The organism is Kitasatospora sp. NPDC059803, from assembly GCF_042732255.1.
Classification (GTDB): Bacteria; Actinomycetota; Actinomycetes; order Streptomycetales; family Streptomycetaceae; genus Kitasatospora.
The window spans coordinates 1-44,313 of record NZ_JBHWIJ010000039.1; the positions used below are offsets into that span (position 1 = coordinate 1).

The 44,313-nt window shown below is 71.3% G+C and carries 38 protein-coding genes, 1 pseudogene and 1 CRISPR repeat array; of the genes and pseudogenes, 14 read left to right on the forward strand and 25 right to left on the reverse strand.

Annotation, left to right across the window (positions count from 1 at the left end; genetic code table 11):
• Positions 1 to 129: 129 nt before the first annotated feature.
• The 6 genes from ACFV6I_RS09360 to ACFV6I_RS09385 all read right to left on the reverse strand — a co-directional run bounded on the left by ACFV6I_RS09360 (position 130) and on the right by ACFV6I_RS09385 (position 12,661).
• The gene (locus ACFV6I_RS09360; RefSeq protein ID WP_380424088.1) at positions 130 to 1,548 is read right to left on the reverse strand and encodes a hypothetical protein; all 1,419 of its coding nucleotides are present in this window, start codon (positions 1,546 to 1,548) and stop codon (positions 130 to 132) included.
• A 65-nt stretch (positions 1,549 to 1,613) separates the two neighbouring features.
• Complete coding sequence (locus tag ACFV6I_RS09365; protein WP_380424090.1) at positions 1,614 to 5,105, reverse strand: hypothetical protein; 3,492 nt, start codon at positions 5,103 to 5,105, stop codon at positions 1,614 to 1,616.
• Between the two features lie 31 nt (positions 5,106 to 5,136).
• Positions 5,137 to 7,407 (reverse strand): hypothetical protein, encoded by a 2,271-nt coding sequence (locus ACFV6I_RS09370; protein ID WP_380424092.1) that lies wholly within the window; start codon positions 7,405 to 7,407, stop codon positions 5,137 to 5,139.
• Between the two features lie 7 nt (positions 7,408 to 7,414).
• Entirely contained in the window at positions 7,415 to 10,603 is a 3,189-nt protein-coding gene (locus ACFV6I_RS09375; RefSeq protein WP_380424094.1) for a DUF6603 domain-containing protein, read from the reverse strand.
• A 348-nt stretch (positions 10,604 to 10,951) separates the two neighbouring features.
• Complete coding sequence (locus tag ACFV6I_RS09380) at positions 10,952 to 12,040, reverse strand: hypothetical protein (protein WP_063352332.1); 1,089 nt, start codon at positions 12,038 to 12,040, stop codon at positions 10,952 to 10,954.
• A 126-nt stretch (positions 12,041 to 12,166) separates the two neighbouring features.
• Positions 12,167 to 12,661, reverse strand: a complete 495-nt coding sequence (locus tag ACFV6I_RS09385) for a cupin domain-containing protein (RefSeq protein ID WP_380424096.1) — start codon at positions 12,659 to 12,661, stop codon at positions 12,167 to 12,169.
• Positions 12,662 to 13,239: 578 nt separating this feature from the next.
• On the opposite strand from ACFV6I_RS09385, the gene ACFV6I_RS09390 reads away from it, so the two are divergent.
• Positions 13,240 to 14,517: an FAD-dependent oxidoreductase gene (locus ACFV6I_RS09390; protein WP_380424098.1), complete on the forward strand. Its 1,278-nt coding sequence runs from the start codon at positions 13,240 to 13,242 to the stop codon at positions 14,515 to 14,517.
• A gap of 77 nt (positions 14,518 to 14,594) precedes the next feature.
• On the opposite strand, the gene ACFV6I_RS09395 is transcribed toward ACFV6I_RS09390, so the two are convergent.
• The 3 genes from ACFV6I_RS09395 to ACFV6I_RS09405 form a co-directional block, all read right to left on the reverse strand.
• Positions 14,595 to 14,813: a hypothetical protein gene (locus tag ACFV6I_RS09395; protein ID WP_380424100.1), complete on the reverse strand. Its 219-nt coding sequence runs from the start codon at positions 14,811 to 14,813 to the stop codon at positions 14,595 to 14,597.
• A gap of 82 nt (positions 14,814 to 14,895) precedes the next feature.
• Entirely contained in the window at positions 14,896 to 16,314 is a 1,419-nt protein-coding gene (locus ACFV6I_RS09400; protein ID WP_380424102.1) for an NUDIX domain-containing protein, read from the reverse strand.
• Between the two features lie 490 nt (positions 16,315 to 16,804).
• Positions 16,805 to 17,548 (reverse strand): hypothetical protein, encoded by a 744-nt coding sequence (locus tag ACFV6I_RS09405; RefSeq protein WP_380424104.1) that lies wholly within the window; start codon positions 17,546 to 17,548, stop codon positions 16,805 to 16,807.
• 307 nt (positions 17,549 to 17,855) lie between these two features.
• Here ACFV6I_RS09405 and ACFV6I_RS09410 point away from each other — a divergent pair, with 307 nt between their 5' ends.
• Positions 17,856 to 18,161 (forward strand): hypothetical protein, encoded by a 306-nt coding sequence (locus ACFV6I_RS09410; protein ID WP_159398696.1) that lies wholly within the window; start codon positions 17,856 to 17,858, stop codon positions 18,159 to 18,161.
• A gap of 37 nt (positions 18,162 to 18,198) precedes the next feature.
• Here ACFV6I_RS09410 and ACFV6I_RS09415 read toward each other — a convergent pair whose 3' ends face one another.
• Together ACFV6I_RS09415 and ACFV6I_RS09420 are read right to left on the reverse strand one after the other, a co-directional pair.
• Positions 18,199 to 18,639, reverse strand: coding sequence for a hypothetical protein (locus ACFV6I_RS09415; protein WP_063352326.1), 441 nt, complete (start codon positions 18,637 to 18,639; stop codon positions 18,199 to 18,201).
• Between the two features lie 127 nt (positions 18,640 to 18,766).
• Positions 18,767 to 19,354: a TetR/AcrR family transcriptional regulator gene (locus ACFV6I_RS09420; protein ID WP_380343541.1), complete on the reverse strand. Its 588-nt coding sequence runs from the start codon at positions 19,352 to 19,354 to the stop codon at positions 18,767 to 18,769.
• A 79-nt stretch (positions 19,355 to 19,433) separates the two neighbouring features.
• Between ACFV6I_RS09420 and ACFV6I_RS09425 the strand changes: the two genes are divergently transcribed.
• Complete coding sequence (locus ACFV6I_RS09425) at positions 19,434 to 20,327, forward strand: NADP-dependent oxidoreductase (protein WP_380424138.1); 894 nt, start codon at positions 19,434 to 19,436, stop codon at positions 20,325 to 20,327.
• Positions 20,328 to 20,418: 91 nt separating this feature from the next.
• Here ACFV6I_RS09425 and ACFV6I_RS09430 read toward each other — a convergent pair whose 3' ends face one another.
• On the reverse strand, positions 20,419 to 21,051 hold the full coding sequence (locus tag ACFV6I_RS09430) for a tetratricopeptide repeat protein (RefSeq protein ID WP_380424106.1): 633 nt from the start codon (positions 21,049 to 21,051) through the stop codon (positions 20,419 to 20,421).
• 329 nt (positions 21,052 to 21,380) lie between these two features.
• On the opposite strand from ACFV6I_RS09430, the gene ACFV6I_RS09435 reads away from it, so the two are divergent.
• On the forward strand, positions 21,381 to 21,623 hold the full coding sequence (locus tag ACFV6I_RS09435; protein ID WP_380343535.1) for a hypothetical protein: 243 nt from the start codon (positions 21,381 to 21,383) through the stop codon (positions 21,621 to 21,623).
• Here ACFV6I_RS09435 and ACFV6I_RS09440 read toward each other — a convergent pair.
• A complete protein-coding gene (locus tag ACFV6I_RS09440; RefSeq protein ID WP_380424108.1) occupies positions 21,620 to 22,186 on the reverse strand; it encodes a hypothetical protein in 567 nt (188 codons plus the stop codon). The genes ACFV6I_RS09435 and ACFV6I_RS09440 overlap by 4 nt on opposite strands.
• 204 nt (positions 22,187 to 22,390) lie before the next feature.
• On the opposite strand from ACFV6I_RS09440, the gene ACFV6I_RS09445 reads away from it, so the two are divergent.
• The 3 genes and pseudogenes from ACFV6I_RS09445 to ACFV6I_RS09455 form a co-directional block, all read left to right on the forward strand.
• Entirely contained in the window at positions 22,391 to 23,581 is a 1,191-nt protein-coding gene (locus ACFV6I_RS09445) for a helix-turn-helix domain-containing protein (RefSeq protein ID WP_380424110.1), read from the forward strand.
• A complete protein-coding gene (locus ACFV6I_RS09450) occupies positions 23,578 to 24,153 on the forward strand; it encodes an HD family hydrolase (protein WP_380343528.1) in 576 nt (191 codons plus the stop codon). Before ACFV6I_RS09445 ends, ACFV6I_RS09450 begins: the two co-directional genes overlap by 4 nt.
• Positions 24,154 to 24,320: 167 nt before the next feature.
• A pseudogene (locus ACFV6I_RS09455) lies at positions 24,321 to 24,659 on the forward strand (TetR family transcriptional regulator); the annotation flags it as partial.
• On the opposite strand, the gene ACFV6I_RS09460 reads toward ACFV6I_RS09455, so the two are convergent.
• The 3 genes from ACFV6I_RS09460 to ACFV6I_RS09470 all read right to left on the reverse strand — a co-directional run bounded on the left by ACFV6I_RS09460 (position 24,649) and on the right by ACFV6I_RS09470 (position 27,279).
• Positions 24,649 to 25,029 carry a CBS domain-containing protein gene (locus ACFV6I_RS09460; RefSeq protein WP_380424112.1) on the reverse strand — a complete coding sequence of 127 codons (381 nt, stop codon included), beginning with the start codon at positions 25,027 to 25,029 and terminating at the stop codon, positions 24,649 to 24,651. The pseudogene ACFV6I_RS09455 and the gene ACFV6I_RS09460 sit on opposite strands and share 11 nt — an antisense overlap.
• Positions 25,030 to 25,149: 120 nt before the next feature.
• A complete protein-coding gene (locus tag ACFV6I_RS09465; RefSeq protein WP_380424114.1) occupies positions 25,150 to 26,703 on the reverse strand; it encodes a DEAD/DEAH box helicase in 1,554 nt (517 codons plus the stop codon).
• Positions 26,704 to 27,075: 372 nt separating this feature from the next.
• Entirely contained in the window at positions 27,076 to 27,279 is a 204-nt protein-coding gene (locus ACFV6I_RS09470) for a cold-shock protein (protein ID WP_030918248.1), read from the reverse strand.
• Between the two features lie 464 nt (positions 27,280 to 27,743).
• Here ACFV6I_RS09470 and ACFV6I_RS09475 point away from each other — a divergent pair, with 464 nt between their 5' ends.
• Complete coding sequence (locus ACFV6I_RS09475) at positions 27,744 to 29,798, forward strand: transglycosylase domain-containing protein (RefSeq protein ID WP_380424116.1); 2,055 nt, start codon at positions 27,744 to 27,746, stop codon at positions 29,796 to 29,798.
• Positions 29,799 to 29,890: 92 nt separating this feature from the next.
• On the opposite strand, the gene ACFV6I_RS09480 is transcribed toward ACFV6I_RS09475, so the two are convergent.
• From ACFV6I_RS09480 to ACFV6I_RS09495, 4 genes are all read right to left on the reverse strand, one after another.
• Positions 29,891 to 30,706, reverse strand: coding sequence for an ABC transporter permease (locus tag ACFV6I_RS09480; protein ID WP_380424118.1), 816 nt, complete (start codon positions 30,704 to 30,706; stop codon positions 29,891 to 29,893).
• Positions 30,707 to 30,719: 13 nt separating this feature from the next.
• Complete coding sequence (locus tag ACFV6I_RS09485) at positions 30,720 to 31,574, reverse strand: ABC transporter permease (protein ID WP_380424140.1); 855 nt, start codon at positions 31,572 to 31,574, stop codon at positions 30,720 to 30,722.
• Positions 31,575 to 31,636: 62 nt separating this feature from the next.
• On the reverse strand, positions 31,637 to 32,887 hold the full coding sequence (locus tag ACFV6I_RS09490) for an ABC transporter substrate-binding protein (protein ID WP_380424120.1): 1,251 nt from the start codon (positions 32,885 to 32,887) through the stop codon (positions 31,637 to 31,639).
• Between the two features lie 31 nt (positions 32,888 to 32,918).
• Entirely contained in the window at positions 32,919 to 33,932 is a 1,014-nt protein-coding gene (locus tag ACFV6I_RS09495; RefSeq protein ID WP_380424142.1) for an ABC transporter ATP-binding protein, read from the reverse strand.
• Here ACFV6I_RS09495 and ACFV6I_RS09500 point away from each other — a divergent pair.
• From ACFV6I_RS09500 to ACFV6I_RS09510, 3 genes are all read left to right on the forward strand, one after another.
• Positions 33,832 to 34,125 carry a hypothetical protein gene (locus ACFV6I_RS09500; RefSeq protein WP_380424148.1) on the forward strand — a complete coding sequence of 98 codons (294 nt, stop codon included), beginning with the start codon at positions 33,832 to 33,834 and terminating at the stop codon, positions 34,123 to 34,125. The two genes, ACFV6I_RS09495 and ACFV6I_RS09500, sit on opposite strands and share 101 nt — an antisense overlap.
• Positions 34,126 to 34,352: 227 nt before the next feature.
• Positions 34,353 to 35,015, forward strand: coding sequence for a GDSL-type esterase/lipase family protein (locus ACFV6I_RS09505; RefSeq protein ID WP_380424122.1), 663 nt, complete (start codon positions 34,353 to 34,355; stop codon positions 35,013 to 35,015).
• A gap of 218 nt (positions 35,016 to 35,233) precedes the next feature.
• Positions 35,234 to 35,422, forward strand: coding sequence for a hypothetical protein (locus ACFV6I_RS09510; RefSeq protein WP_380424124.1), 189 nt, complete (start codon positions 35,234 to 35,236; stop codon positions 35,420 to 35,422).
• A gap of 137 nt (positions 35,423 to 35,559) precedes the next feature.
• Here the strand turns inward: ACFV6I_RS09510 and ACFV6I_RS09515 are convergent, their stop codons facing one another.
• Complete coding sequence (locus ACFV6I_RS09515; RefSeq protein ID WP_380424126.1) at positions 35,560 to 36,999, reverse strand: carboxylesterase/lipase family protein; 1,440 nt, start codon at positions 36,997 to 36,999, stop codon at positions 35,560 to 35,562.
• Between the two features lie 80 nt (positions 37,000 to 37,079).
• The gene (locus tag ACFV6I_RS09520) at positions 37,080 to 37,997 is read right to left on the reverse strand and encodes an MBL fold metallo-hydrolase (RefSeq protein WP_380424144.1); all 918 of its coding nucleotides are present in this window, start codon (positions 37,995 to 37,997) and stop codon (positions 37,080 to 37,082) included.
• A gap of 186 nt (positions 37,998 to 38,183) precedes the next feature.
• On the opposite strand from ACFV6I_RS09520, the gene ACFV6I_RS09525 reads away from it, so the two are divergent.
• Entirely contained in the window at positions 38,184 to 39,077 is an 894-nt protein-coding gene (locus ACFV6I_RS09525) for a helix-turn-helix domain-containing protein (RefSeq protein WP_380424128.1), read from the forward strand.
• A 318-nt stretch (positions 39,078 to 39,395) separates the two neighbouring features.
• Positions 39,396 to 39,790: direct repeats of the CRISPR family, unit length 30 nt; unit sequence GGAGCAACCCCCGCGAGCGCGGGGCCGATT.
• A 289-nt stretch (positions 39,791 to 40,079) separates the two neighbouring features.
• On the opposite strand, the gene hemC (ACFV6I_RS09530) is transcribed toward ACFV6I_RS09525, so the two are convergent.
• Positions 40,080 to 40,850 carry a hydroxymethylbilane synthase gene (gene hemC, locus ACFV6I_RS09530; protein ID WP_380424146.1) on the reverse strand — a complete coding sequence of 257 codons (771 nt, stop codon included), beginning with the start codon at positions 40,848 to 40,850 and terminating at the stop codon, positions 40,080 to 40,082.
• A gap of 269 nt (positions 40,851 to 41,119) precedes the next feature.
• On the opposite strand from hemC (ACFV6I_RS09530), the gene hemC (ACFV6I_RS09535) reads away from it, so the two are divergent.
• Positions 41,120 to 42,046 carry a hydroxymethylbilane synthase gene (gene hemC / locus ACFV6I_RS09535; protein WP_380424130.1) on the forward strand — a complete coding sequence of 309 codons (927 nt, stop codon included), beginning with the start codon at positions 41,120 to 41,122 and terminating at the stop codon, positions 42,044 to 42,046.
• Here the strand turns inward: hemC (ACFV6I_RS09535) and ACFV6I_RS09540 are convergent.
• Entirely contained in the window at positions 42,043 to 43,014 is a 972-nt protein-coding gene (locus ACFV6I_RS09540) for a hypothetical protein (RefSeq protein ID WP_380424132.1), read from the reverse strand. The genes hemC (ACFV6I_RS09535) and ACFV6I_RS09540 overlap by 4 nt on opposite strands.
• A gap of 34 nt (positions 43,015 to 43,048) precedes the next feature.
• Positions 43,049 to 43,591 carry an ATP-binding protein gene (locus tag ACFV6I_RS09545; protein ID WP_380424134.1) on the reverse strand — a complete coding sequence of 181 codons (543 nt, stop codon included), beginning with the start codon at positions 43,589 to 43,591 and terminating at the stop codon, positions 43,049 to 43,051.
• Between the two features lie 409 nt (positions 43,592 to 44,000).
• On the opposite strand from ACFV6I_RS09545, the gene ACFV6I_RS09550 reads away from it, so the two are divergent.
• Positions 44,001 to 44,313: transposase (locus ACFV6I_RS09550; protein ID WP_380424136.1), on the forward strand; the 313-nt coding region annotated here is incomplete at its 3' end.

Consider the following 44,313-nt stretch of genomic DNA (forward strand, 5'->3'; position numbering starts at 1 on the left):
ACTGGCGCTTGGTGGGCCGGGCGCCGCGCGGTTCGTTGCAGCAGGCCATCGCGGGGCCGGCTCAGGTGAGTTCCAGGGACTTTCCGATCGGAAAGCAGTCCAGCCGGCTCAACCTGCCCGGCGGTCGGACTACTCGAAAACGAATCGGAACGTCTGCCCTTGGTGTCCCACACCCGGGCTGCCGAAGTCGGCCATCACGTCGCGGTGGTCGCCCTTACCGCCGTAGACGAAGACGACCGCCTCCTTGCTCTCGTCGGTGTACATGGTGTTCCAGATCTGGAACTTGGCCTGGCCATCGCTGAAGTTCTTGAGCTTGGCCCAGTCGCCCTGGTTGATGGTGCAGTTGTTGAACACGACTGGGCCGAGGAACTTCACGCCGCCAGTGACGCCGGATGTCGTCATCTTCTGCACGTTGTTGTCCCTGTACCAGACGTCGAGGTCCCCGTTGGCCGTCAGGAGTCCGCCGACGGTGAGGGCGTCGGCGATGGTGACGCTGTTTCCGGTGAGGACCTCGGTGTCGCTGTTGATGCTGAGCTTCATGCTGGAGGGGCCTCGCAGGTCCCGGATCCGGACGATGGCGTCGGCGCCGGTGGCGCTGAGGTTGCCGTCGACGGTGAGGTCGCTGGTGACATGGGCGCCGTACAGGGTCACGGGCTTGGTGTGGTCGCCGCCGTACACGGTCGCCGCGGCGTGGATCTCACCGCCGACCTCCAGCGTCTGCGCGCAGTGCAGGCCTTGGACGTTGCTCTGCCCGGACACCTGGGCGTCCCCGTTCACCGTCAGGGTGCCGAGTGTGAGGTCGGGCTTGTCCACGGTGACGTTGGTGTGCAGGTAGTGGGTGACGGTGTGGCCGTCGGTGGTGAGGCTGGCGCGCAGGTGGAAGGTGGCGTCGCGGGTGAGCGTCGGGGAGGTCCAGGTGCGGGTGTTGGTGACGTCGTAGGACTTGTTCTCGTGGAGCATGGTGTAGGCGGCGCCGTGGGAGGCGGTCCAGGTCAGGGTGACGGTGTTGCCGTTGGTCACGGTGGTGTGGCCGTCGTCGAGGAACGCGGGTGTCAGGTCGCTGAACTGGAAGCCCGGGAAGCACTTGCCGAGTTGGAACTCGGCCGTTCCCTTGGAGGTGTCGCCCTCGTCGTCCTGGGTCCTCTCCAGGATGTCGAGGGTGGTGACGCCGATCTCGCCGTTGACGGCGATGTTGGTGAGCTCGAACAGCACGGCCTTGTCGGTGACTTCGACGTAGCCCTGGTCGCCGGTGGGCACGGCGAGGAAGGTGCCGTCGTCCTCGCGGGCGAAGGTCCAGTCGGCGCCCGGGGTCACCGTGGCGTGGATCTGGTCCAGGTGTTCCGTGAGGGCGCCGGCGCCGGTGCCTGCGACGAGGGTGAACTTGACGGAGACGACGCGGACCGGGTCGGGGCCGGGGTTGGCGGCGGTGACGGAGATCGTGGCCGGGGTGAACGTGGTGTCCGCCGGGGTGATCTCCAGGGGTGAAGGTGCGGTGGTGACGAGGTAGTTCAGGGCGGTGGAGGCGCTGGCTCCGGCGCGGACGAACACTGCTGCTCCTGGGTCGGTAATCCGTGGCTCTGTGGTTCGTGGATCGGTGGTGCGTGGGCCGGTGGTCACTGCTCGTCGGCGGCCGCGCCGCGCAGGCGCAGGCGGCCGGTGCGGGCACTGAGCGGGGCGGCCGGGGTCGGGATGTGGCCGGGGGTGCCGGCGGGTGTCAGCGGGCTGTCCTGCCAGCCGGTGGTGGTGGTTTCGGCCCAGCTCCAGGCGCCGTGGCGGGCCGGGGGGCGGGGCAGGACCCAGCCGGTGGCGGGGCTGCCGTCGGCGCCGGTGACGCCCTGCGGGGTGGTCAGGACCGGGCCGAGGCGGAAGGAGACCTCCATCCGGGAGAGTGCGGGGCTGACGAACTCGGCGGGGACGGTGAAGACGGAGACCGGCAGGATGTCGCTGACCGCGTGGACGGCGCCCCGGGGGTCGGCGAGCAGGGTGAGGTACTGCGGGGTGCCGGCGGTGGTGAGCGGGAACCCGGTGCCGATGCCGGCCAGGTAGGACGGGGCGTCCGACGGTAGGTGGACGGTGTGCAGGGTGGTGTAGTCGTCGCCGCTGGTGTAGCCGATCAGGCCGTCGGCGAGGTTCTCCAGCGCGCCGAGCCGCACGCCCCACCGGTAGTCCAGGGAGACCGGCCGCGGCGCGGTGCTGTTCGGGTCCAGGACGTACTGCCACTGTTCCCAGCTGGGGTCCATGACCGGCGGTCCGTCGAGTTCGAGGGCCAGCCGGGTGCGCAGGAGGGCCAGGGGCCGCCCGGCGAGCACGGTCATGGTGGTGTCGTCCCAGCCGCCGAGCGGGTTGACGGTGTAGAGGGTCTCGTCGACGGCCTTCAGGGTGGCGGCCAGGGCCGACGGGTCGGCGTCGCGCAGGCCGGTCAGGAAGGAGGCCAGGTGCGGGAGTTCGGGGGCGAGGCTGTCGAGGGTGGGGTAGCTGGAGCCCGGTGCCGGGTCCCAGACGACCTGCTGCTGGCCGCTGTCGGTGTAGACCGTCCGGCACTGGCCGAGCGCGCCGCCGTCGGGGTCGAAGGCGGCGAGGGCGGCGTCGAGGTGGTTGGGCAGCAGCCAGCCGCAGACGGGGTTGACGCCCGCGTGCAGGTCGAGCACCTGGCTGTCGTCGGTGGCGCTGACGGCGTCGAAGCGGAGCCGGGCTCCTTGCAGGAGGCGGGGGCGCAGTTCGGCGTAGCGGTAGGGGAACTCCGGCAGGATCGTCGCGCCGTCGTCCGGGCGCACGCTGTCGGCCAGCACCAGGTGCTTCTTGTCGTTGTCGGTGGAGCTGCCGCTGCCCTGCGGGTTGATCGGGTCGGTGACCTGGCCGAACTGGTCGACGACGGCGATCCGGTTGAAGTAGAACTGGCCGGCGCGCAGGTGCGGGAAGTCCGAGGCGGGCCACTTGCCGCTGCGGGAGGGCAGGGCGCCGGGGACGGGGGTGCTCTGGTATTGGGAGCCGATCAGGGTGGCCAGGCCCTTGGCGTCGTCGGGGTGGGCGGCGAGGGCCGGGTCGCGCAGGGTGATGCGCGGGGTGAGTCCGTCGAGGGCCTGGCTGAGCAGGTCCCAGCCGGCCACCTGGTCGGCGAGTTGCTGGAGTTCGTCCTGGGGCGCGTCGGGGTGGGTGGCGCGGTACTGCTTGATCTGGGCGGCGAGGTTGAAGGTGGCGTGCGGGGTGAGGTAGATCCGCCCCGTGTAGGACTGGTAGGCCGGTGGGTCGGCCGGGCCGGTCTTCGTCCAGTGGTAGCGGGTGCCGTCGAACTGCCAGCAGTCGCCGTCGGCGGTGTCGTGCGGGATGGGGTAGTAGGACAGCTCGTAGAGCAGGTAGAGCGGCTTCCAGGGCTGGCGCCAGCTGCTGGTGCCGAGGGCGGGGAGGGTGCCGGTGACCCGCTGGCCGGGGTGGGCCACGGCGTCGGCGAGGGTACCGGCGGCCTGGGCCTGGTCGAGCAGCCAGAACTCGCCGAGCAGGGTGGCGAGGGTGGTGGCCTCGGGCAGGTGGGTCAGGGCCGGCCCGGGCACGGTGGCCGGGGCGGGGGCCAGGCCGCTGCCCAGGTCGATGCCGGTCAGCAGGTGGTCCGGAGTGCGGCAGGGCAGTGCGGCGGTGAGGTCGGCCGGGGCCGGTGTCTTGATCCCGTTCAGCAGCACCACCGGGTCCTGCGCGTGGTGGAACTCGCCCAGCGGGGAGCGCTTGAGCGTGCAGGTCGCGGGGTCGGCGCCGTGCGCGGTCAGGTAGGCCTGGGCGGCGGCGGCGAGGTCCTCGTCGGTGGCGCCCCAGGGGATCGGCTGCTGGTGCCCGGAGCCGGGGTCGCGGCGGGCGGCGATGTCGGTTGCCAGTGCCGTGACCCGGGCGGCGAGGCTGTCCTGCTCGGTGGGCTTCAGGGTGGCGGGCAGCGTGTCGGCGTAGGTGTCGGGGACGTCGTCGAGCCGGTTGAGCCACCAGGCGCCGTACAACTTCCACTGGGTGTCGGCCAGTTGGCGCACCTGGGCGTCGTGGGCGGCCTGGTCGGTGTTGAGCTTGGCGCAGAGTTCGGCGCCGGCGGTGCCGTCCACCAGGTCCCAGGTGTAGCCGCCGTGGGTGGAGCCGAACCAGGCGCGGTGGATGGACTGGTCGACGGACTCGGTGCCCGCGTCGTCAAGGCCGTCGAGCAGGCCGTGTGCCAGCGCCTCCAGCCAGGCGGCGTCGTCGGCGTCGGTGCCCTTGGCCACCAGCAGGGCGGTGAGCGCGTCGACGGAGCTGTTGCCCACGGCGACGTCCACGTCCACGCCCTGGGGGCGGTCGGAGGCGGGCACGCTGCCGGTCTTGTCCCAGTTCAGGCCCAGCACCTGACCGGTGTAGAGGGTGCGGTCGGTGGGCGGGGTGTCGGCGGTGGGATCGGCGGCCAGGGCCCAGCCGAGGTCGGCCAGGCTGGTCGCCTCGTGCAGCGGGTCGGCGCCGGGTGCGGAGTACCAGCCGGTGACGAGGTAGCTGAGGGTGTTCTGGTCCGCGACGCCCGTGAGGTCGTCGTGCAGGGAGAGCACGTTCTCGTTGAAGGGCTGGAAGGCGGAGAAGGTGAGCAGGCCCGGTCCGGCGGCGGTGACGTACGGGTCCTGCGTGCCGCTCTCGCCCGGCCAGTCGGCGGCGGCGGTGCGCCGTCCGATGTGGACGCTTTTGGCGGTCCCGGGGCGCAGGTAGGGGGTGGTGCCGGTGGCGGTGTCGCCGTCGGCGGGCAGCCAGTCGCTCTCGATCACCCAGGAGTCGGCGGTGCGGCCGGCGGCCGGGCCGCTGTAGCGGACGACGAGCCATCGGTTGGGTACCAGCGGGAAGGTGGTGTCGCCGGTCTCCGGGTCGTGCGCGCCGTTGCGCAGGGCCTGGGGCAGCTGCCACTGGAGGTAGACACCGCCCGCGGTGGTGTCGTTGTTCCAGTGCGCGGCCTGGTTGTTGTCGAAGGGCTCGCCCTCGGGCGGGAGGTTCTGCGCCAGCAGGTTGAAGTTGGCCTGCCAGCGGATGAACGGCACGCTGAAGCGGACTTCGTCGTTGACCGCCAGGGCGTCGACCTGGACCGGGACGATCAGCGGTCCCTTGTCGTCGTTCGGCATGGTGCTCGCTTTCGTCAGGATCGCTGGAGGGTCATCGCTGGAAGGTCATCTGCTGGGCTGCCTTGACCATCTGGATCGCCCAGCCGGCCGCGCTGAGGCCGCCTGCCTGGGCGTGGTCGCCGAGGGCGGCGGTGATGGCGTCGCCGATCCGGGTGACGTCCAGCACCCGGGTGTCCGGGTCGAGGTAGCCGCTGACCTGCGGCAGCTGGACGCCCGGCAGCGTGGTGCCGATGTCGTCGCCCTTGAGGTTGCGCAGGTGCAGGACGTCGCCGTCCTGGATGCCGAAGTGCAGGCCCTGGGGCGGCTCCGCCACCACGAGCCGGTCCACGATGCCGTCGGCCAGCACCAGCAGCACGTCCTCGCCCACCGTGTCGGCGCGCAGCACCGTCAGTTCGTCCTCGCCGGCGTACAGGTGCATGCGCAGGGCGGGCCAGCCGGGTACCAGGCAGGAGCGGACCAGGAAGCCCGAGAGACGGGCGGGCAGGTCGGTGAGGGCGTCGTGCAGCAGCGTGCTGAGGTCGCTGTCCAGGCTGCCGGAGATGCCGATGCTCAGCGCCCCGTCGACGAGGGCCGTCTGCCAGGCCCGGTCGACGTAGCAGAAGCGCAGGCTCTCGTTGGGCAGCAGTTCCTGGCGGGGCACGAGCTGTTCCAGGGGCACCGGGTGGAGCAGGGCCAGGCGGTCCAGCCAGTCCAGCACCGGGTTCGCGGCATCGGCGGTCGCCGCCCGCAGTGCCTCGCGCGCCTCGGGCCGGGCCAGCTGGCCGCGCAGCCACGGCGCGGCGGCCTGGAGGGGCGGGGCCGGTCGCGCCTGGGCCAGCCGCGGGCCGGCGGCGGCCTGGTCCAGCGGGCTCGCCAGCGCGGTGGTGAGGGTGTGGGCGAGGCCGCCCAGGGCGCTCGCCTCGAACGCCTGCCGGGCCGGGCGGGTGCCGATCGCCGAGGGTGCGCCCAGGTGGTCGGTCGCGGCCCGGGTGCCGGCGAGGCTGCCGCTGCCGGCCCGGGCGCGCGCGGCGAGCATCCGGCCCGCGCCGGCCCGGGCCACCGTGCGCCAGGCCATCAGCGCGGGCGGGAACTGCGGGTCCGCGAGCGCGAGGGAGCGGCCCAGGGTCCACGCGGCGGCGTAGCTGACGTCGAAGAGGCCGTGCTCCTCCAGGTACACCAGCCGGGCGTCCGCGTTCGCGCTGTGCTCCACGGTCTGCGGGAGCGGCTGGGTGGGCAGCGGGGTGAGCGGGCCCCGGTACCAGGCGTAGCTCTGCTCGCCCGAGTCGAGCTGGTGGGCCAGCGGGGTGTAGCCCTGGGTGAGCCGGTCGCCGGCCTCGCCGGTGGCGCCGTTCGGCGGCAGCCGCAGTCCCAGCGCGGCGGCGTCCTGGCTGCCGGGTGCGGCCAGGTTCTCGACGAGGGTGCCGAAGTGCGCGCCGGAGTCCGGCAGGGAGCGGAACGACCAGGACCGCAGCGAGACCAGGCGCAGCGGCGCGTTCGCCACCGTGCTGCCGTCGAGGTACGCGGCGAAGCCCTCCAGGGAGACCAGGTGGGCCGTGTACTGGCCGCCGGTGGTGGTGGGGAAGCGGTTGCCCACGACCACCGCGTGCAGGCCCTCGTAGGACGGGTCGTCGCGCAGGGTGTGCCACCAGCGGGGCGGGGTGGCGCGGTGGACGCCGCGCAGCGAGCGGGCCCGGGTGCGGTCGCTGCGTGAGCGTGCCCCGCTGGGCTCGTCCTCGCCGCGCCGCAGGTGGACGAGCCGGCCCAGTTCCCCGGTCCGCGGGGCGATCGCGGCGAACAGCTTCGGGGGGACGTCGATCGTCCGGCACTCGGTGGCCTGGTCCGGCTGTTCGACGTCGGTCAGCTCGGGGGCGATGGCCTCGGTGGCGGGGGTGGCCAGCAGGTCGGCGACGGTCGTCGGCTCGGTGCGGCCGGTGGCGGACGGGTCGCCCGGCAGTTCGCCCTCGGCGAAGAGGAGCACCGCCAGCCAGGGCACGGCCGGCTGCCCGGGGGTGGGTGGCGCCCCCGTGAGGGTGCGTTCCCAGGGCAGTGGCGGGGTGTCCAGGGTGATGTGCGGCAGCAGCTGGTCGAAGGTGCCGGTGGCGCCGTCGGTGGGGTACACCCCGTGCACCGCGCCGTCGGGCAGCGCGAACCGCGCGGCCTGTACCTCAAGGGTGCGCACCACTGGCGTGGCGAAGTAGTCGCCGGTGTCCAGGCCGTCGATGGCGTGCCCGGTGGTGATCTGGTAGGTCCCCGCCTCCAGGGCCGGGACGAGGCTGTCGTGGAACTCCAGGCCGCTGGCGGTTCCGGAATCTTGACTGAGCATCAGGTGGTCACTTTCCGGTCGGGACGAGAAGCGGCTCGGCGGCCAGGTCGCCGCGGGCGAGGTCGGCGTAGCCGCTCAGCGGGCCGGCGGGGTCGAGCAGGTACCCGAGCCCGCCGAGCTGGGCGCGCAGGGCCTCGCGCTTCGTGGCGGTCGAGGGGGCGGCGATGCCGCTGTCGGCGGCGGTGATGGCGGCCACGGTCTGCGTGCTCGTCTGTGCCACGGGGCCGACGGCGGCCGCTCCCGCGTCCAGGGGCAGGGCGCCCTGGGGCAGCAGCGGGTCGAGGTCCAGGACGCCGGGTGCGACCGTCAGCTGTCCGCCGAAGGCCGGTGCCGGGACGGTGACCGTCAGGCCCGTCAGCCGGCCGGGCAGCAGCCCGGTGCCGTTCAGCGAGCTCTCGCCCGGGCCCCACAGCGACTGCGGCACGTTGGAGCGCACCGGCTCGGCGCTCCAGCCGGAGTGGTCGACGTGCTGGCCGTCCTTGGTGATCGTGACGCTGTGGGTGGACGTCAGGTTGCCCTGCTGCATCGGGCGGATGTGCAGCGGGTCCTCGTCCGGCGTCACGGCGGTGCCGCCGAAGAGCACCTTGCTGGCCGGCACCGCCGAGGAGGTGACGAAGCTGAACCCGTGGGTGGAGGCGTACCAGGGGCCGGCGTCCGTTCCGTCGTCGCCCACCCGGGCGAGGGACGAGGGCGCGGTGGGCTTCCAGGACAGCCCGGCCACCGGATTGGCCTGCACGCCCTGTGCCTTGGGCGGCAGCTGGGCCTGGAAGTCGGTCCAGGGGATGGGCGGCAGGTGGTCCGGGCGGCTCTTGCCGAAACCGATGTGGAAGCTGATGAACCACAGGTGGACGGTGGCGTTGCCGCCGATGGGCGGGCCCCACAGCTCCACGTCCACCCCGAGTTCCAGGCTGATCGTGATGTGGACGAACCAGATGTGGATGGAGAACCGCACCCCGATGCTGACGCCCATGGCGACGTCGAAGAAGAACGGCGACCACTGGATCAGCGCGTCCAGGTGCGCGGTGAACCAGGCCCGCAGCGGACCGGTGTCGAAGACCAGCGCCAGCGCACCGCCCAGCATCGCCGCGTGCGGGGTGATGGCCGCGTACGCCTGAGCGGTCAGGGTGAGGGTGTTGCTGATCGACCACTTGATCCCCAGCCGGGGCACGGCGGGGTAGTGGCCGGGCTTGACGAACGCCGGGTGGTAGCCGCCGACGGAGACCACGAAGTCCCCGGCGTGCGGGCTCGGGGGCACCCAGACGCAGAGCGCGAGGCCGCCGGTGGGCTTGCAGTTCTTGTCCAGGATGTAGGACTTGTCGGTCAGTTGGGCCGTCAGGGAGAGCAGCCCCTCGCTCTGCCGGTACAGCGCCTCGGCCGCGATCTGGATCCGTGCCACCTTCGGATCCTTGCCCGCCTTCTGCTCGGCCGCCGTCAGCTTGGGGAAGTCGAACTCCCCGAGCCCCAGCAGCGCGATCACCAGGGACTCGCCGAACTCGACCAGTGCCATGGAACGGAAGTCGGCCAGCTCGAACATCGTCCAGTGCAGGCCCGCCGCGACCCAGATCTCGCCGTCCTTGGGCGCGACCCAGGGCTTGAGCCCGCCGGTCAGCGTGTCCAGCACCTTCATCGGGGTCGAGTCGGCGCCGCCGGTCAGGTTGAGCAGGGGGAAGGTGTCCACCTCGGTCAGCGCCGGGACGCGGACCTCGCTGTGGTAGCCGAAGCCCAGCGAGACGTCCTTGACCCGGAAGGGCGGCGGGCCGAAGCCGGCCTCCGGGTTGGTGCCGGTGCCGAGTTGACCGAAGAGGAAGAGCGAGAGCGTGCCGTCCGCCTTGCGGGCGTAGGAGCCGGCGATCCCGACGCTGATGACCGGCGCCGTCAGCATGCCGTCGCCGTCGTACCGCACCGGCCAGTCCGGAGTCGGGTTCGTGCGCAGCGCGCCGCCCAGCGCGATCGGGTCCGCCTTCGCGCTGATGCCCAGGCCCTTGAGCACGGGGGTTGCCTTGCCGGGGTCGGCCAGCGGAATGCTGACCCCGAAGCCGCTCGCCTCGAACGTCAGGGCGTGGGCGTTGATGCTGAAGTCCGCGGTGACCTGGATCGTGCCCTTGGCGTAGCCGAGGTTGAGCTTGCCCAGCCGGAACGGGCCGCTGGACTCCGCCTTCGCCGGCTGGTCGGCCTTGCCGCTGGGACCCTTGTCCTGCGGCAGGGCGGTCCAGGTGCGCGAGGCCTCGCCGAGCCGGACCTTCACGGCCTCCCGGGGCGTGCCGCCGAGGTCGTAGGCGAGGGACGCCGTGACCCCGCTGTCCAGCGGGCCGGCCGGCAGCTCGGGCACGTTCCCCACGGGGAAGTCGGCCTTGACCGCCTTGAGGGCCTTGTTGAGGTCCGCCACCTCGGTGTCGTCCAGCCCGTCCGTGATGAACAGCAGGGCCACGTGCTGCATCACCAGGTCGTTGGCCGGCGGCACCAGTGCCTTGATGATCGGCAGCCCGGACAGCGACAGCTTGACGGCCGCCTGCACCACGCCGAGGTAGCGCCTGCCCGCGTCGCCCCGGTCCTGGATCAGCAGCGCCCAGGCCACGCTGGAGGCCGGGGCTCCGCCGCTCAGGGCGGCGCTCCCGGACAGCACCAGCGTCTTCGTGCCCTGGTCGTAGCGGAGCCAGACGTCGGTGAGGTTGAAGCCCAGGTCCGCGGGCAGGGCGCAGCCGAAGGACTGCGTGACGTCCGGCAGCTCGCCGCCGCCGGCGCCGTCCGGCACCAGCGGGCCGTCGCCGTCGACCGGTAGGCGGTAGGCGGCGCCGTTGAGCGTGCAGCCCAGGACGGCGCCGACGTCGCCGCCGCGCAGGACGAACCTGGGCTGGGTGAAGCCGAACGTGGACAGGTAGGTGAAGTCCTCGGTCGCTGCCGCCGTGGTGAAGGTCCAGAGACTCAGGGTGAACGCGATGTCGAAGCCGACGAGTTGCTTGCCGTCGGCGTCGGCCGTGAAGGCCACCGTGACCGGCAGGCCGGTCGCTGCCCCCAGCGCGGCGGTGCCGTGGACCGTCACGGCGTGGCTGTCGTGGGTCGCCTTGCCGCCCGTCCGCGAATCGCCGAGGTGGCGCGAGACCAGATCGGCCGCCCCGAGTTCCTCACCGGTGATCTCGAACGTCTTGCCCTGGCTGCCTGCTAGCCGCTGCCGTAGTTCGTCGATGCTCAGTGTCATCAGCCCGTCGGCCTCCCGCCCTGGTTGTGTTCCATCCGGTCCCGGCCCCCCGGCCTGCCCGGCCCCCCGGCCTGCCCGACCCCCCGGCCTGCCCGACCGGCCGGGCGTCCCCGTCATTGGCCCATTTCGGTTCGGGGCATGACAATTGAGCCCCCCTGGACCAGCCAGGGCGACAACGGCCGTGCGTACCACGGGCCTTGACTCGCGAGGACCGGTGAGTGCACGTCCGACACGGGACTGTCGCAGCGTATCCGAGGCGTGCGCGGATAGTGACGGAACGATCCGATCTTGGCCGATACGCATCGCCTACGGCCGAGTCCGACAGGTGTCGTCGAGCTTCCCGCCGCCCTAGGTCCTGCCCGCCCCCGCGGCCCGGAAGGCGGGATAGTGTGGCAGCGGAGCTACATCCCACTCCCGGGCGGCCTTGCGCAGCAGTTGCCGCACGGTCTGCGCGAACGCCGGGAACTCCCCGAGCGTGCTCGCCACGTGCCAGCGGTGCCTGAGGACCTGGCGCCTGGTCGCCACGGGTCGACGTGTCCTGTGCATCGGTCCGTCCTCCACCGTCTGCGGCAGCAGGCGCACGGTTGCGTTCACCGTCCAGACCGCGACGGCCTGCCGCATCCCGGCCTGCCACACCGCGTCCTCGGCCAGCGCCGGGTACACCGCGACGACCTCCGCCCGGTAAGCCTCCTCGACCTTCCGGGCGATCCCCGCCGGCAGGACGAAGACGCACCAGCAGGTGGAGAACGGCGTTCTGCAGTACGCGGCCGTCAGGAACACCGACTGGTAGCAAGCGGCTTCGAAGTCGAGCAGCCGCAGCCCCTGCGGCGTGAGCAGGTTGTTGTCAGGGCAGGTGTCGCCCGGGGTGAACGCCGGATACTCCTCCCCGCCCGCCGTTCCCATGCGAGCGAGTTCCTCGCACAGCCCGGCGGGAGCCGCGACACCGACCGCGTCGAGCACCGCGGGCAGGGCAGCCACATTCCGCGCGATCCACGGCTCGTCATCCCAGGCGGTCATCCCCGTGCCGTACCGGGCCCACAACTGCCTGAACTCGACTCGCCGATCCACCGACTTCGCAGCCAGCCGCCCAAGCGCGCGCGCCCAGGTCACCAGGCCTTCCCCGGCGGCCTTCGCGTCGCTTCCCAGCAGCACGTCCGCCAGCGTCGGTGAATCACCGAGGTCCGCCATGACCAGCAGCGGGACCTTCGGGTCCACCCCCAGCACCTCGGGGCCGGCAAGACCGAACGAGAGCCCGGCCGCCTCCGCGGCAAAGCAGCGCCGGGCCTCCGGCTCGTCGGTGTAGGCCTTGACGATCACGCTCTCCCCGGAACCGGTCCGGCAGCGCAGCACCGTGCTGCGCCGGCTTCCGCCCAAGTCGACGGGCTCGGACAGCTCCGTGTCCAACAGCTCTGCAGCGGCACGCAATATCCCATCCACCCGGGCATCCTGCCACCATGGTCGACCAACAGCTCGATACACCCCTCGGTACGGAAACATGACCGAACGTCAGTGCGTGATCGCCCGAGTCGTCGTTCGAGCCAACCCCCCGGCCGGACGGGCCGGTCAGGGCAGGAAGTGGTCGTGCCGGCCGTAGAGTTCCGCCCAATCCGCCTCGCTCATCGGGCGCTTTCCGGCCGCGATCTCCGAGATTTCCTCGAAGAACGATTCGCGTGGCACGCCCGGCACGAAGAGCATCAGCATCGAGGCCGGCTCGTTGGACTCGTTGCGGAAGCCGTGCACAGCGCCCTCCGGCACGTGCAGGAAGTCACCCGCCTCGGCGTCGATCCACCGTTCACCGTCGTACAGGCACATGATCCCGGACAGGACGAAGAAGGACTCGGACATGGTCCGGTGGAAGTGTGGAGCGGGGCCTGTCGGCCGGGGCCCCAGGTCCAATCGGTACAGGCCGAACGTCTTGTTCGCGGAGGGCGTGTCGACCAAGTAGTGGACGCTTGTTCCCCCCGCGCCGATCAACACGTCCGGCGCGGCGGCGCCGAATCGGAGATTTGCCGTATTCTCGCCCGATTCGCCCCAGTAGTGAGCTATTGGGTAGGACATGGCGGATTTCCCTTTCGAGGCATCGCGTGATTGGTCGGTGGTGGTCCGTCCCCTCGGTGTCGAAGCGACGTGTAGCCGGCCGGCTGCCGAGGGTGCCGGACAGGGCGGCGGCGCTCGGCCCGGCGGCGCCGATCACGGCCGAAGCACCCTGCGCGGCGTGGGCCCGGCGGTTCCACCGGCTCTTCGCAGCCCAAGATGACCCAGACGTCCGCAGGCCCACAGGTCCACGGTGCGCCGAGGCGGCCGTCGGCGCACCCGCAGCGGCCTGGCGATGGCCCCCGCTACGGGGGCGGGGCCTGTGCGGGCACTGGAGGACCTGCGCGCCGAGAAGTCCTGGCGGGCTGTTCCGAGCGGTGGGTCGGCACCCCGCTGCGTGTGACTCCCGGGGACCACCCTCCTCGGACCGGAATACCGGTGGATCCCCTCCACCTGCGGCTCGCTGCTACTGTGGGCCCAGAATCAACGGAATGCGCGAAAAATCGCTCCTGAATGGTGTTTCTGAGCGGCGCCCTCGCGGTGTTTGTTCCCTTCGCGGAACCCCAGTGCTTCCTTCGTGACCACAACGAAGGCAGAAGACTGTGCACCAGCACCGTGTCATCATCGCCGGCGCCGGACTCGGCGGCCTCACCCTCGCCCACGGGCTGCGTGCCCGCGGCTTCGACGTCGCCGTGTACGAGCGGGACCCGCACCCGGACGCGAGGTCGCAGGGCTACCGCGTCCAGCTCGACGAACCCGGGCTCGCGGGCCTGGAACGCTGCCTGCCGGAGCACCTCTTCCGGCTGGGCCTGGCGACCGCGGCCTCGCCGCCCGCCCGGGTCTCCGTCCGCGACCGCCACCTGGGCACGCTCGCGGACCGGCCCACCGCGCCGGGCCCCGACCCCGCCGACGGCACGGCCCGCCCGTACCGCCCGTACCGCTCGTACGCGTTCAACCGGCCGACGCTGCGCCAGATCCTGCTCTCCGGCCTGGCGGACACCGTGCGCTACGGCGCGGAACTGCTGAGCTGGGAGAGGGAGCAGGACGGAACGGTCACCGCGCGGTTCGCCGACGGCCGCAGCGCGAGCGCCGACCACCTGGTCGGCGCCGACGGGGTCGGATCGACAGTACGCCGGCAGCTGCTGCCGCACGCCCGGGTCGAGGACGCCGGACTGCGTCTGATCTACGGCAGGATCCCGCTGGACGCGCTGGACGCGCCGGATGTGCCGGATGCCGGGGTTGGAGCGGCCGGAGGGGCGGAGGCGGCCGCGCTGCCGCCGTGGGTGTTCGACAGCATCTTCACCGTGGTGACCGGTGGGCAGGGAAGTCCGCACGTCGGGTTCGGGCCCGTGCGGTTCGCCCGCCCTCCCGGTGCCGCCGGCCCGGCACACACACCGCCCGTCCCCCTCACCCCCGTCGGCGACTACGTCGCCTGCCTGGTGGGAGCGCCGGCGGACCACCCCGCCATGCCCTCGTTCGAGGCGCTGCGCGGTCTCGACGGCCCCGCCCTGCGCGAGCTGGCCGGACGCCTGGTGGGCGACGACTGGCACCCCGACGTGCACCGCCTCCTGGACCGCTGGGAGACCGACTCGCTGTTCCCGCTGCGCATCTCCACGGCGAGCCCCGTACCGCCGTGGGAGCCGGGCCCCGTCACCCTGCTCGGGGACGCGATCCACGCCATGAGTCCGGTGCTGGCGATGGGCGCGAACACCGCGATCCGCGACGCCGCCGAGCTGACGCGGACCCTGGCCGGGGCCGCGGCCTCCGGTGCGCCGCTGGTGGACGGCGTACGGGACTACGAGCTCCGGATGCGGGAGTACGCCTTCTCCGTCGTGGCCGCCTCCCGGCGAACCGGCCGACAGAGGGTCGGGCAGAGGTAGCCGTTCGGGGCGGGTCCTGGTAGCGGATGGCGGTCCACCCGTGGTGATGACTCGCCAGGAACGGGCTGCCGAGCCGGTCACCCGGGTGGTCGTCGGGGCAGGTCGAGGTGGACGAGGTGCTGGTCGGTGCCGCCGTCGGGCCGGTGCACGGTGCGGTAGGCGTACGGGACGGTGCTGGCAGGAAAGGTGACGATGCCTTCCTCCACGACGGGCCGCTGGTCGGCGATGGCCCGCAGCCGGGCATCGGTGTCGGCCGGCAGCTGCGGCTCGGGCGGGCGGCGGTGGCGGCCGGCCATCGTCAGGCCGACGGCTGCGACGGGGCCGGGCGGCCCGACCGGCCGGTTTCACTCTGGCCGGTTTCGCTGCGCCTGGGCTGGTTCACGAGGTCCTCCTCGCGGGCTGGCCAGCCCCGTCGGTCCCGTCGGCCCCGTCGGCGAGCAGCGGCAGGTAGTGCTGAAGGTACGGCGGGACGTTGAGGTCGAGCACCTCGGCCAGAGGGACCATGCGGACGGCCAGGCCCTCGTCGCCGAGCTGGAGGTCCTCCTCCGGGCCGTCCCAGGCGGCGTGCAGGACGCGGGTGAGCGGGGAGACCAGCTCGTGGTGCGGGCCGGGCAGGATCCGGAGCCCCGTGATCTCGATGCCGGCTTCCTCGCGGACCTCGCGCGCCGCGTTCTCCTGCGGGGTCTCGACGCCCTCGCGCCAGCCGCCGATGGGGGTCCAGTAGCCCGGCCAGGCGATGCCCGGCTTGTCGTCGCGGTGGTGCATCAGCAGCCGGCCGTGCCGGTCGGTGACGAGGACCATGACCCCTTCGAACTCGTCGGCCGGGGAGGGGCGTTCCAGGTACAGCGGCGTGCCGCAGCGGTGGGCGCGCAGTGCCTGGAGGAGCCGCTGGTAGCGGTCCGGTGGCATCAGGTCGCACCAGTCGTGGGCGGTCTCGAAGCGCCACTCGGTGTGCTCGGCCGGGTCGAGCCGGATGCGGGCCTGCTGCTCCCGGGTCAGGACGCCGCCGTCGAAGACGTATCCGCACACCGGCACCGGGTACTCCGTGCCGGCCTGCTCGTGGACGACCGCGACCAGCCGCCGCCGGGCGATCACCTCGGGGTTCTCCGCGGCGAGGTCGAGGCCGAGTTCCTCCTGGGCCTCGCGCAGCGCCGTGCCGAACGGGGTCTCGCCGTGTTCGACGTTGCCGCCGGGGAGGTTCCACACGGCCGGGTTGATGGTCGAGCGCATCCCGAGGACGCGGCCGTCCGGGTCGGTGACCAGGAAGCACCCGTAGACCGTGGGCCGCGCGACGGTGGTGAGGTAGCCGCCGACCGGCCGCCAGCCCGGGATCGCCAGGCGACGGGTGAGCCACCTGATCACCTCGCGCTCTCCGTCACCGGACTGCGGCAGCTGGTCGGGACGGGCCCACTGCTGGTCGTCGTGCTCGGCCGACAGTGTGACCGGGGTGCCGTCCGGCACGACGGCGGTGAACACGAACTGCCGTACCCGCCGGCCGTTCGGGTCGGTGAGGTCCAGGCTCCGCGCGTACTCCAGCGGCAGCCCGGCGAGCCCGGTCTGCTCGGCCAGTTCCCGGGCCGCGCCCGCCTCGATCCCCTCGCCGCTCTCCCGGTCGCCGATCCCCTCGCCGTCCTCCCGGCCGCCGCCCGGGTACTCCCACAGGCCGGGGAGAGCGTCGTGCGCGGCCCGGCGGATCATCAGGACCCGGCCGGAGGCGTCGCGGACCACCACGCCGACGCCGATCCGCTCGATGTCCTCGTGGGCGGCCAGTGCGGTCAGCACCTTGAAATCGATCACTGCGCGGACTCCTCGTTCCCTCGGGCCGACGGGGCTGCTGAGCGGGGGCGCCGGGACGCTCCTCCTGCCGGCGCGCCGGGGCGGGCCGAATCAGCCTCAGGGCAGCCGAGTTGGGGCGGCCGTGTGGTCGGCAGGGGACAGATGATGGCGCTGTTCGAACGCGGGGTTCAAGCAGGCCACCTCCGGGCGCGCCCGGGGCGAACGGGGAGTTTTCGAGCACCGCGCCGCCGTGTCGGGTACGCCCTCCAGCCGGTCGCGAACGGCCGGTCGGCAGGGTGGCGGAGCCCAGCGCACGGGCGGCGAGAGCCTGTTCGAGCGCGGTCGTCAGGCGGGCTTCGAGCCTGCTGCCGACGCTCGCGTGGGCGGCGAGGCCGCGCGGGGAGCAGTCGCCGCCGGCTTCACTCGTTCGGCTGGCCGGGCGGTCCAGGAGGTTTCCGCCGGCGGCCCGCCGACGGGTTCCTGGGCGTTCATAGCACGATCTTGTTCATGTTCACATTTTGGCGCTGATCTCGCCGCCGGTGCTGAGCACCATGTACACGCCGTTGGCGACGGCTCCGGCGTCCTGCTGGTTCGCCTCCAGCGTGCCGTTCACCGCGCCGTCGTTGCCGAGGATCTGCGCGCGGTAGTGGAGTTCGCCGATCTTCGTGACCTTGGCCGTCCAGCCGCCCGCGAGCTTGAACGTGCCCGGTCCCTGGTGCCCGCCGCCCATCCAGGAGTGGGCCGTGCCGTCCAGCGAGAGCACGATGAACATGTCGTTGAAGTCGACCCCGGCGTCGGAGTCGTGCGTCTCCAACGTGCCGTACTCCGTACCGTTGTTGACGATCTTCGCGGTGTAGTTCTGGTTGCCGGTCGCGCGGATCTCGGCCGTGCTGCCGTCCACCAGCTTCTGGGTGCGGACCGGGGACGTCCCCTTGGGCGGGGCAGCCGGCGGCGTGGTGGTGGTGTGGTGCGCGGTGGGCGTGGCGGCCGGAGCAGCGGTGCCGGGCGCGGGAGGCGCGGCCGGAGTGCTGGCCGGCGCGGCGGCGTCGGGAGTGGTGGGAGCGCTGGGCGCGGCGGCCGGCGGGGTGGTGCCCTGCGCGGTGGGCGCGGTGGGCGCGGCGGCCGGCGCAGCGGTGCCGGACGCGGGGGACGGGCTGGAGCAAGCTGTCGCGGTGGACACCAGCAGAGCGGCCGCCAGGGCGGAGCCGGCCAGCGTACGGACGGCGGACGAGCGACGGTTCGTTAAGGTCGACATGCGGTGCTCCTGAGCGAAGTACGGGTGAGGAACAGCTCGTTGCCCGTGGCCTCTCCTGCGGGGACCAGGAGCAACGTGGCTGCGTACAGGAACGAAGTTAGTGTGAGCAGTCGACGAAACAGACCCTGCTATGTCACCAGACTGCTACGCCCTCCCCATGCCCTCACCTGCACCGCAGGCCGTCGAGCCACGGGACCGAAGCGGAAGGGTCGGTTTCGGCCAGTTGTGCTGTTCATGTATACACGCATTCACATCTTCGGAATGCTGGCCGCACATGCTGTGTCGGATCTACGACAAGGAGAAGGTCATGCGTCGAATCGCAGCCATCGGCACCGGGGCGGCACTGCTCATGGGAGCGGGGCTGATCGCCGCGCCGTCAGCCTCGGCGATCTCCTACTGCGTCACCAACCAGGGCCAGAACTGGGGCTCCGTCAACTGCCAGACCAGTGCCCCGAAGAACCACTGGCAACTCGTCCTGATCTGTGAAAGCGACAGCGTCAAGGGCATCCGGCAGACGATCAACGGTCGCTGGCACACCGGCGACGGCTCCGACACCCTGTACTGTTCCACGGGCTACAGCGCCGCCCTCACCAACGTCAACAGCGACAACTGACTGATGGGGATGCGTGCCTGAGCGGTTTCCCGGGCGATCAGCGATCGCGGGCCGGCGCGTCGCGCAATCCCTCCTCGAAGGCCGAGTACGGGTACTGGTCGGTACCGGATCCGGGCATTTCGAGCTTCTTGAGTTGCCCGCCGACGACGTGGGACACCAGCGGCACGGGCAAGGCGTCCGGCCAGAGGCCGGTCCGCTTGCCCTCGGAGAGGACGCGGCGGAACGCGCCGGTGGATCCCCGCAGGCTGCGGCCGTTCGCCTTCAACTCCTCTGCGGCGCACTCGCCGTCGCCTTCGACGACCTGAAGCAGGATCTGCTGCGCCCGGGGCGGCAGGCGGTCGTAGTAGGAGCGGGCCCGCTCCGGTGTCCAGCGGTCGTCGGGCAGCGCGGTCACGACGGCGTCCGGCATGGTGGCGAAGGCGAGCAGCTTCTCCAGCGCCTCGGGGGTCGGATTCTCCACGGTGATCGTGATCCTCATGGTGCAACACCCTTGCAGCCCCGGATCCTGAACACAAATAACCGCAGTAGATGTGTCACAGACACGAAGGTCCCTTCGAGTTGTCGAAGGGACCTTCAGTGCGGTTGCGGGGCTGCTCCGCGACGCTTCACGCGTGTCGAGCAGGGCCGGTGACCTCCCAGGCCGCCTCGATCATCCGGAAGATCTCGTCCACCGCGGCCTCCGGATCGGCCGCCTCACGGGCCAGCGCATAGGCGTCGATCGTGAACCTCGCGATCGCCCGGCAGGCGGTCGTGGTCTGCGGCAGGCCGAGGTCGGTGGCGATGGCCGTTGCCAGCGAGTCCGCATGGCGCAGCCTCATCGAATCCTCGTACTCCCGCAGGGCGGGGGATTCCTCGATCATGCGCCAGATCGGGGCGGCGGCGTCCGCCGTGCAATGGTGCACCAGGGCGTGGATCTCGCGGCGCAGCGCGGGGATGAGCGGCTCGTGCGGCGCCCGGGCGGTGGCCGCCTGGGTGAGGCGCTGCTCGAAGTCGTCGTCCCGCTCGAACACCAGGGCCTCTTTCGAGGCGAAGTGGGAGAAGAGCGTGGTGACGGCCACGTCGGCTTCGGCGGCCACGTCCCGGATTCCCACCGCGTCGTACCCGCGCTCCAGGAAGAGCCGCAGGGCGGTGTCGGCGATCTTCTGGCGGGTCGCGGCCTTCTTGCGTTCGCGGCGTCCGGGCGGCACGGTCATGACCTCACGCTAGCAGATACGAAGGTGGAACAGTTCCGAAACGCTAACCGTTAGTGCTACGGTCGACCGCATGAAGAACATGAAGAAGGTGAGCTTCGCCGAGTTCGGCGGGCCGGACGTTCTGCAGCTCGTCGACGCCGAGCGGCCCCACCCGGGCCCCGGCCAGATCCGCATCGCCGTACGGGCAGCGGGCGTCAACCCCGTCGACTGGAGGATCCGCGAAGGCCAGTTCCTCCAAGCCCACCCGATCGAGTTGCCCTCCGGCGTCGGGCAGGACGCCTCGGGGGTGGTCGACGAGGTCGGCGAGGGCGTCGAAGGGATCGAGGCCGGCGACCACGTGTTCGGCGAGGGCTCAAGCACCTACGCCGAGTTCGCCGTGCTGTCGGCCTGGGCCCGGATGCCCGAAGGGCTGACGTTCGAAGAGGCCGCCGGCTACCCCTCCGTGGTGGAGACCGCGCTGCGCATCATCCGCCAGGTCGGCGTGCGGCCCGGGCAGACGCTGCTGGCCAGCGGCGCGTCCGGGGGAGTCGGCTCGGCGGTGCTGCAGATCGCCCGCGACCGCGGCATCACGGTGATCGGCACGGCCGGGGCCGCGAACCAGGAGTACCTGCGCAGCCTGGGTGCCGTCGCCACGACGTACGGCGAGGGCTGGGTCGAACGGGTGCGGCAGCTCGGCCAGGTCGACGCGGCGCTCGACCTGGCCGGTTCGGGCGTGATCCGCGAACTCGTCGAACTGACCGGGGATCCGCAGAAGGTGGTCTCCATCGCCGATCTCGGGGTGCCGCAGCTCGGCGTCCGGTTCTCCGGCGTGGCCGGGAGCATGCCGGAGGCGCTCGCCGAGGCCGTCGACCTCATCGCGCGGGGCAGGCTCCACATTCCGGTCGAGAAGTCGTACACGCTCGCCGAGGCCGCGGCGGCGCACATCGACAGCCACGCCGGTCACACGCGGGGGCGCCGGGTCGTGCTCGTCTGAGCCGTCTTGTTCTTGACCTGTAGAAACAGGCCGAGGTGGTGGGTGCCACGACCCTGCCGTGGCCCCTTCTGCCTCCCTGCGGCGCGTGTTCTCAGGGCATCGTCTTCCGTCCTGCGGCAGCGGAAGCGGGGGCAGTCGCAGGGCGGAGGCGGGCCCGCCGCTGGGGGTTGAAGGCGGCGGGGGCCTGGCCGAGCAGCAGCTCGACCCGGTCGAGGGCGGTTTGCGTGGACTCGACCAGCCCGGAGTCCCCCTTGGCGATCCGCAGGCGCAGCGCTTCTTGCAGATGGGCCTGGGCGCCTGCGAGGTCGCCGCGTTCCATGAGGTGCTTTCCGGTGTGCTGGAGCGCGAAGTCAAGGAGCTCCGGGTGCTGGCTTCGCGCGGTGTTCAGCGCGCTGCGGTAGAGCGAGTCCGCAGCCTGCACGTCACCGGCGTAGCGGTGCGCGTCGCCGAGGTTGAGCCCGGTGGCGACGACGGCCCGGGTGTTCCCGATCGCTGCGGCCAGGTCGAGCGACTGCCGGAGGAACGTACGGGCTTCCGCGTGGTGGCCCAGGCACATCTGGCCGATGCCGATCCATCTGGCCAGGACCCGAATACGAGCGGGGTCGGTCCCCTCGGGCAAGGCCCGCAGTTCCTCGTGGAGTTGGCCGACCGCGGTGGTCAGCTCGTTCCGGTCGGTGGGGACCATCCGCAGGTTGTCGTCGTGAGTGATGAGGTGATCAAGCACTTGACCCTCCATGGTTCGGTTCTGCTCAGCGTGGCACTACAGCTGGCCGGTCTGGTGGCGCAGGCCGGCCAGCTTGAGTGGGTGTGTGTGCGACACCGAGTGGCGGGTCGGCTCGGATGGTCACTCGCGCCGACCCGCCCATGCCGTCAACTAGCCGGCATCAGTTGGGGACTGCGGTCAGACCTCGGTCGGTGCTCACACTTGGGGGTGCGTCGCGCCATCGGTCTGTCCTCCTTCGCCGAGGGCGGCTGTGGGGTGGGTCGGCCCTCGGAACTCCTGCGACACCTGGGGCTTGCGCGCTTCGGTGCCTCGATCGCTACTCTGCGTTCATGTCCGCCGAGCCGTTCATCAACGACGACGACGATCACGATGCGTGCTGGATCTGCCCCAGCCTCCGGCTCCCTGCTGGGGCGTTCGATGTGCTCGAACGCCCCAGCAGGGATTACCCGTTCAACCCGGACGACGGCTTCCGGTACAGCCGGGAGGGAATCCCGGCCTGTGTGCACGGAGACCGCATCGGGCTGCCTCCCGGCCGGTACGCGAGTGCCGGCCAGGAGCTACCCGAGGGCTAGAAGGTGATGGCGTGCTCTCGCCCGCTGCGACCGAAGCCGATGGAGTCGTACTTCTCGGCGAGGATGGCCAGGCGGCGGTCCACCTCGGCCTTGTCGAGCCAGTAGCGGGTGGGCGGCTCGGTGCCCCACGCGGCCAGGTACGCCGCGTGGGTGTACTCGCCGCCGGTGTAGTCGGTGTGTTCCTGATCGGTCTGGTGGATCAGCGTGAAGCCGGTTCGCTCGGCGATGCGGGCGAGCAACTGCGGCTGCGCGATCATCGCGTGCGTCATCTCGTCCACGGGGACGGGCAAGGCCAGCTCGGCGTCGGTCTCGCTGCCGGTCAGCTCGTAGGCCGCCGCCTTGAGCGCGATGGCGCGCAGGCCTTCGGCGAACAGCGGGACCTTGTCGGTGTCGAGGTTCCACTGGCTGATGGTCGGGAACCCGGTGAAGCACTGCCAGTCACTGGAGTACTCCAGGGTCGCCGCCTCGAACGCCGAGAACTCGGGGTCCGCGGTGATGGCGGCCAGGATCTCGCGGGCGCGCTCGCCGACCTTGTCGGCCGCCGGCATGGTGCTGGTGGACATGCTGGTCCTCCTGCTGGGTGGTTGAGGCTGCCGCACGGGGATCTACGGCAGGGCATCACGGCTGTTCGCAGGAGACGGAGTTGGCACTAGGCTTCCGCTGTCACCCCGCGATGCCGTAGTCATGAAGTTACGGTCGGTGAATCCAGGGCTCGACGGACTGCCAGTACGAGTTGCCCGGATGATCGAGGCAAAGGGGGGCCCGAAATGGCTGCTCGGACACCACCGAGGCGCGGCGAAACACTGACTGACAGTCAGTCCGCGCTCGTTCGGGTTCCCGAAGGGGTGATTTCCGGCTTCCTGTTCAAGGTCATCCGGGAGCAGATCCCGAGGACTCAGGACGAGTTGGCCGTGGACCTGGGCATCGACAAGAGCACTGTCCAGGGCTGGGAGTCCGGCCGTCGGCCGCTCTCCTCCACCAGGGCCGGGAACCTGGTGGTGCTGCGCCGGAAGCTGATCCTGCTCGGCGCGCCGACTGGGCTGGTGGACCTGATCGGCCTCGCGATGGACGCAGACTTCGTCCTCGGCGAGATACTGCGGTCCCGGCCCACGAAGGCCGAGGTTCTGGGGCATCCGCTGGCCGGGTGGGTGCTTACCCGGGACACCACGCACATGATCGGCTGGGCCATCAGCGGGGTTCTGCCCGGCGCGGTGGCCGCCGAGTTGGGCATCCCTGCCGCACGACGCGGGCCGGTCTCCACTGCGCCGCTCCTTGGGCAGGACGTGCGCTCGTGCTTCTTCGACAACCTCCGGCACACCGCCGACCTGGTGGAGGCCGGGGGTGAGGAGACCGCCCTACTCCGGAGACAGGTCTGGTACCTGTCCTCCTACGACCGGGCACGCGATGTGGCCGAGTGGTTCAGTGGGATGCAGCGCCGAGGCCGGATTCCCTCGGCCGGTTCGGGGTGGTCACCCCGCTGGGCCGAAGCGCGGTCGGCCGCGGCAGCACTGGCGCGACAAGGGGACCCCGAGCTGCTCCGGGACTTCATCGCCCGCTCGATCACCGACAACGACGACTTCGAAGCCGCGAACCTGAACTACTGGGCTCACTGGCTCGGGCTCGACTCACGTCCCCAGATCAGCGATGACTTCATGGCCGAACAGGATCGTCCGGTGTGGGACGCCTCCACGCTGCTGCGACAGTTCGCCATCCGGCTGGACCGCGCGGGCGAGTACACCGACCTGTACGTCCATTCGATCTGGGCACTCATGCTCACCCGACGCGGCCTGGCCGATGCGGACCCCCGTACAGCCCGCGACCTGGCCGCACGAGTGCGCACGCTGCTTGATGGTGACGGTCTTTCACGACAGTCCCGTCGAGAGTTGGAGTCTGTGCACTACGGTCTGCGGGTAGGTGGGTCCAGCAACTACCGATCCAACAGCGAAGGACAGCTATGACGGACGACAAGCAGGCGAAGGGCACCGCGAGCTACCTGTTCGAGGCGGGCATGCTCAAGCGGGCGAAGCGCCAGGGCTGGTGGATCGCTGGAGTCAAAGACCCTGAGTCGGTCGCGGAGCACTCGTTCCGCACGGGCGTAGTCGGCGCGGTGCTCGCGATGATGGAGGGTGCCGACCCGGCCAAGGTCGCCCTCCTGTGTCTCTTCCACGACACTCAGGAGACCCGGGTCAGCGATATCCCGCACGTCAGCCGGCGCTACCTCACCGCCGTCTCGAACGAGCGCGTGACCGCCGACCAGGTCAGCGCCGCTCACCCGGCCGTTGTTGCCGGGGTTCAGGCCATTGTGGAGGAGTACGAGAACGCCGAGAGCTTGGAAGTCACCGTCGCCCATGACGCGGACAAGCTGGAGTGCCTGATTCAGGCCGTGGAGTACCGCGAGCAGGGGTACCAGAACGTCCAGCCGTGGATTGACAGCAGTCTCGGCAGCCTCAAGACCGAGTCGGCTCGCACCCTGGCGGAGGCCGCACTGGCCATGACGTCCTTGGAGTGGCAGAGGATCTACCTCGGGTGACGCTGCCGACGTCCGTCTACTCGTAGCGGTGGCGGGAGATGAAGTAGGCCGTTCTCCCGGATCTCCTCCATCTCCGACGCGAAGTCGCGGTCGTTGAGGGCGACGTCCAGGCGGCGGTCGTGGCCGGCCCCGGTGACGCTCCAGCGGCTGGCGGAGGAACCCGGCCGCACCCCGGCCGGCCCGGGGAGCAGATCCTGGGCCTGGCCCGCTTCATCGCCGAAGGGCTGCCGGCGATCTCGCACCGGGGCTGTCCGTTCATCGACTCCATCGCCGAACTGCCCGACCGCTCCGACCCGGCGCGGCAGGTGATCGAGGAGTACAAGGCCCGCCAGCTGCGCAGGCTGGTCGCCATGTGCGCCGAGGCCCGGCTGCCCGACCCGGCGCAGACCGCGGCCGAGATCACCTTCGTGCTCGAAGGGGCGCAGGTCTGCGCGCAGAACGGCAGCGTCGACCAGGCGGGGGAGCGCCTGATGAGGATCGTCGAGGGGATCGTGTCTAGAAGCTGAGCAGGCCGATGGCGTGGCCGTCGTGGTCCACCACCGGCCACGCGTCCAGGCCGCGGGCGCGCATGGTGGTGGCCGCCGTGGTGGCGGGCATGTCGGCGGTGGCGAAGGGGGCGCGGTCGAGGACGATGTCGCGTACCGGGGTGCGCTCGGTGTACCAGGACCGGGCCTGGAACGGCGCGAGGTGCAGGCGGGTCAGCAGCCCGGCGCAGCGGCCGTCGTCGTCGCGGACGAGCAGGTGGTCGCTGCCGGAGCTCTGCAGGATGTCCATTGCGGTGTCGACCATGACGTCGTCGCTGATCTGCAGTTCCGGGCGTTTCATGAGGTCGCCGACCGTGGCGGTGCTTGCGGGGTGTCCGGGGGCGATGGTCATGGGCGGGCTCCTTCGTGTCGCTGCTGCCGGGGTGCCGCGGAGGGCTGGGAGGGACTGGGGAGGCCTGGGAGCGGCTGAGCGGGCCCGGTCCGCATGGTGAAACGGGCCCGCTCCGGGGTGCTACGCGGCGACGGCGACGCGCCTGGGCGCCCGGCGACGGCCTGAGGAGCCCTGGTTGTCGCGCCCGGCGGCCGCGCGGGTGTCGCCTCCGGTGGGGGCGGGGCGTCCGCGGCGGCCGCGGTTCGTGGCCGCGCTGCGGCGCGGACGCTCGACGACGGGGTCGGCGATGACCACGGGCACGCCGGTGGGGACGCGGGCGCCGGTGATGCGGGTCAGGTCCTCGTCGCCGGCGAGGACCCTGGTGGTGACGGGGGTGATGCCGGCGGTGGTCATCATCCGGGCCATCTGGCGGCGCTGGCTGGGCAGGACGAGGGTGACGACGGTGCCGGACTCGCCGGCCCGGGCGGTGCGGCCGCCGCGGTGGAGGTAGTCCTTGTGGTCGCTCGGCGGGTCGAGGTTGACGACCAGGTCGAGGCCGTCGACGTGGATGCCCCGGGCGGCGACGTTGGTGGCGATCAGTGCGGTGACCTGGCCGGTGCGGAACTGCTCCAGGGTGCGGTTGCGCTGGGGCTGGGACTTGCCGCCGTGCAGGGCCGCGGCCTTGACCCCGTTGGCGAGCAGGTCCTCGACCAGCGCGTCGGCGCGGTCCCGGGTGTCGGTGAACATGATCACCCCGCCGTCGCGGGAGGCGATGTGGGCGATCGTGGCGTTCTTGTCGTGGTTCTGCACGTGCAGCACGTGGTGCTCCATGGTGCTGACCGCTGCTGCGGACGGGTCCACCGAGTGGGTGACCGGGTCGTTCAGGAAGTGCCGCACGAGGCGGTCGACGTTGCGGTCCAGGGTGGCGGAGAACAGCATGGTCTGGCAGCCTTCGGCGACCTGTTCGAGGAGCTCGGTGACCTGGGGCAGGAAGCCCATGTCGGCCATCTGGTCGGCCTCGTCGAGGACGGTGACGCCGACCCCGTCCAGCTGGCAGTCGCCGCGCTGGATCAGGTCCTTGAGCCGGCCGGGGGTGGCCACCACGACCTCCGCCCCGCGGTTCAGCACCTGCGCCTGGCGGCCGATCGACATCCCGCCGACCACGGTCGCCATCCGCAGCCGCACGGAGTGGGCGTAGGGGGTGAGCGCCTCGGTGACCTGCTGCGCGAGCTCGCGGGTGGGGACCAGCACCAGGGCCAACGGGCGGCGGGGTTCGGCCCGCTGCCCCGCGGTGCGGGCCAGGACGGCGAGACCGAAGGCGATGGTCTTGCCGGAGCCGGTGCGGCCCCGGCCGAGCACGTCGCGGCCGGCCAGCGAGTTGGGCAGCGTCGCGGCCTGGATGGGGAACGGCGAGGTGACGCCCTGGCGGGTCAGCGTCTTCAACAGGGCTGCGGGCATGTCCAGTTCGGCGAAGGACTCGACGGCCGGCAGGGCGGGAGTGGTGCTCACCGGCATCGCGAACTCGCCCTGCGGGGAGGAGTCCTGGCGGCGGCCCCGGTCGGAGGAGCGCCGGCCGCCGGCCGGGCGGGAGCCGTAGAAGGAACTGCCGCCGGAGCGGGAGCCTGCGGCGGATCGGGAGCCTGCGCCGGAGCGGGAGTTGGCGTTCTGGTACGAGGAGCGACTGGAGCGGTTCACGTGGAGACCTTCCTCAAGGCGGCGCGTCACGAGGAAGGCCCCGTGGCGCGGGGCGCCGACGGAGACCGCAAGGGAACGGGCCGGAAGTGTGACGGGCGGAGCGTGGACGGTAGAACCGTGCGGCACGTCACCTACGGTCGGCGCTCACCCGGGAGGGGCGGGAGCGAACGACCTCGAACCGTGAGCTGTCACGGCAGGGCGCCGATCCGGACGCGGAGCTGTGGGTCTCGCGTGGGGATGGCCGCCGGTGGCGGAGCCAGGGGGCCTGAGCGGCCGGGAATGCGTCCGTGACGCAATGCCGAGGGGCCCGCACCGGGCAACATGTACGCGGTGCGGGCCCCTCGCTGCTAGGCGGGTGCCATGGCAGAAAAACTACAGCGGGCGAATGTTCTCGGCCTGCGGGCCCTTCTGGCCCTGCGTGACGTCGAACTCGACCTTCTGGCCCTCGAGCAGCTCACGGAAGCCGTTGGCGTTGATGTTCGAGTAGTGGGCGAAGACGTCCGGGCCGCCACCCTCCTGCTCGATGAAGCCGAAGCCCTTTTCCGCGTTGAACCACTTCACGGTGCCATTAGCCATAAAAATAATCTCCTTCAAGGGCTGTCCGAAGCCCGCACCATGCAGGCTCCGAGTCGCCGCGATGAGCACCCACCCGGGGAAGAGCCGGGAAACAAAAATGCGCCTGCAAAACATCAGCAGGCGCACACAAAGTCCATGGGAACCACTACTGCAACTCGTACGAGTCTAGCAGGCTCGGGCCCGCCACGGGCGAATTTGTCGCCCCGGGTTTCGCGGAAGCCTCCCCCCGGGGGCTGCCGGATTCGGAAAGACCACCCTTGCCCTCTCCGGCGCCAACGGCAGGAAGTGTCAATTCCGCCGCCTCGGATGACGGACTTCGCGGAGTTCGCCGGAGCCGGGCTGGACGGGGTGTCGCGACAACCGCTGGAACCCGAGGCGAGCGGCGGACTGTCACAGGGCTGTGACACGGTGGGGCCCACCTCCCAAGGAGTTCCTCATGACGCGCACGTAACGTCGCGCACGACATGGCGGAGAAGCGGGAGGCGATGGAGATGCGGAAACTGGGGCACGGAACGCGGCTGATCGGGGTGAGCGTGATCGCCGGGATCGTGGCGGCGGGCATAGCCCTGCCCGCGGTGGCGGCCGCCGGGCTCGGCGCCCGGTCGGCGGCCGACGACTTCCAGAGCCTGCCCGACGACTTCAAGACCCCGGCGCTCTCACAGGCCTCGACGATCCTCGACGCGCAGGGCGGCACGATCGCCACCGTGTACGACCGCGACCGCACCGTCGTCCCGGCGGACCAGATATCCCCGCTGGTGAAGACCGCACTCGTCGACATCGAGGACAACCGCTTCTACGAGCACGGCGCGATCGACCTCAAGGGCGTGCTGCGCGCCCTGGACAAGAACGCCACCTCCGGCGGCACCGCGCAGGGCGCGTCCACCCTGACCCAGCAGTACGTGAAGAACGTCTTCGTCGACGAGGCGGGCGACGACCCGCAGAAGGTGGCCGAGGCGCAGCGCCAGACCGTCGGCCGCAAGATCCAGGAACTGAAGTACGCGATCAAGGTCGAGGAGACCCTGAGCAAGGACCAGATCCTCACCAACTACCTGAACATCACCTTCTTCGGAGAGAAGGCCTACGGCATCGAGTCGGCAGCGCGGCGCTACTTCGGCGTGCACGCCAAGGACCTCACCCTGCCGCAGGCCGCGCTGCTCGCCGGCCTGGTGCAGTCGCCCACCGGCTACGACCCGACGGTCAACCCGACCGCCGCGAAGGACCGGCGCGACACCGTGCTGCGCAAGATGGCCGAGTACGGGCACATCACCAAGGAGCAGGCCCAGCAGGCCATCGCGACCCCGCTCGGGCTCAACGTCCAGGCGCCGCAGCAGGGCTGCATCCTGGCCAAGCAGGGCGAGGGCTTCTTCTGCGACTACGTGCGCCAGACGGTGCTCACCGATCCGGCCTTCGGCAAGTCGGCGGCCGACCGGCAGGCGGTGTGGAAGCGCGGCGGCCTCCAGATCCACACCACGCTCGACCCCAAGGCCCAGGCCTCGCTCTACGCCTCCGTCACCGCCCACGTGAACGCCGGCGACCAGGCCGCGACCGCGATGAGCATCGTCGAGCCGGGCACCGGCAAGATCCTCGCGATGGGCCAGAGCCGCCCGTACGGCGTCGACGGCAAGCAGCACCAGACCCAGATCAACTACAACGTCGGCAAGGCCATGGGCGGCGGGCTCGGCTTCCCGACCGGCTCGACGTTCAAACCGATCGTCGCCGCGGCGGCCCTGGAGAACGGCATCTCGCCGAGCCAGAGCTACACCACCGACTACAGCATCCCGTGGCCGGCGATGACGGACTGCTCCGGCGGCCGGTTCCCCTCCGCCGGGCAGGTGCACAACGACAGCCAGAGCCTCACCGGCCAGTTCGACATGAAGACGGCCATGGCGCAGTCCGTCAACACCTACTTCGCCAAGCTGGAGGGCGACGCCGGGCTCTGCAACGTCGCCCAGATGACCAACAAGCTCGGCATCACCCAGCAGGCGGGCGGCGAGAAGCTCCAGGTCGTCCCGTCGATGACGCTCGGCAGCAACGACCTGACCCCGCTGGAGATGGCCGGCGTCTACGCGGCCTTCGCCGCCCACGGCACCTACTGCGCGCCGACCGCCATCGCCTCGGTGACCGGCCCCGACGGCAAGCAGCTCGCGGTGCCGCAGGCGAACTGCTCCGCCGTGATGTCGACCACCACCGCCGACACCGTCACCGCGATGCTCAAGGGCGTCGTCGAGGACGGCACCGGCCAGACCGCCGGCCTCAGCAGCCGCGACAGCGCCGGCAAGACCGGCACCACCGACGCGAGCCGCCAGGTCTGGTTCGTCGGCTACACCCCCGAGATGGCCGGCGCCACCGTCGTCAGCGACACCGACAACCCCAAGCCCCTGGACGGCCAGCGCATCGGCGGCACCGTCGTGGGCCAGGCCTTCGGCGGCACCCTGGCCGGCCCGATCTGGCGCGACGCCATGAACGGAGCCCTCGCCGACACCCCGGCGGGCACCTTCACCCCGGTGCAGCTGCCTTAGCGTGCTCGTCCCGCGCGGGGCCGCGCCGGTGGAATACGGCGCGGTCCCGGCGCCCGGCGGCGACCCCCGCGAGCGCCTGCGGCCGGGGCCGCTCAGGGGCCGTGTCCCTCCAGCGGCTCGCCGGACAGGCGCTGCGCCAGGTAGACCGGCAGGACGGCCAGGACGATCAGCACCGAGGCCACGACATCCACCACCGGGCCCTGGTTGGGCCGGGCCAGGTTCTCGAAGATCCACAGCGGCAGCGTCCGGGTGCCGGGGCCCGCGGTGAAGGTGGTCACCACGATCTCGTCGAAGGAGAGCGCGAAGGCCAGCAGCGCCCCGGCGAGCAGCGCGCCGCGCACGGCCGGCAGCGTGACGTACCAGAAGGTCTGGAAGGTGTCCGCCCCGAGGTCCGCCGACGCCTCCTCGGCCGACGACGCGATGCGCCGCAGCCGCGCCGACACGTTGTTGAACACCACCACGATGCAGAAGGTGGCGTGCCCGACGACCACGGTGAACAGGCCGAAGCCCACCCCGAGCGGGGTCAGCACGGTGCGGAACGCTGCGTTGAGCGCGATGCCGGTGACGATGCCGGGCAGGGCGATCGGCAGGATCAGCAGGAAGGAGACCGACTGCCGGCCGAAGAACCGGTACCGGGTCGCGGCGAAGGCCGCCATGGTGCCCAGGACCAGCGCCACCCCGGTGGCTCCGAGCCCGGCCTTCAGCGACGTGGCCAGCGCCTCGCGCAGCCCGGTCTCCTGCCAGGCGGCCGTCCACCAGCGGGTGCTGAAGCCGGACGGCGGCCAGGCGAAGGAGCGCGAGGCGTTGAAGGAGTTCACCAGGACCAGCAGCAGCGGGGCGTAGATGACGGCGAACCCCAGGGCCGTCGCCGTCCGGAGCAGGATCCGGGCACCGCGGGAGAGTTGCATCAGGGCGTCGGCCTCACAGACTGTCCAGCGCGCCGGTGCGGCGCACGGCGAGCAGGTAGCCCACGATCAGCAGCACCGGGACGCAGGACAGCGCGGCCGCCAGGGGCAGGTTCAGCGTCACGTTGGACGCGATGACGTTGCCGAGCATGGACGTGGTGCCGCCGACGATCTGCACCGTCAGGTAGTCGCCCAGGCTCAGCGAGAAGGTGAAGACCGACCCGGCGATGAGCGCCGGCCTGGCCAGCGGCAGCACCACCGTGCGCAGGGTCCGCCAGGGGCCGGCGCCGAGGTCCGCCGCCGCGGCGAGCAGGCTGTCGGGCAGCTGCCCGAACGCGGTGCACAGCGGCAGCACCATGTAGGGCAGCCACAGGTACGCGAGCACCATGACCACCGCCGGCACGCCGAAACCGGGGGAGTGCCCGCCGAAGGGGGCGGCGACCCAGTCCAGGACACCGCCGTGGCTGAGCATCACCCACCAGGCGTAGGCCTTGACCAGGTAGCCGGCCCACAGCGGCGTCAGCACTGCCACCAGCAGCAGGCGCCGGCTCCCGGGCCGAGCGACGCGGGCGATGAAGAAGGCCATCGGGAGGGCGACCACCGCGTCGATCACCGTCACCGACACCGCGATGCCCAGCGTGCGCACGGCGACCGTCCGGTACTGCGGATCGGTCAGCAGCGACCGGAAGTTGTCGAGGGTCCAGCGCTGCTCGACGGCGGAGGTGAACGCGTTGGTGGTCCAGAACGCGGACAGCAGGAGGATCGCCAGCGAGCCGAGGTATGCCAGCACCAGCCAGGTCATCGGCGCCGCCAGCAGCGCCGCGAGCCGCAGACCGGGGCGCCGGTCCAGCAGCCCGGCCAGCCGGCGCATCGGGGTGCGTGTCGGGGTGCGCGCGGGGGTGTGCGCCGGGGTGCGTGCCGTGGCGGGGGCGCTCAAGAGCTCTTGATCCCGTTCCAGGCGGTGACCCACTGGGCGTACGCGGTGCAGTCGTCGCGGCCGCTGCCGTCGGCGCACTGCGCGGTGGGCGTGGTCCAGTAGTAGACGTCCTTCCACCAGTTCTCGTCGGTGGCGTGGTAGTCGGCGCAGAAGCCCGGGTTGTCGGTGATCTGCGCGCAGGCCTTGGAGTTGGCCGGGGCCTCGCCGAAGTACTCGGCGACCTGCGCGTTGGCCGACGGCGAGACGATGTAATCCATCCACGCGTAGGCGCAGTTGGGGTGCTGGGCGTGCGCCGAGACCATCCAGGTGTCGGACCAGCCGGTGGAACCCTCGACGGGCAGGACCGCCTGCGTCCGCACCCTGCCGTCGGCGGCGACCGCCTGCTGGATCACCTCCCAGGTGGTGCCGATCAGGGCGTCGCCGGAGTCGAACGCCGCCTGCTCCTTGGTGTAGTCGCTCCAGTAGGAGCCGACCTGCTTCTTCTGGACCTTGAGCAGCGCCACCGCGGCGTCCAGTTGGGAGGAGGTCAGGGCGTAGGGGTTCCTGATGCCGAGCTCGGGCCTGGTCCTCATCAGGTACAGCGCGGCATCCGCGATGTAGATCGGACTGTCGTACGCGGTGAGGTGCCCGGCGTAGGGCGAGTCCGGGGTGAAGACCGCGCCCCAGGAGGTCGGCGCGGGGGTCACCTTGTCGGTGTTGTACATCAGCAGGTTGGCGCCGCGCCCGTGCGGGATCCCGTACGGCACGTCCTTGACCGAGTTCCACGGGCGGTTCTTCAACCCGGGGTAGACATCGGCGTAGTTGGGGACGAGCGCGGTGTTGACCGGCGCGACGTCGCCGCCCGCGATCAGGCGCAGCGTCGCGTCACCGGAAGCCGAGACGGTGTCGTACTGGCCGGTCTTCATCAGCGCGACCATCTCGTCCGAGGTGCCCGCCACCTTGAGGTTCACCTTGCAGCCGGTCTGCCGGATGAACGGGGTGACCCAGTCGACGGCCTTGTTGTCCTGCCCGTACTCGACGTAGCCGGCCCAGGCGACGATGTTGACAGTGCCCTCGCCCGGGCCGAGGGACTTCTGCGCGGGGATGTCCGGTGCGGTGAACCCGGTGCCCGTGCCGCCGCCATCGGAGTTCGACGCGCACGCCACGGGAAGCAGCAGGGCGGCCGCGGCCGCCAGGGCGCTCAGGGGGCGGCGGTGCGGGGGGCGGCGGCGTAGGGTTCGGCGGCGTCGGGGGCGCGTGGTGCTCATGAACTCGATCGCTTTCGTCAAGGGTTGAGGGTCAGGAGTTGTCGATACGGACGGTGTGGTGTCGCCGCCAGGCCAGGAGGACGCTCGCCCCCCGGCGGCGGGAGGCGTCGGCACCAGAGTCGTCGAGACCGGAGCCGTCGAGACCGGAGCCGTCGAGGTTCTGCCGGACGGCCACCAGCCGCCCGCCCGCCGCCAGGTCGACCAGAAAGCGGGTCTGCGCGCCGGCGTAGACGACCTCGCCGATCGTCCCGGTGACGCCGTACTCGTCGGGCCCCGTCGGGTCATCCGGACGGGCGATGCGGATCTTCTCGGGACGCACCGAGTACGTCCCGGGCCGGCCGAAGACCTGCTCGGCGCAGGCGCCCCGGAGCAGGTTCGAGGTGCCGACGAAGCTCGCCACGAACGCGGTGGCCGGCCGCTCGTACACCTCGGCGGGAGTACCGACCTGCTCGATCCGGCCGGCGTTGAGGACCGCGATCCGGTCGCTCATCGTGAGCGCCTCGTCCTGGTCGTGGGTCACGAGGACGAAGGTGATCCCGGCCTCGCGCTGGATCTGCTGGAGTTCGAGCTGCATCTCCAGCCGGAGCTTCAGGTCGAGGGCGCCGAGCGGCTCGTCGAGCAGCAGCACGGACGGGCGGTTGACCAGCGCGCGGGCCAGCGCGACCCGCTGGCGCTGCCCGCCGGACAGTTCGGCCGGGCGCCGATCACCGAAGGAGGGCAACTGCACGCTCGCCAGCGCCTCGGCCACCCGTGCGGCCCGCTCCGCCCGCGGCACCCGCTTGACCTTCAGCCCGTACTCGACGTTCTGCCACACCGACAGATGCGGAAAGAGGGCGTAATCCTGGAACACCGTGTTGACGTCGCGGTCGAACGCGGGCAAGCCGGTGACGTCGACCCCGCCCAGCAGCACCCGGCCGGCGCTCGGCGCCTCGAAGCCCGCGATCATGCGCAGCACCGTGGTCTTGCCCGACCCGGACGGCCCGAGCATCGAGAAGAACTCGCCCGGCCTGACCTCCAGATCGATCCCGTCCACGGCGCTGACCACGCCGAATGCCTTGCTGACCCCGGACAACGCGACCGCACCGGGCACGAGCGGACGGCCGGCCGAGCAGCCCGACGCGCGCTCCGGCGGGTTGGGGGAGGGGCTGGCGGACGGACTGGGAACTGGGCTGGACGTCATCCGCACCTCGGTCTCGCGGCTTCTGCTGTCGGATCCGCGGGGCTGCCGAATCCTCTGAATCTTCGACTGAAGCAGAAAAGCCACCGGCCCGGGCGATGGCGGCCCACCGGCCTCGGGGGCCGTCAGCGCGATGACGGGGGCATGGCGGTGACATGGCGGCGCTTGTCAGCCCGATGACGGCGAGGTCCGGCACCTTCGAGAGGTCCGGCCTTGCCTCTCCTCGCCCGAATTCAGGTCCACGTCCACGTCCATGCCCACGTCCATATTCACGTCCAAGGAGCGCACATGACGATCACCATCCGACCGGGAAGCACCGTGATGTTCACCGGCGACTCGATCACCGACTGCCAACGGCAGCAGAGCGAAGACGGCCTCGGGTACGGCTACCCGCTGCGCATCGCGGGCGAGTGGGGCTTCCGGCACCCGGACCGGCTCGTGACCTGGCTGAACACCGGGAACGCGGGCGACAAGGTGATGAACCTCGAAGCCCGCTGGCAGACCGACGTGCTCGACGCCCGCCCGGACGTGGTGTCGATCCTCGTCGGAGTCAACGACATGGGCTGGCACACGCTGGACCCGGAGGGGCGTGTGATCCCCGCGGAGGAGTTCGAAGCGGGCTACGACCGCCTGCTCGCGCCCCTCGCCGAGACGGGCACGCAGCTGATCCTCATCGAGCCGTTCCTCCTGCCGATCCACGGCGTCATCGAGGCCGGCGCCGCCCTCATCGGAGAGCATCAGCGGCAGCAATGGCGCACCGACCTGGACCCCAAGATCCAGGCCGTGCGCAAGCTCGCCCGCACCTACGGCGCGCACCTGCTCGCCGCCGACGGCACGTTCGCCGAACTCGCCGCCACGGCCGGCCCGGAACACTGGTCCGCGGACGGCGTCCACCCGACGCCCGCCGGCCACGCCGCACTCGCGGCAGCCTGGCTGCGCCTGGTCGCCTGACCGGGCCCGCGTCCACCCGAGACCCGGCGATCGGGTGGACGGACGCTTCGGGGAGCGCCAATGATCCTTTCGCATCCTGTAGTTGGAGGTCACCGGGCTGGTGTGCCTGGTCGGCTACGGCTGCTGATGACCATGGCTCGTAATCGACTGGTTGTTCCAGGACTGCGGAAGGCAAGATCGACTACGCCTGATCGGAGCACACCAGAAGGAGACCGCCCATGTCTGACGACCAGCCCGACGAGACCACCACCGGCGAGACCCCCGCCCAGCCTGTCGTCGCCAAGCCCGTCGCCAAGCCCGTCGCGAAGCCCGCCGCCAAGCAGGTCGGTCAGCAGACTCTAGGGAACAAGACCATCCAGGGACAGATCATCACCCACACGATCGTCAAACCGCTGAGGGCCGAGTGACCTCTTCGGCGTTGGGTGAGGCGAGGCCCGAACGGCGGACCGTGGACCCGAAGTAGCCAGGTCCGCGTCCCCGTCCGGCCTCGGGAGAACCATGTCTCGGGCGGCCGCCGGCAGCCCCTGGTGGTCACTGGCGGCGCTCAGCCGCCGAAGGCCTCCACCACGGGTCGCCGCAGGTCGTAGGTGGCCCAGCCCGGGTCCCCGGTGCCGGCGAACGCGACCCAGGCACCGTGGACCAGGGCTGCGAGTCCCGCCGGGGCGGGGTCGGGCCCGAGTAGCCCGGTGTCCCCGTGCAGCCACGGTTCGTCGGCGACGTCGAACACGAAGGGCAGTTCGACGGTGTGGGCGGCGCCGAGCCGCCCGCCCAGGGCCGTCGAGCGGTACCCGAACGAGTAGCGGTGTGTACGGCCGCCCGAGATCCGCGCGTGGGCCTGCGCCAGACGCGCCGTACCGGCCTCGAACAGGGCCTGCCCGAGCACGGCGGAGCGCAGCTCGCCCGGTGTCGCACCCGGCCGGGCCGCGCGGTGCGCGGCGAGGGCGGCCTCCGGATCCGGGTGCACCCGGGCGGCGACGGCGAGCACGTCGGCGTCCGTGGTGGACTCCAGACCGCCCTGCGGGACGACGTAGAGGTGCCCCTCCTCGGTGGTGGTGCCGATGAGCAGATCGACGTCGGCGGCCGGGCCGTCGGCGAGGGCGTCGGCGGGCTGCGCCGGCAGGACCAGGCTGAACGGGCTGAGCCCGGCCAGCGGGTCCGAAGCGGTGCCGGTCCGCAGATCCAGGCCGGACAGCGCGGGCAGGACCGCCACGAAACGCTCGTCCGGGACCAGGGCGAACGCCTCCACGGTCGGCTCGACGCCCAGCGCGGCCGCCACCGCGGCGGTGACCCGCTGCGCCTGCTCCGGCGTGAACGCGCCGCAGCCGTTGCCGCTCTGGACGATCGCCCGCCGGAACAGACCGGCGGCCGCCGGAGTCGCGAGCAGCGCGCCGACGAGCGTGGCGCCCGCGGACTGGCCGAAGACCGTGACGTTCCCCGGGTCGCCACCGAAGGCCGCCACCGAGCCCCGCACCCACCTGAGCGCGGCGAGCACGTCGAGCAGCCCGCGGTTGGCCGGAGCACCCGCCAGCTCCAGGAACCCCGGCACGCCGAGGCGGTAGTTCACCGTCACCAGGACGACGCCGTCGCGGGCGAACGCGCCGCCGCCGTAGAGCGCCGCGCGGTTCGAACCGGTGACGAACCCGCCGCCGTGCACGAAGACCATGACGGGGTGCCTGCCCCCGTCGGCGGCCGGCGTGTGGACGTCGACGGTCAGGTACTCCTCGCCGGGCACCCAGCCCGGCCCGAAGTAGGGGCTCATGTCGAGCCGGCCGAAGTCCCGGGCCGGCTGGGGAGCGGTCGGCGAGGGCCTGCTGCCGTCACGGACACCCGACCAGCCCGGGTGCGGCGCGGGCGCGGCGAACCGGCCGGCACCGACCGGCGTCGCCGCGTACGGGAGAGCGCGGAAGCGCTCGCCGGACTCGTCACGGACGCCGCGCACGGCGCCCGCCGGGGTTTCGACGACCGGATCTGCCTGTCGGGGCACAGGATGACTTCCTCTCTGGAAGGGAACGAAGGGGACATCGCTTGAGGGATCTCCGGACGGGACGTCAGGAGATCAGGACGTCAGGAGATCCGGGAGAAACCCGCCCACTCCTTGATCGCGAACTTCGACCCGCTGCGCGCGACCTCCATCGCCCCCCTGCCGCCGAAGTGCGCAGGGAGGACGAGCGCGTTGTTCTCGGCGGCGCGGCCGAGCAGCCTGCGCCGGGTCGCGCGGGACTCCGCGGGGTCCTCGCAGAAACAGGAATTGGTCTCCGGCTCCGCGATCTGCAACGCGGTGTGCACCAGATCCCCGACGAACAGGGCCTGGTCGCCGCCGGACTCCAGGGTGAGCACGGACGAGCCGGGAGTGTGCCCGGGAGCGAGTTCGAGACGCAGATTCCCGTCGATCCGGTACGTCCCCTCCCACAGGTGTGTCAGCCCCGCCGCGTGGACCGGCGCGACGCTGTCCTCGAACACGTTCTGGTTCCCCCGGCCCAACACGCTCCTGTGTTCGTTGGCCGGGTCCCAGAACTCGAAGTCCCGCCGGGGCATCAGATACGTGGCGTTCGGGAAGGTCGGCACCCAGTCCCGGCCGTCCAGGCGGGTGTTCCAGCCCACGTGATCGATGTGCAGATGGGTGTTGACCACGACGTCGACGTCCTCGGGCCGCACCCCGGCAGCGGCGAGATTGTCGAGGTAGCCCGTGTCCAGGCGGCTCCACACCGGCGCGTAAGGACGGTCCTTGTGGTTGCCCACGCCGGTGTCCACGAGGATCATGCGCCCCTCACTGCGCAGCAGCCAGGACTGGATCGCCGTACGGCACTCGTCCGTCTCCGGGTCCCAGAAATCGGGCACCAGCCAGTCGCGGTGCTCGTCCCACGAACCGTCGGGGCTGCCCGGGAAGAACTGGCCCGGCGCCAGCCCGGCCGAGCCGTAGAACTCCTTGACGCGGGTGACGGTGACGTCGCCCAGGGTGATCTGGTCGGGGTCCTGATCCATGTTCTGATCCATGCTCTGGTTGATGTTCTGATCCATGCGGTCCGTCCTGGGGTCCGGGATACGCGGCCGAATTGGTGGCCGAATGAGACCGATCCTGGACATCCGGACGGGCACCAACCACTCCCGGCTTGTCCTACCCCTCGCAGGGTGTGGCAGGGACCGGGCCGCCCACCGAATACTGGGGTGATGAACGGACCAGGCCCACTCGGCGCCTTCCTCCAAGCCCGACGGGCGCAGCTGCGGCCCGAGGACGTCGGCCTGCGCGACCTCGGGCCCCGCAGACGGGTGGCCGGGCTCCGGCGCGAAGAACTGGCCCAACTCGCGGGCGTCAGCGTCTCCTACTACACCCGGCTCGAACAGGGCCTGTCCCGCGGGGCCTCCGCCGAGGTACTCGACGCCATCGCCGGCGCCCTCCTGCTCGACACCCACGAGCGCGCCCACCTCGACCGGCTCGCCGACACCGCCCGCCACACACCCCGGCCACGCCGCCCACGGCCCGAGAAACTCGCCGACGAAACCCGGGACCTCCTCCGCGCCGTCGACGGCGTCCCCGCGATCGTGCTCGGCCGCCGCACCGACGTCCTGGCCTGGAACACCCTCGGACACGCCCTGCTGGCCGGCCACCTCGACCTCCTCAGCCCGGACGACCCGGCCCGACGACCGAACATGAGCCGGATGCTCTTCCTCGACCTGCACTGCCGAGACCTGTACGCGGACTGGAAACGCAAGGCACGCGCGGTGGTCGGCAACCTGCGCATCGCCGTCGGCAGACATCCGGAGGACGCGCTGCTCGCGGGTCTGATCGGCGAACTGACCATGAAAAGCCCGGAGTTCGTCACCCTGTGGGCAGACCACCGCGTAGTGCCGTGCGACGCCTCGTCCTACGCCCTGCACCACCCCGTCGTCGGCACGGTCACGGTGACCCAGCAGACCCTGTCCATCGCCCGCTCACCGGACCAGGCACTCATCGTCTGCACCACCCCCGCCAACTCCCCCTCCGAACAGGCCCTCACCCTCCTCCGCCACGCGGCCGCCGGCCGGGCACCGTACGCGTGCGGCGTGGGCGCTCCCCAGGCTTAGGCAGGGATAGCGTTGCGGCCCCTGGGCCCGCTGGAACGGCGCCGCCCCGGCCTCCGCTGCGCGGGGCGTGGTGGGGCTCGCGGTCTTCCCCGAACCGCCCGCGATCCTCCGAGCAGCCAGCACCGGCACGGCCAGGCGGACGCAGGTCACAAGCGCCCGCGCAAGGCCAAGAGCACCAAGCGGACCTCGAAGGCGCGCAACGGCCTGAAGCCCTCCCACGACCGGCGGCAGGAACTCACCACCCACCGCCCTCGGCGACAGCAAGGGACATCACCGGGAGGTCGACGCCCCCACACGGACGCCGACCGTGAACAGAGTGGAACAACCCCCGCGAGCGCGGGGCCGATTGCCTACCCTGGTCCTGCATGAGCGCTCCGCAGGAGCCACCCCCGCGAGCACGGGGCCGACCTCAGCGCTGCGCCCGGTGGTGCGCTTGCCCGAGAGCAACCCCCACGGGCGCGGGGCCGATGCCCGGCCCCCGAGGTTCGGGGAATCCCTCTCGGAGCAACCCCCGCGAGCGCGGGGCCGATAGGTGGTAGCTCTTGAGCGCTGACGTGACGGCGGAGCAACCCCCGCGAGCGCGGGGCCGATTGGCGGAATGTTCTTCTGCTGGGGCCGTTGCTGGAGCAACCCCCGCGAGCGCGGGGCCGATTCTCAACGTGATTCAACATCTGGCTACACACGGGGAGCAACCCCCGCGAGCGCGGGGCCTGATTGATTCAGTTCGATCGGTAGAGGTGCCGTCGAACAGCCGATGCGTCGCTGCCATCTCCCCTTGCCCCAGGGCTGGTTGTCAGTGTCGTTGCCTACGCTCTCGAAGCGTACTCGCACGTGGAGGTCAAGACGATGGCTGAGGATTGTTGGCAAGGGAAGATGATGCGAAAACAGAACCGCGACAGCCGACCGGCTCGCGGTAGCCCCCTCGGGGAGCCAAGCGGAATGGCCCTGCGACGGCCTCCCGGAGGCCGCCGGGCAGGGCCCCGGCGCCTCCGAGGGGCGAGGTCAGTGGTCGATCGAGTCGATCAGCTCGCGGGCGCCGTCGCGGATCAAGGTGGCGGCGACCCCCACGCCGAGCGCTTCCGGGCTGAGCTGGCCGGCCGATTGGCGGGCTTCCAGCACGGTGGCGCCGTCCGGGGAGAAGACCATCGCGCGAAGGCCCAGGTGCCCGTCCTCGAAGGCGCGGGCGAACCCGGCGATCGGGCTGTTGCAGTGCCCGCGCAGGGCGTTGAGCAGGGCCCGCTCGGCGGTGATCTCCCGCGTCGTGGCGCGGTCGCCGAGTGGGGTGAGGAGGTCGATCAGGTCGGCGTCATCCTCGCGGCACTGCAAGCCGAGCACGGCTGCCCCCAGTGGCGGGCACATCTGCTCGACGGTCAGGACCTGGCTGATCCGGTGTTGTTCACCGATGCGCTCCAGCCCGGAGGCGGCCAGCACCAGAGCATCGACCTCCCCGGCTTCCAGGACCGCCAGCCGCAGGTTCGCCGTCCCCCTGATCGGCACCAGGTCCAGGTGGGGGTGGCTGCGGGTGAGCTGGGCGACACGCCGCACCGCCGAGGTGGCGACCCGGGTGCCGGGCGGCAGCTGGTCGAGGGTGAGGCCGCCCGGGTGGATCAGGGCGTCACGAATGTTCGCCCGCTCGGGGTGGGCCGCGAAGACGGTGCCCGGGGTGACCAGCGGGTCGCCTGCCACGTCCTTCGTACAGTGCACCGCGAGGTCGCACACCCCGCTCAGCAGGGCTTCCTCGATGTCGCCGGTGAAGGCGCCCTTGTCGTGCAGTTCGGCCTGTTCGCCGGGCTCGCGGTCGCCGGCCGCGACGAAACGCCACCAGCTTGGTGGTCACGTCGGGGTGGAGTGCGGCCAGGTCGGCCCGGACGCTTGCAACCTGGGCTAGCGACATGGCCGAGGCGCGGGCGCCGATGCGGATCGTGCGGCGGGTGGACGGCATTCGATCTCTCCAATCACAACTCCGACAAACCGTCGGAAAAGGTAGGCCCGTGTTCGAGTAGCATGCGGTCAACATCTCTTCAGGTGCCGGGAGTTCGGGAATGCGGACGCTGATTGTCGGATCGCGGGCCAGTCACCTCGCGCGAGCGCAGGTCAGGGAGTTCCTGGCGCCGTTGCGGGACCGCTTCCCCGACGTTGAGTTCCGGCACCAGGTGATCCTTGAAGGCGGTGACCGGGACCGGAAGACGGCCCTGTCGCAGGTGTCGGCCCACTCGGGCGGCTCCGCGTTCTCCACCGAGCAGGAAGCCGCGCTGGTGCGGGGCGAGGTGGACGTGATCGTCCACTCGTTGAAAGACCTGCCGACCAGCAACCCGCCCAGCCTGGTGCTGCTGCCCCCGCCCGGCCGCGAGGACGTGCGGGATGCGTTGTGCGGCTCGACGCTGGCCGACCTGCCGCAGGGTGGCCGGGTCGGCACGTCGGCGGCCCGCCGGATCGCCCAGCTGCTGCACGTCCGCCCGGACCTGGTCTTCGTGCCGATCCGCGGAAACGTGCCGCCCCGGCTGAACAAGCTCAAGACGATGAACCTCGACGGCGTCGTTCTGGCGGCGGCCGGGCTGGTGCGACTCGGCTTGGACGGCGCGATCGGCGAGTTGCTGCCGCTTGGCCAGTTCCCCCCGAGCCCTGGTCAGGGGGCGCTCGGGATCCAGATCCGCGAGGACAACGAGCTGGCCCGCGAAATTCTGGCCGACACCGGCGACCTGGTAGTGGACGCGGAGGTTCGGGCCGAGCGGGCAATGCTCGGCGAACTGCACGGCGGGTGCTCGGTTCCGGTCGGCGCCTACGCGAAGGCCGTCGGCGACACGCTGTCGCTGCACGCGCAGGTCACCTCCCTGGACGGGACGAACCAGGTCGAGGCCAGCTTCTCCGGCCCCGTCTCGGAGCCGGAGAAGCTGGGCATCCAGGTGGCCGGCCTTCTCCTGGACCAGGGCGCCGAGGCGATCCTGTCAGAGATCCGCCCGGCCGCTTAGCCGGCCAGCAGCCGCGCGAGGTCAGCAGCGGCATAGGTGATGATCCGCTCGGCACCCGAGCGCTTGAGCATCATGAACAGCTCCAGCAGCGGGCGGAAGTCCCGCCGCCCGGTGCCCGGATCGAGGGGGGCGAGCCGGGTGTACTCGCCGGAGACGGAGAACGGCATCAGCGGCGCCGCGGTCTTCTGCTTGAGGGTGGTGAGCACATCCACCGAGAGCATCCCTGGTTCCAGCAGCAGCATGTCGGCCCACTCGCCGACGAAAGCCAGACCGGTGTCCACCGCGGTTTCCGGCTGGCGCGGGCAGATCTGGAACGGTCGGTGGGCACCGGAGGCCGGGGTGGCCCGCATGGTGGCCCGGTAGCCCTCGTAGAGGGCGGAGTCGAAGATCAGATGGGGCATGGTCGCCACGTCGCGGTGGCCGTTCTCGTTCAGGGCTTGGCGCACGCAGGAGGTGGTGCCCCGGACCATCGCGGCCGGTCCCACGATGTCGGCGCCGGCCTCGGCCTGGATGACGGCCTGGGCGGCGATCATCGCTGCTGTGCGGTCCAGGTCGATCCGGCCAGCGCTGGTCAGGTGGCATTCGCCGGTGTCGGTGTGGCCGCACAGGCAGTTCTCGGTCATCACCGCGATGCCCGGCTCGGCGTCCTTTGCGGCGTGGATGGCCCGCACCATCAGGCTGTCGGGTGCGACGGCGCCGGACGCCTCGGCGTCGCGATGCAGGCTGTTGGCGAACACCTTCACCGAGCGGACGCCCAGGGAGGCCAGGTCACGCACCGTCTGCGGGATCTCGGCGACCGTGACGGTCGGCATCGGCCGGTCGGCGTCCTCGCTGTCCTCGCGGACCAGTAGGACCATCGACAGGTCGGCCGCCGTGAGCGAGGGGCCCTCCAGGAAGCTGCGGACGGCCGCCCGGCCGTGCAACCGGGCGGGGTCCGTGATCGCTGTGCTGTGCTGGGTGGTGGTCATGTCGTCCTCTCGATCATGGCTGTGGGCAAGGGCGTCAGCGGGTGCTGGTGCCGGTGCCGGTGCCGGTGGCGGCCAGGGCGGGCGGGTGTATCGGCGGGCGGCGGTGGCCCGACAGGCGGCGGGCCACTGCGCGGGCCGCCCTGCGGGGGTGGACGAGGAGCTGGCGGCGGGTGAGCGGCTGCTCGGGCAGGGCCACCTCGGCCCAGACCTTCTTGCCCCGTACGGTGTGCTCGGCCCCGTGGGCAAGGGCCAGGCGCTCGACCAGGAAGATGCCCCGGCCGGCCTCCGCGTCCGGGCCCGAGACCTGGTGGCGGGGCAGGGCCCGCGAGCCGTCGTAGACCTCGATGATCAGGCGGCGCAGGTCGAGGTTGGCGTGCACCCCGACGGTGAGCATCGCTCCGCTGGTGTGCCGCACCGCGTTGGTGACGAGTTCCGAGATCACGGTGTCCAGGGCCAGGCGGCTGTCGTTGTCCGTGCGGACCCCCCACTGTTTGATCAGCCGGCCGAGCCGCTGGCGGCTCATGGGGACGGAGACGGGATCGCGGACCAGGAAGAAGCTGCTGTTGCACACGCGCATGTCGAAGGAACCCTTCGGGGCGTCAGGCCGGAGCTGGGGGCTTGGGGGTGCCGTGCGGAGGGAAGGGCCTGATCTCGCCCGATCTCTACCCGGCCGGTACACAGTCAACTACAGCCCGTAGTGGTGCCGGTGGTGCCAGCAGGGGGTGCATTTCTCGCACGGGGGGCCGCTTTGGGGGGCCAGGATTGGGCACCAGTCAGTCAACGGCTTGGGGGACGGGCATGATGGCACCAGACGGCATCGGCGCCGTGCTGAGGCGGATCCGGGAGACCGCCGAACTCACCCGCGACGAGCAGGCCCTGCTCTTAGAGGGTGTTCTGCGAGTGTCGGTGGGTCTAGTCGTACTTGAAGGCAGGTTGTCCGGTTTTGGGACTTCACGATCGGCCGGAAATGCGGTGCGCTGGTGGGCGTGGGTGGACGCGCTCCGTACCCGAGTGACCTGTCGGATGAGGCCTGGGAGCTGATCGGGCCGGTCATCGTCTCCTGGAAGGGCCGGCACACCTCGGTCAGCGGCCACCAGGGCGGCTACGACATGCGGGAGATCGTGAACGCGATCTTTTACCAGGCTCGCACCGGCTGCCAGTGGCGCTACCTGCCGCATGACCTGCCGCCGAAGAGCGCGGTGTTCTACTACTTCGCCCTGTGGCGAGACGATGGCACCGTCGAGACCGTCCACGACCTGATGCGCTGGCAGGTCCGCGAGATGCGCAGACGTCACGAGG

Bases quoted from the DNA above. Each gene is read 5' to 3' on its own strand.
- ACFV6I_RS09490 (WP_380424120.1), bottom strand. From the start codon at position 32,887: ATGAGCACCACGCGCCCCCGACGCCGCCGAACCCTACGCCGCCGCCCC.
- ACFV6I_RS09470 (WP_030918248.1), bottom strand. From the start codon at position 27,279: ATGGCTAATGGCACCGTGAAGTGGTTCAACGCGGAAAAGGGCTTCGGC.
- ACFV6I_RS09525 (WP_380424128.1), top strand. From the start codon at position 38,184: ATGAACGGACCAGGCCCACTCGGCGCCTTCCTCCAAGCCCGACGGGCG.
- ACFV6I_RS09395 (WP_380424100.1), bottom strand. From the start codon at position 14,813: ATGGCCGGCCGCCACCGCCGCCCGCCCGAGCCGCAGCTGCCGGCCGAC.
- ACFV6I_RS09415 (WP_063352326.1), bottom strand. From the start codon at position 18,639: ATGAGGATCACGATCACCGTGGAGAATCCGACCCCCGAGGCGCTGGAG.
- ACFV6I_RS09440 (WP_380424108.1), bottom strand. From the start codon at position 22,186: ATGTCCACCAGCACCATGCCGGCGGCCGACAAGGTCGGCGAGCGCGCC.
- ACFV6I_RS09435 (WP_380343535.1), top strand. From the start codon at position 21,381: ATGTCCGCCGAGCCGTTCATCAACGACGACGACGATCACGATGCGTGC.
- ACFV6I_RS09425 (WP_380424138.1), top strand. From the start codon at position 19,434: ATGAAGAAGGTGAGCTTCGCCGAGTTCGGCGGGCCGGACGTTCTGCAG.
- ACFV6I_RS09410 (WP_159398696.1), top strand. From the start codon at position 17,856: ATGCGTCGAATCGCAGCCATCGGCACCGGGGCGGCACTGCTCATGGGA.
- ACFV6I_RS09405 (WP_380424104.1), bottom strand. From the start codon at position 17,548: ATGTCGACCTTAACGAACCGTCGCTCGTCCGCCGTCCGTACGCTGGCC.
- hemC (WP_380424130.1), top strand. From the start codon at position 41,120: ATGCGGACGCTGATTGTCGGATCGCGGGCCAGTCACCTCGCGCGAGCG.
- ACFV6I_RS09475 (WP_380424116.1), top strand. From the start codon at position 27,744: ATGGCGGAGAAGCGGGAGGCGATGGAGATGCGGAAACTGGGGCACGGA.
- ACFV6I_RS09510 (WP_380424124.1), top strand. From the start codon at position 35,234: ATGTCTGACGACCAGCCCGACGAGACCACCACCGGCGAGACCCCCGCC.
- ACFV6I_RS09375 (WP_380424094.1), bottom strand. From the start codon at position 10,603: ATGACACTGAGCATCGACGAACTACGGCAGCGGCTAGCAGGCAGCCAG.
- ACFV6I_RS09505 (WP_380424122.1), top strand. From the start codon at position 34,353: ATGACGATCACCATCCGACCGGGAAGCACCGTGATGTTCACCGGCGAC.
- ACFV6I_RS09500 (WP_380424148.1), top strand. From the start codon at position 33,832: ATGCGCAGCACCGTGGTCTTGCCCGACCCGGACGGCCCGAGCATCGAG.
- ACFV6I_RS09540 (WP_380424132.1), bottom strand. From the start codon at position 43,014: ATGACCACCACCCAGCACAGCACAGCGATCACGGACCCCGCCCGGTTG.
- ACFV6I_RS09485 (WP_380424140.1), bottom strand. From the start codon at position 31,574: ATGCGCCGGCTGGCCGGGCTGCTGGACCGGCGCCCCGGTCTGCGGCTC.
- ACFV6I_RS09460 (WP_380424112.1), bottom strand. From the start codon at position 25,029: ATGACCATCGCCCCCGGACACCCCGCAAGCACCGCCACGGTCGGCGAC.
- ACFV6I_RS09545 (WP_380424134.1), bottom strand. From the start codon at position 43,591: ATGCGCGTGTGCAACAGCAGCTTCTTCCTGGTCCGCGATCCCGTCTCC.
- ACFV6I_RS09420 (WP_380343541.1), bottom strand. From the start codon at position 19,354: ATGACCGTGCCGCCCGGACGCCGCGAACGCAAGAAGGCCGCGACCCGC.
- ACFV6I_RS09370 (WP_380424092.1), bottom strand. From the start codon at position 7,407: ATGCTCAGTCAAGATTCCGGAACCGCCAGCGGCCTGGAGTTCCACGAC.
- ACFV6I_RS09365 (WP_380424090.1), bottom strand. From the start codon at position 5,105: ATGCCGAACGACGACAAGGGACCGCTGATCGTCCCGGTCCAGGTCGAC.
- ACFV6I_RS09385 (WP_380424096.1), bottom strand. From the start codon at position 12,661: ATGTCCTACCCAATAGCTCACTACTGGGGCGAATCGGGCGAGAATACG.
- ACFV6I_RS09450 (WP_380343528.1), top strand. From the start codon at position 23,578: ATGACGGACGACAAGCAGGCGAAGGGCACCGCGAGCTACCTGTTCGAG.
- ACFV6I_RS09520 (WP_380424144.1), bottom strand. From the start codon at position 37,997: ATGGATCAGGACCCCGACCAGATCACCCTGGGCGACGTCACCGTCACC.
- ACFV6I_RS09480 (WP_380424118.1), bottom strand. From the start codon at position 30,706: ATGCAACTCTCCCGCGGTGCCCGGATCCTGCTCCGGACGGCGACGGCC.
- ACFV6I_RS09445 (WP_380424110.1), top strand. From the start codon at position 22,391: ATGGCTGCTCGGACACCACCGAGGCGCGGCGAAACACTGACTGACAGT.